The sequence below is a fragment of the Streptomyces sp. NPDC047525 genome (assembly GCF_040643025.1).
GTDB classification, from domain to species: Bacteria; Actinomycetota; Actinomycetes; order Streptomycetales; family Streptomycetaceae; genus Streptomyces; species Streptomyces durmitorensis.
The window spans coordinates 1-46,072 of record NZ_JBEYTL010000033.1; the positions used below are offsets into that span (position 1 = coordinate 1).

The window sequence follows — 46,072 nt, forward strand, 5'->3', positions numbered from 1 at the left end:
TGGGTGTTTTATTTTTCTTGGGTGGGGTTGTTGTTAACACCTCGGGCGGGCGGCCCTCCTGGGGGGGGGGGGTTGTTTTTTTGGGGGGGGGGGGGGGGGGCCCAACCCCCCCCCCCCCCCCACACGCTTCCCAGGTTGAGTCGACTGGTCAGTGGGCCAACGTCAACTCGCGCGGCGCGCCCGAATTCTTTGCTGCCAGTTTTGCGTCCTGCGCGCGTTGCAGGCTTCCGAACGTTTCCTGTCCCTGCTTCTTCAAGAGGTGCTTGATGCGGTTGGCTGGAATCCCCACGAGTGGTGAGTCTCCGAGCACGGAGAGGAGATCCGATTCTGACTGGTCGGAGTATCCGGCGGAAATAAGCGCTTCCAGATCGGGAAACACATCGGCATGCCTGTCAGTTTCGAGGTCGAGGAGGTGGTCCTCTTTCCCTCCCAGGCTGTAACACCAGAGAAAATTGTCAGGCTGCTGGTTCTCGACGAGACGCTTGAAGCGGCTGACTTCCTTGGTATAGCAGTAGTAGCCGACTGCTGGAACGCTGTCCATGATTCGCATCCAGGTGAGCAAGTATTCATCGGAAAAGAATTCACCAGAATCGTGCAAACGAATCCACTTTCCTTCGTATCGCCGGTGACTCAATTCTTCTGTCATTCGCTCCTCGAACTCCTTTGGGGAATCCCGGCAGAGGAGGAGGTTGCGAATGTGTGCAGCGAGCACATTCTTGAAGCGATACGTTCCAACTCTTGCGTAGCAAAGTTTGGCGCACGCCCCGGCCTGGGGGCAGACATTGAAATTACTACCGTCGGGTAGAGTAACGACAAAAGCGGGTAGCGTCCAATTGTAGACGCCGATTCTCCGCAAGTCCGAATTCTGGGTGAGGAGCCACTTGCGGGGGCTTCGCTTCGTCGGGCTGGTGGTCTCGGCCATGTCAGTCACTTCCTTCTTCCGGGGCAGTACAGGGCGTGGCGTCGAACCGGCCGGGGCAGCCCGTATGGGGCCGGACGCATGCGTGGATCCCGAGCGCGGTCACGCCGCCCTCGGCCCACGCAAGGAGGGCGAGGGCCCTGGCGATGGCGGTGCGCGCCCCGGCCCGGTGCTGACCGCCGTACTGGGCGTCGTCGCCGTGACCGGCAATCAGGTCTGCGGCCTCCGTGCGCAATCGGGCGAGTTCGGCGTTGGTGAGGTCCCGCATCTCTGTGGTGAAGAGCGGGACCATGAACAGCAGCCAGTCCGTCCAGATCGGCGGCACCGCGCTGCCGGGTGAAGCGACCACCAGACCGAAGGGGCTCTGGTCCTGGTCGGAGTCGAGACGATTCATGGCGGGGTCTCCCAAGTGGAAAGCGCAGATGGTGAGTCGGGGTAAGCGGGCTCCATGCAGGGCGCCCCCGGCTCGTACTGAGCCGGGGGCGCCGTGTGGGGAGTTCAGGACTGAATCAGTTGCCGCGTGCGGGGCAATCGACGGTGTGCGCAAGGGACCGGCGGAATCGGGGGGATCCGCCGACGGCGTCACGTGCTTGGAGGAAGTAGTCGCCCAGATCCTCCGCGCAGTTGATCTCCTCGGTGGGGACAGGCTCTTGGCAGTGGGGGCACCGGTCGACGAGGTCGATGGTGAGGCGCCGGTGCTCGTCGTACGTGGCCAGGAAGTTGAGCGCGCCGTTTGTGAAAGGGATGGTCAGGGCGACTGCGCGATAGTGCTGACCGCCTGTCAGGAGCGGGTGGACGCGGTCGTAGTCGGCGCGGACGGCGACGGGGCGATCGAGAGCACCGAGGCGGAGGCGATGGCGGAACACCCGCTCCACCCATGTGAGCTCGCCGTCCTTCTCGCTGTGAAGGCTCGGTTCGGGGCTCAGGGGAGTGGACCGGCCGGTCTGTGCGCGCCTCGTCGCCGCTGTGACGGCGGCGAGCTCAAGGGGGCTGAGGGCAGGATTGATCATTGTGCTCGGCATGGCTTCTCCGAGATAGGGATCGGATGGAGCCCGGGATCTCGGGCGCGCTTGCGGCCCTTGGGCCCGAGCGGGAATCAAGAACCGCTGACGGCGGCCATGGAGTAGGAGGGTCCCCCGCCCCACGAGAATCACACTACATATTGAAAACAGATACTGCAACGCCCTGCTGAAGGCAGCGCAGTCTCGAACTGCCGTCGAAGTGGTTGTCGGGCGCGGCTCGGTGCTTCAGCATCTCGTCCGGAACTTCAGCAAGGGGACGTTCACTTGGAGTTGAGCCAGGTCGAGATCGGTTTGCCCTGCCGTCAGAGTGCGGATGCTGAAGGACTGGATGAGACGGAACGAGGCTTCGGCAGTGCGCTACGCAACTTCAGCACGCAGGCCAGGGCCCCTCCCGCCGAAGTGCCGGACGAACCCAGCAGATGGTCGGCGTCCGGTTGTTGGCCTCCTGCGCGGCTAGCCAACAACCCGCCAACCACACGGCGCCTACGCTGCGACGGTCAACTGGCCGACTTCGTCGAGCATGAGCTGGGCGCGGGTGAATGCCGCCTGCTTGTGACCGTATGACGGCACGACCAAATGCATGGTTTCGTGCGCCAGCGCGCGGTCCGCTTCCTCACGCGTCGTGACCAGCGACAGGTTGACGGCCATCAGAGGAACGGTCAGCCGGGCGTTCTCCGGGCCCCGGTAGACCTGGGCCGCGTAGTGCGCGAAGAACGGCACGCCGGTGACCGAGGCGTACGCCTGGAGATCGACGACCAGATGGAAGGTCCGCTGGGAAACGTACGCGAACTGCTTGGCACGCCGGCGCAGCCAGGTCACGTCGACCGGGAGGTCGCGCTCGTGCTCGGGCAGCGGACTGCGCAGCGCTGCGTGCCGGGTGTCGGTTACTGGATGTCCACGGTGCACGGTCATGAGTTCCTCCTCTCTGTCTGGTTGCGGTCGGCCCGGTTCTGCATGGTGCGGGCCAGGTCGAGTAGAGCTTGGGGTGATACCCCGAAGTGGGAGGCAAGCCCGTCCAGCACGGCGCCCTCGAGAACGAGTGCCTGCCGGCCAATGGCTTGGATACCTGCCGAGTGGGCCCGAACGACCTGGCCCTCGTCGACCTTCCACGAGGCTGCCAACTTGGCCGCAACGCTGGGCTTCAGGGTGCGCGTGTGTCCGTTCTCGAGCATGGCGTACCCGCTGCGTGACAGTCCGGCAGCCGCGGCCGCGACCGCCTGGTCCTGGCCGACACCACACCGCAGATCCTCCATCGTGGCGGCACGCCCAGGCCGCAGCCCGCCGACCGTGGTCGAGAGGCTGACCGCGAGCGCAGCCAGTGTCTTCCATTCCGGGACGCGCCGACCGTCTTCATAGGCGCAGATCAGGGCGGTCGACATCCCCGTGGCACGGCCGAGGTCCTCCTCGGACATGCCCCGGGCGGTGCGGACGGCACGGAGCACGGATCCGTCGAAGCCGCGTACGCCGCGACGGCGTGCTGTCACGCTGCTCACCTCCATAGTGTGCTGCGCCGGCCGAGCGGCCGACCTGAGATTCGTGGTCACGGTCCGAGGGACCGCGTGGTCATCATGCCAATACGCCTACTGGCACCTTGGGCGTCGCCCCCCGTGCTGCCCGTTAGGCATACCGGCCCTGCCAGGAATCCGCGTCCAGGCGCCGCAGCGCCGCATCCTCCTCGGGCGTGAGCCGATGGGTGAAGTCATCCCACCTGGCCAGTTCTGTCAGCTCGGGTCCAACTGCGGGCTCGATACGGGCCCGCTGCCCGTGGGCGAGGTCCATCTCGACCGCGTCATCGAGGAGCCGGACGCTCTCCCACTGCAGGCAACGGCGCCGAGCCGCCCCGAGGTTGAACAGGTACCCGTCCGCGGTGTTCTGGCCGCCGACGAGCGGCCTGATCCACACGAACTGTTCGTCGTCCTCGAATTGGTGGTGACGGGCGAGCGCGGCGCGGAAGGCTTCGCTGCCGTCGGGGTCGAAGACGATCAGGCGCGCGCCCGCGTCGACGGGGTCTCCCGTGGTGCTGTGGTTGCCGGCGAGGAGGTCTGAAAACCGCTGCCGCCACTGCTTGTCCGATGCCATTGTACAGCTCCTTGTATCAGGCGTAGTCGTCGGCCAGGCACAGGACGTCCTCTGCCGGCTTACCGCCGAGTTCGGTGATGCCCCGGGCTGCGAATGAGGCCAGGATCGTTTTGCGTTCGTTGGCGGACTGACACACGATGCGGCTGGGTGCCTCCGCGCCCAGCAGGTCGACGCCGTTCCTGAACATCAGTTCGTTGGCACCACCGGTGAACTGGGCGATCTTCATCGGGTCCTGGGTCATGGCGTTCTTGCTGTACTTGTAGTGATCGGGGTTGACGGCTCCGAAATGGTCTCCGTTGTAGGCGTAGTAGTCACTGCGACGCATGAGCACAGTGGGGTCATCCCAGATCAGCACTCCTCCGCCCAGGTAGTCCTTGCTGCTCTGGACCCGCAAGAACACCGAGTTGGCGCCACCGGTCATCTTGTCGTCCTGCTCGCTCATCCCTACCCCGCTGCCGATGCCCATGACGGCCCGCTTCTCTGTGGAGGCCAGGACGCCGGTGCCGAGCAGGCTGGCGAGGTCGCCGCCGCCGAGGCTGTGGGTCAGCGACCGTCCTTCGAAGGCCGCCTTGATCTCTTCCTGCTTGCCGGTGACGTCGAAGCGCGACCACGAAAGCCACTTCCCGGTCGTCGCCGGTGTCGGCTCGTAGCCGGGGCTGGCCGCCAGGTCGGCGCCACTCGAGAACCCGGCCGCCTTGGCGACCGCATCGCGCACGACTTCGACCTTCAGCGGCAGCACTTTGTGGGCCGCCTCCAGATGGATCCGCTTCATCTGCGTCTGCAGGGCCTCGTTGTCCAGCCCCATCAGGGATTCCATGCGCGTGTGCACGATCTCCTGGACCTGAAGGTCTTGGAGACCTTGAGCCGTCTCCATGGCCGCCTTCATACCGGCCGCGTTGCCCAGGCCCTGCGCCTTGATGTTGTTCGACAGGTACGTCCACTCGCCCTCGGCCGCTGTCATCGGCTTGTTCATCAGGTGCAGCTGCTCCAGCCGCTCTACGAGATCTTTGCCGTGGCCGGCGCCGGCCGGTGCGTGGACCTCAAGTTGCCCGCGCAGTGAATACTCCGTGCTGGCAGGGTCGTTCTCCTTGTACGGCCTGTAGACGGCCTTCCAGCCGTCGCCCATATCGATCTCGTACTCGGTCCCATTTGCTTGGCTGCGGCTGGCCCCGTCCCAGGAGCTCTTCCCGGTCTCGGGGTCCAGGGAAGCCTTGATCCGGCTGGCCTGGCGGACGGTGGCCGGGAGCGTTCCCGGCTCCGGCTCGCCGTCGGGCACCGCGACTTGCTTGGTGACCATCTTGGTCTCGGTCACCTCGTACGGGCCCATCCAGGGCAGCGGCGCCCCGCCGTTGTCGATCTTGTCCTTCACTAGGTCCAGCTGGTCCATGTAGTGCTGGGCCATCGTCTTCTCGTCGTCGCTGATCAACGGGTCGTTGAGGACCGCAGACACGGCGTCAACGGCTGCCTGGTGCTTGGCGATCGACTGCTCCGACACCGGGAGGCTGTTCTTCAGCTTGTGCTGCACCGAGCTGACCGCCTTCGAGGTCAACTCGCCCAGCTTCTGGTCCTTGTCGAGGCCGAGGCGCTCCTTGACCTCCTCCTCAACTTCGATCTCCTCCATGTGCGTGCCAGGGATGCTCAGCGAGTCGAGCAGCCTCTCCTCAGCCTCCTCGGACACATGGGTCAGGAGCACCTCCCGCGGACCGTCAGCCGAGTCGTACGCGACGAGCGCGGCCTCGGAACTGATGAAGTCATCCCCGCCGACCAGGATCGGGGTGCCGGTCGGTTGCCCGACTGGAAGTTCCACGGGAACTGGTGTCAGCGGCGGGTCGGTCTCCTCTTCCTCCTCGCCGTGCTGGACCCCCTCTGCGAGCAGCAGGGCCTCGTCACCTGTCGTCGGCTCCTCACCACTCGACTGCGCATCCTCACCGAGAGCAGGGGGTTCGAGGGAATCGGATGCAGCCTGGTCCTCGTCCGCGAACAGCTCGTGGAAAACTGCATCCCCGTTGAAGGGCTCATCCCCGGTCTCCGCGTCGACGCCGTCGGCTGCAAGAGCGACATCCAGTGCTGGTGGCGACTGCTCTGGCATCTCGATCTCCGCGCCGCCCGCTGCTCCCGTAAGTACGGTGCCTTCGTCTGCGGGCGTAGCGCCGTCGAGGTTCACTGCAGCGTCAGGGCTCTGGGCGAGCGCGGTCGGGCTGACCGCGTAGCTCTGGTGACTGGATTTCGACCCGGTGCCCATCAGCTACCTCCGTGCTTGAGGGAGGCGCCGGAGGGCAGCTTGAGCTGCTTGACGAAGAAGTCGGAGAAATCCTCGCGCAAGCTGTTCTTCCTCTCCACGGCGTGATCCAGGAACGTGCTGGCGATCTGCTCGTGCGTCACCTGGGACTGGGGGATCTTCAGGGCTTTGGCAGCCCGGCTGCGCATCTGTGGTACCCATGCCACACCGGTCTTGGCCCCCTCATGCGCGGTGGAGTGCAGGACGGAGCGCAGTTGTGCATCCGGCATGGACTCGAACTGTTTGATCACTGGGTGCGCCGCGGCCGGGTTGAGCTTGACGCCCTTGGCGAGGCCACCGCTGAGAGCCGACTGGTACAGCTTTTGGTGCACGGGAGTGAACCCGCCGCCGCCGCTGGGGGCGTAGTCGATCGACAACTTGTCCTGGCCGAAGTGCTTCCACGCTTGGCCGCGGTCGATCTGCACCAGGCCTCCGGAGGGAGTTTCCAACCAGTTGTCCTGGTGGCCGTCATGTTCACCGATGAACCAGGAGCCGACGTGTGAGCGGACGATCGCATCGACCTGGGACTGCGTCCACTGGCCCGGGCTTGAAGTGAACGGCTTCGCGCCCTGAAGCATCGGCTGGATGCTGCCGGTTGTTCCGTCCTCCTTTTTGTGGTGGTAGGCGGGAACCGCCGGGACGCCGCCCATGGACAAGACGTGAGATGCGGCTGCCTCCGTGTGGCCCAGGGCACCGCCGTGGTTGTGGTCGGCTTTGAAAAGCCACTTCGCTCCGTCGGGGCCGTCGTGCACCGTCTTGGCGTACGTCCCGCCGAGGTTGTTCGCCGCTATGCCGGTTCCGAAGGTCCATCCGGCGACCTCCTTGGCGTCGACACGGGCTGGCACGTCCTGGTTGGTCGCCTTCGCGTGCTGGACCTCGGCCATCAGCGCCTGGATGTTGGCTTTGAACGACCCCGGTTTGGGAGCCTTCACCGCCTTTGGTGTGACGGTCTTCGCTGCGGCGGGCGCCAAGGGCTCCCCGGCGGCGGCCGAAGCGGCACCGCCGTTGGCCGGCATCTTGCTTGCCAGCGCCTGGACCGCCCCGTCGGATGTCAATTCACCGCCGGGCTTGGGTTCAGGTGCTGCGGCGGCCGCGGCTTTGGCTGCCTTCTTCGCCGCGGCGGCCGACACCTTCTCCTTGATTGCCTCTTGGTCGTACTTGGGGTTGAAGCTCGCCGCGATGTAGTTCTGCACCTGCGCGCGCGTGGCATCGGCGTTGTTGTCCATCCCCAGCTCGCCAGCGACAGCGCGCAGTTCGGCGAGCTTCTGTTCCTTGGCCCAAGCCTTGAAGTCGTTGGTGAGCTTCTCCGGGTGCAGGTACTTGGCTGTATCGGCCCCCGGATGCTCGGCGAACGGGTCCGCGGCCAATGACTGCTGGCTCGTGGCGTACCAGCCGTGCGCTGCTTGCTGCATGGCCTTGAGCTCACCGGCATTGGTAGCCCACGCAGCGATCGCCCCAGGCTCTCCTGGAGCCGGAAGGTTGCCATCGGGGGCGAGGGCGGAGTGCGTGGCGTAGGCGGTACCGAGATCGGCGAGCAACTTTTGCCGCTGGACGGCAATGTCCTTCAGCGCGGCTGCTTCGCTCTCCGTCGGTGACCGTAGGAGCATCACGAGTTGGCGCGGGGTGAGGTGCTTCGCCTCGGTCTCTGTCATGTCCCCGGCTGCAACGGCTTGCTGGACCAGAGGCTGCACGTCCTTCGGCAGCACGGAGCTGAGGGCGAGAGCGTGGCCGACCATGAACCCGGCTTGAGCCTTCGCCTTTTCGAGGTCATCGCCGAGTTCAGGGCAGTCCGCCGTTGCCACCTTGTGCTCGGCGGCCAGTAGCTTCTGCAGCGCCTCGCCCTTCTGCCCGTCTGCCGTGTACGCGGCGGCGTGCTTGTAGGCGCTGATGGCTTCAGCGAGAGCTTGACTGGCCGCCTCCGCCTGCTCCGGCGTCGCCGACCAGGAGCCGCCGCTGACGGGCGGCTCGGTGCCCTCGAGTTGGTGCAGGTCGGCCAACGTCATTCCGCCGACCTTGTCGCCGGCGAGCAGCTGCTGATAGCGGTTTAGGGCTGCTGCCTGGATCTTCTGCTTGGACGGGATGTCGCCGGGGTAGGCCGGGTCGAGCCAGTGGACCAGGGGGTGCTGGATCGGGACTTTGCCGGACAGACCCACCAGCGCGGGGTGCTCGAATCCTTTGGCCGCGGCGATCTCCCGCAGATCGTCCTCGTCGAGCGAGTTCAGGAACGCGGCCGTCTCGGCCTTGAGCGCCTTGGTGTGGGCCTCGATCTCCTCCTCGGAGGCGCCCTCCTCCTTCAGCTTTTCGATGGCCTCCTGGGCCAACTCGACCTGGTTGACAAACGCGTCGTACCGCTCTACTGGATCCTCGGGGACGGCATCTTCGATGTCGATCGCGAACGGGGGTTCGGCGATCTCGGCCATGGTGTTCATGGCCATCAGCAGTTCGGCCTTGGCCTGGATCTCCTGGCCGGACATGGGCTGCTCCGGCGCCTCGGCCACCGGTCCTTCCGTCCCCTCGGATGCGGTCGTGGGCCCCACCGCGTAGGACGCGTGGCTGGACTTGCTCCCCGTCCCCATCACACCTCACCTCGTGGAGGGAGGGTGGGGATGACTTCGGCGAGCAACTCGTCCAGAACAAGGTCGGCGGCATGCGCGAGGTCGGTCGCAGCGGCAGGGACAGCCGCAGGCTCGATCGCGCAGGCACTGCCGGACTGCGCGATCCAGCGCTCGATGTCCTCGGCCGAAGTGCTCTCACCCAGGCGCTCCCGCCACGGATCGGCCGGGTCGTAGACCAGAGGGACCCAGCGCACGAGGCGGGCTGTCGACTTGGGGTCCTCGTCGAGCGCCAGCACGGCGACGGGGTCGACAGGCATGCCCAGAGCGGGGTGCCACACGAGGAGGATCCACAGACGCCAGGCGGAAGAGGCCGATGTCGTTGTAGGCCCATCGGCTGCCTGGCGGTCGAGCTGATCGGGATCGGTCATCGGAAGGCTCCTCCCATCGGGGGTGTCACCTGCTACAGGTGTGGGTGAAGCCGCCGGTGTGACAGTGAGGGCGGAGAAGCTTCAACGAGGCGGCAGCAGCGAGGCCATGTACTGGACCGTCACGGCGAAGGCGTCCTCGGACCGCGCGTGGACGTCTTCGCGGCCGTTGGCGGTCATGACGGCGCCGTGCAGGGCGTACTGGTGTGGATTCTGCGAGATCAGGGTCAAGCGGGTGCCGAAGAGTTGGACCATTTCCGCGATCCGGTTGGTGCGGGACAGACCCGTGAGGATGACGGGCATGTCGTCGGGAAGGTTCGCGGCCAGCCAGTGCAGGCCGGGCCGCTCCCAGGTGTCCCAGGTGGCGTTGTCGCGGACGGTCTGCACGTTCACGGCGATGGCCGCAGGCCGGGTGTCATCGATCCAGGTCAGGTAGCGCTCGAGGTCCTCCAGCCGGAACCAGTAGATGTTCGGCACGACCGGCACCCCGGCCTCGGCGAACTCCTGAGCGAGTATCAGGCTGCGCCGCATGTTCAACAAGTGCTCGGTCCTGGGCCAGTCCCCGTAGATCGAGTAGTTGCACGACAGCACCAGATCCCACTGCTGCTCCGCGATCCGCTCGACGAGGTCGTCGCGTTGCCGCCTGGTCCAGAACGCTTCGACGAGCGGGTCCTCGCCGTAGCCGACGAGGACCGCCTTCTGGTGCGGCTTGAGATCGAGAGCCTGGCGCGCGGACTGCTCGGTGAACCGCGGGTACAGCGTGTGGGTGTCGGGCGAGAAGACCCGTCGCAGGCCCACGCCGTAGGCCGGCCAGTTCAGGCTGGTGTCGAGCTTGGTGACGGAGGAGCCGTCGGTCATGGGGATGAAGGGAGGCAGGCCTTCGGGCAAGGGGCTGTCGATGCTGATGTCGTCGAAGGTCAGCGTGCCGCCGACGTCGGCCATCCACTGTGCGATGTCGGTCCGGCTTCCGCAGCGGATCGGGCACTTGCGGGTCGCGCAGGCGTTTGCGGGAGCGTCCGCTTCTGCCGCGGCGCAGCCGCAGAACCGGCAATCGGAATTGGTGCCCGAGCACAGGGACTCGACGGTGGCTGGGCCGCCCCGGCCGTCGGGCCCGGCGTAGAACGCGCAGGCGTTGCAGTCGCAGCCTCGGCCGGGGAGGGGCACGCCGACGGTCGGGGTGGGCAGGGAGATGCTGGTCATGCTGCTTCGGTTCCTTCGTGTGTGGTGTCCGTGGTGTGATCCGGCTGAGCGGAGCCGTGGCTGTCGTCGAGGTGGGTGCCGAGCTCTCGCAGGGCGAGCCGCAGGGAGCCGCGGTCGTAGCGGGCGATCTCCTTGCCGGCACGGACCTCGAGCAGCAGACTGCGGACGCCGTCCAGGGCGGCGCGAACGACGTCCGTTTCCACGGCCGGTTTCGGCTGTGCCTCTTCGAAGGCTGCCTCAGGCTGTTGCTCTGCCATCGGGCCGCGCGACGGCGGCGGCCCCTCGGTGACTGCACCTTCAGCCAAGTTCTCCTGCTCAGGGGCGAGCGGCGTGGTGCTGTCCTCATCGGCCTCGGGCGGGCCGGGCGTCTCGCCGGTGGCAAGGACGCGGCTCAGTTTCGCGCGCCGGCCGGCATTGGCCACGTCCTGCCGTTCCTCCGCCTCCGCGATGATCTCGTCCGGTCCGAGCTCGGGCTCCTCCAGGCCGACGTTCACGGCTGTCGGCAGGAGGTGGAGCCGCTTGGAGGTCTTCAACGCGGCCCAGATCCCCTGGGCAGCTTCCGCCCGCCCGTTGCGGAGCTCGGCGTAGCGAATGCGAGTGTTCAGGCGGACCGCAGCCTCGTCCATCTCCTCGGTGAGCTCACGAGGCAGCGCGCGGAAGGCGCGCACGAGTTCGCCGGCCTTGCGTTCGTTGAGTTGAAGCCCCAGGCGGCTGAGGACCTCGCTCCATGGGGCAGCGCAGCTGTGGTCGGTGCCACGGATCTTCTCCAGGGCCTTGAAGCGCTCCGCCGGGTCGGGGATGGCATAGACCTCCTGGGGGACGGGCTTGCCGGCCTTCAGGAGCTTGCCCACGAGGATGGCGCACCGTTGGTACAGCAGTGCGGCGGCCTGCTCGCCGGGCCGCAGGGGTTCACGGGCGAAGTTCTCGACGAACCTCCACATGTGGCGTTCTTCGTCGCTCAGAGGGCCGGGGCAGACCACCGCGGGCAGGGCCTGGAAGTGCGGGTTGTCCGGCCGGTGGGTGGCGCCCCAACGCATGGCACGCAGGCGCCGCTCGCCGGTGACCAGGCGGATGGTCGGCGCCCGGCCGTCGACGACGATCTCTTCGGCCAGGACCGGCTCCAGGAGTCCGACGACGGACATGGAGGAGATGAGATCCGCGAGTTCCGAGGGTGGAAGCGAATCGGAGGGATTGCGTGCTTGGGCCTCGGTGAAGGGCGCCCCCGCGCCGCGCAGCGGAAGCATGTCGAATCGCCGCTGCCGCAGCTTGACGCTGCGGTGCAGGATCTCAGTGAGCCGGATCATGCTCCCGCCGTCGGGCGGCGCCTCGAGCGAGGTACTGGTCATCGCGCTGCTTCCTTCAGGCCGCTTCAGCGGCAGATCACTTCGTGGCGAGGTAGAAGTCGGTGGGGGCGGGCCGGGCGGAGGGCGTGCCTCTCAAGAGCGGAGTGAAGATGTCGGCGCAGGGACCGTGCTGCTGGAGCTGCTGCAAAGTCGTGACGCCGATCGCGATATCGCCCTTGAGACGGCTGAGGCGGACGTCCGCGGCTGCGCGTGTGTAGAGGTCCTCCGTCCGTGCCGCCAGGCGCTTTGCCCGGCGATCCGGCTCCCCGTGCCGGGGCGGCGCGGCATCCAGGATCACCAGGACCCTTGGAAAGACGGGGTAGTTGTACATCCACGCCGGACGGGTTGCGTTCGGCATCCGGCGCGCACGATCCGGCCCCTGCGGTACGTACTCGTACAGTCGGCCGTATGCCTGGATCTTCGCGGCCAGTCGTGCGGAGGTCATCGTGGCCCGGTCCAGTTCGACGAAGAAGCTGAGCATGGTGCGCCGACCGCCCGCCACGTGGACGTAGTTGAGTACGGCGTCGCTGATGACGTGGTCGTCCTCGAAGCGGCGTTGCCCGTCGCGGATGCGGTTGGCGACCTCAGGGATCCAGTCCAGCGGCCCGCACTCGTGCCCGAGGCGCCGGGCGTGCTCGGCGAAGGCGATTCCGGTGTCGTTGAGCGCGAGTGTGTGCGCCTGTCGGGCGCTGGCCACGGAATCGGGCGTGACCCTGTAGGGACGGATGGGCAGTTCGCCAGCTTCCTCGACAGACTCGGCACCGGACTCAGTCAGAAACCACAGGAACGGCTTTGTCCGGACCCGGCCGGGCCCGGCACCCCCGCCCTGGGCCCGTATCCGGCTTACCAGGCCCGCCTTGTGGAGCTCGGCCAGTTGTTTGAGCAGGTAGTAGGGGCGGTCCGCCCGCTTCTCGGGCGAGGTGAGAAGGACGTGCAGTTGTTGGGTCGAAAGCACCCGGTGCTGGTAGAGCAGTTCCAGGGCCTGGCGGGCGATGGTGTGGAAACTGCGTGTACGGGCCGGTGTCACGGGCGATTCGACAAGGTGCAGGGTCATCCGAGCCTCGACTGGTTCTGGTGGGGATTGAGCGAGCGGACGTTGTCGAGGGCGTCGTCGGATGGGTCTGGCTGCCCGCCGCTGATGACAGGGCCTTCGCTGTCGTGGACGCGGGGGTTCTCCGCGCTCGCGGACGGCGGCCCGCCGGCTGGCCCGGTCGGACCGTCATGGTCGGGCTGGGCGGTCTCGTCGGCGTCGGGCTCCTGTGGGTCGTCATCGTCCGGCGGCACATCGAGGGTGACCATGAACTGGCGCAGGCGAATGTCCAGGCGGCGCAGGTCGGCGAGGATGTCTCGGACCAGTCGGCGCTGCAGATTCTCGTCGATGGCCCTGGTCAGCCGCTCCTCGTTCTGCGGCCGGTAGTAGTCGGCGTAGAGGTCTTCGACCGCGGCACCTCGCACGCGGAAGGGGTCGGTCTGGCCCTCGTCGAGGGTCACCGAAATCACGTACTGGTACCGGTTGAGCGTGGTGATGGTGTCGGGCGCCACCTTCTTGCCCCAACGGCGGGTCACCAGGGTTGCCTCGTCGATGTCGGACGCCGTTGTGGAGAGGATCGACAGGTTCTGCAGCAGGCCCTGCCGTGTGGTGGGGCTCAGCCGCTGTGCCATCTGTGTCATCGCCAGGAGCTTGACGTTGAACTTCCGCAACTGCTCTGTGATTTGGGCCAGTGTGCCCTTCGACGCGCCGTCAACGCTGGTCAGTTCGTCGATGAAGGAGAAGAAGTCCCGGCGTTGACCGACAGGGGTGTCGCGCCGGGACAGACCGGCCCGGAACAGGTCGTAGATCAGCAGGGAACTGATGATGCGGTCGACGTCGCCCGTGCCCGCCGGACAGACGAATACGATCTTCCCGGTGTCCATAGCGTGGCGGATGTCGTACGTTGAGCGGCTCGACCCGAGGAATGCCTTGATCGCGTTGCTCGATGACAGCCGCTCGATGATGTTCGTGACGACCGGCACTGCCTCCTTGGAGTACGAGGGGAAGACGTTCTCCCAGAAGTCCCGTATGTCCTTGGGCAAGTAGGGCAGCACCTGGGTGCGCCAGACGGCGTCGGTGAGGATCGTGCGGATCTGAAAGACAGTGGGCGCCAGGTCCGGTCGACCCGCACGGCAGACGTGCCACGACAGGTACACCAGGGACTCGACCGCGCGCGTCAGGATGGTCTTGGCGCGGCCGGCGGAGTCGGACCAATTGAGCGCTGCGGCAAAGCCGGTGACGATGTACTGGACGAGGTCGGGGATCTCGGCCTCGCGGCGGCGCTCCATGGAGAGGGGGTTCCAGGAGCCGACCATGTTGTCGAGTTCGGGGCTGGTCAGGTCGATCTCCCAGATCCGGTCGGCCAGGTCCTTGTGGGCGAGGTAGGGCCGTGCTCGTGCCCACCCGTCTCCGTGCGGGTCGAGGAAGAGCACACCGAACCCGTTGTGGGCCAAGGCGATCGCCTGGACCAGGGACATCTCGGTCTTGCCGAAGCCTGACTTGCCGAGGGACAGGGCGAACAGCAGGTACTTGAGCGGAACGCCGGCCAGACGCTCCCCGCCGCCGGGTTTGGCCACCCAGCCGAGAGGGAGAAGCTCGGGCTGTCCCGTCCAGGTCGGCAGAGCGGCGGGCGGCGCCGGGACAACCCCGCCTGAGCGCGCGAGGTTGGCGGCGGTGTTGTGCTTGGTGGGCGGCTTGAGGAGACCGGCGATCTCCTCCGCTGTCACCCAGGAGTTGCGGCGCGGGGTGAATAGCCCGGTCTCGAAGCGGCGGTCGAACCGGCTCCGGTAGATCCAGTGGTCGGCTCGGACCCGGGTGATGCCCAGGTGGAGCCCGACAGGCCGCAGGTAGTTGTCGCCGGACCACGGCTCCAGGGCGGCGAGGATCTGATCGAGGAGTATGCGGGCCCGATCAGCATCCTGTGCGCAGGTGCGGACGAGGAGCTGCAGCGAGAAGACCGGCTCGGAACCGGGGGCGAGCTTGCCCAAGGCGGCCTTCATGTCGGCCGTGCGGTGAATGCGCGGTCGTTGGCTGTGGGGACGCTGTCGCGCAGCGGCACCCTGGTGACCTTTCATTTCGGAGCCGATCTCGGACATCACTGCGCCGAGGTCGAAGCCGAAGCGGTTGGTGCGCTGCGGCATGCCGGGGATGGCTGGCTCCTCGGCGGGGTTGCGGCGGGCCTGGGCCAGCAGCCGCTGGCGACGGCTGCTGACGCGGGACGGGGCGACGGGAACGAGATCCAGGACGACGTCGGCGCTCTCGCCGAGATCCTCACGTACATCGGCGACCGCGTTGGCCAGAGCCTCAAGCGGATCCGGGGTAAGCGGTACTTCGCGCAGGGCGAGATGGTCGGGGAGGGCCAAGGCGAGCTCGGCCCGGGCGTAGTGCATCTTCCGAGCGGGCGTGTCTCGGGTATCTATCTGGCCCTTGGTGAGGTCGGGGGGCGATGGGGTGGCCAGGCCGGGAGCGGTGGTCATGGTCTTCCTGTTCTGCGATGCGTCAGGTGGCGGACTGAGTGCCGAGCCGGATCTGGGGCCGGTCGCGAGCAGCGTTTGCACCGGTCTCGACGGGCCGCATCTCGACCTGGGCGTAGCCCTGGTGGCGTAGTACGGACATCGCCTTCGTGGGCCCCTCCACCCGCATGGACAGTGCCCCACCGGAGCAGGTGAATTGGACACGGACCGCCGTGCCTCGAGGAGGGGAGAACAGCCAGCGCGAGACGCTCTTGTGCGCGCGTGCGATCTGATGTCCGAAGCGCACAACCTCCTCAACCTTGGGATCGAAGCCGGTCGTCGGTAGCACTTCCAGTGCTGTCCGCTCAGCCATCGAGCTCCGGCAGAGCAGCCAGCGACCGGTGCCGAGGGCACCGCCGACGCCGAGCGCGAGCACGGCGATCCACCAGGCGTTACTCAGGGACCAGTTCGCGATCTGCTCGGCGCGACCGGGGACTTCGTTCAGGACGCCGATCGTGTCGCCGACGAGATCACTCGTGGTCATCGCTCACTGCCCTCGGACGGGTTGGTCGCAGCCGGGGCGCGGTGGGGGAAGAATGAGAGCACGGTGGCACCTCCAAAGCGGACGGGTCTGTCGTCTGCTACAGGTGTCGGGGTCCGGCTTGGTGTGACACTCCGGCTGGGACTTCTTCAGCTGGCCGTGCAGACCAGCGCACGCCGCCTGATCCGTCGCAACGAAGGCTGAGCATTCTCACTGAAGGTTGAGTGCCGGACTGCGTAGAACCGAGGCGGTGCCGGTCCGGGGCGGGTTGCGAGTCGTTCCAACGGTACTGAGGGACTATCGGCAGGTGCTGGGACTGGCGGAGCTGTCCCCGGCCAGCCAGCCTCTGCCGCATTCGGTACTGCGCCTGGAACAACGGCGTCGGGCGGGGCATCCTGGGCTTGCCGGCCATTCCCGCTCGTACCGTCGGACCGGCTGGGGAGGGGGAGCAACGTGGATGCCGACGACCGTACACCTGAGATCCTCGACCAGCGGGCCCACGGAATACTGAGGGCCGCCCGTGACGCGGCCCATGAGCTGCAGCGGGAGCCTCCGGACTCGGCTCGGCGGACGTGGGCTCTCGGCCTGCTGGCCGGGCAGACTCAGGCGATGCTGGGCTCCGACATGCCGGACTATCCGCCGGTCGGGGAGGCAGCGCAGGAGGGTTTCGTCCGTACCGCTCTTGCTCTCGCCGTGCACATGCGGGCGCACAGCTGGGCGAAGGCCGACCTTGGCCAGGCCGGCGTGCCGGGCCAGCCCGACGTACCGCACCCCGGGGAAAGCCGGACGGCCGACGCCTTCGACGCCCTCGGACGGTTTATGCTCCCCGACGCCTCGGCCGAGGGATGGACCGCCGCTCTCGTCACCGACCTGGCCCGCGGCGACAGGACGCTGGAGGCGGCGGTCAAGGTGGGCAAGTACATCCTGCACCCCACCTTCCTGGCCCTCACTGACGACACGACCCGCATCGTCGGTGAGGCCCTGCACAACCTCAACGTGCGCCACCTGAACGAGCTGACCCGCTTACTGCGCCACTACGCTGGCGTCACTGACCCTCCCCCGCCAACGGTGCCTCTGGTAACGACCCCTCACGCCGCGGAAACGGTGTCCGACCAGCAGGTGATCAGCGGCCCTCACCCGGTACCACGGGCCCACTCAGACGAGGATGAAACGGCGGTCAACAGAACGCTCCTCGGGGACGATCCTGACGGCTCGGGCATCGACATCCGCGAGGCCGACGACCCTGACCGACGTGCCCCATCTCGGTTAGATCTCTGACCGGGACCGCTGGCGCGCACTCGGGACGCGCTTCATCCAGGCGCCCCGTCGGCAAGGGCGCAACGTTCGATGAGAATGCTCAACCTTCCCTGCGAGAGGCCACCGCCAGGTCGGGGCAGCGGGCGCCGGAAGCAACGGTCAGATCTTGACCCCGTGGCTGCGCAGATAGCGCAGGGGGTCGATGTCCGACCCGTACTCGGGCCCGTTGCGTATCTCGAAGTGCAGATGAGGGCCGCTGACGTTGCCTGTGGCTCCCGAGCTGCCGATGCGCTGGCCTCCGCTCACCTTCTGGCCCTCTGCGACGGCCAGCTTGGACTGATGGGCGTACTGGGAATACTGGCCGTCCGCGTGCTTGATCACGACCTGGTAGCCGTACGCGTTGGACCAGTCGGCGATCACGACGGTTCCGGGGCCGACTGCACGGATCGGGGTACCCGTGGGGACGGGGAAGTCGACGCCGGTGTGGTAACCGCTGGACCACATGGACCCCGACGCGCGGTACCGGGTGCCAAGCGACCTGTCGGATACCGGTGTGCCCCACTTCCCGGAGCCCTTGTCCTTGGTCGGCTCGGTGTAGTCCGGGCGCCTCATCATCAGGATCTGCGCCTGCCAGTAGGAGAGGGGCTTGATCCGGACTGTGGTGCCGGTGCGCGGGGCGTCGATGGTCTGTTTGTTCCCGATGTACATGGCCACGTGTTCGGGGGCCGAAACGCTGCCCACAGAGAAGATCAGGTCGCCGGGCCGGAGGTCCGTCAGCGACTTCACCTTGGTACCGACGTTCACCTGGTCGTAGGTGGAGCGGGGCAGGTTCACCCCTACCTTGCTCCAGGCGTACTTGACCAAGCTGGAGCAGTCACAGCGGTCCGCTCCTTCGGCGAAGGGCGGCCGGCAGTTGCCGCCGAACAAGTAGGGCTTGCCGAGGGCCCTCTTCGCCGCGGTGACGACCTGGCTGAGGCCGCCGGAGGTCTTGTCCCCCATGGGTGCTGCCCATTTCTCGGCCCGCGCCCGGATCGTGCGCACGTAGTTGCGGGTCTCCTCGTACGGCGGGACGCCGGCGTACTTCTGCACGGGATAGGCGCCGGCGTTGTACGCGGCGAGCATGTTGTCCACCACGTCGCCAGGGACCTTACGGATGATCTTGGCGAGCTTGCAGTCGTAGGACACCATCGCCGGAACAGCATCCTCCGGATCGAGCGGGTCTTTCCTGCTGTCGTTGTTGCCGTCGATGCCCTCGGCCGCCCACGTGCCTGGGATGAACTGGGCGATCCCGAGTGCCCCGGCACCGCCGTCGGGCGGATTCGTGCGAAAGCCCGACTCCTGGGAGAGCTGGGCGGCGATCAGCGACGGGGTGACCTCCTTGCATCCGTACTTCGCAACTGCGCTGAGAATGATGGGCCGCAGCCAGTCGGGAACGTCCGCGCTCTCCGCGATCCCGCCCCCAAAGCCCGCGCCCTCCAAGGCTTTGCTTGTGTTGTCCTCACCGATGGCGGAGGTGAGCGACAGGACCGCGGCGAAGATCAGGCCGAAGCCGAGCAGACTCGAGACCAGGACACCGATCAGCAGCTTCCTGCCGAGCTTCGACTCCCTCTGCTCAGACATCGGGCAGCCCGACCACGCGCCAGGCGCCGTCCCCGCCCCGTCGGAGTTTGAGCGCGACATGCTGCTGTGCCGCAGTGGGCGGCCCGGCCCCCGGCTTCTGAACCACCTTGTAGAGGACCCGGGCGAAACCGGAGTCCCGGGTGAGGGAGGGGGCCCCGTCCGGCAGCGAGACCCGAACGACCGCGGCCGTAACCCTGACCTGGTTGGCCTTCCAGCTCAGCCACTGCCTCGTGCCGGCACTGCCGCCTGACCGAGAGCGTAGATCCTTCGCGAGCTCCCCTGCGGCGTGATCGGCAGCGCGCCGGGAGGCGTCGTCGTACGACGTGTCCCCGCCGGGCCGCGCGTCGTGGCTCGCCCACGCGATCACAAAGGCACGGGCGGCATCCTGCATCGGCCCCGGCACCGTACGGGGGGCCCTCGGCGCTGCGGGTTCCGAGGCCGCCGCCGCGGGAGTTGAGGATGGGACGCGGGGCGTGGGGGACTTGCGGCTGGCGGAGCCAGACGCGGGGACGGTCGCCGTGGGGGCAGCGGCGTTGGTGTCCGAATGTTCGCTGCTGCCGGTACCGAACAGCAGGAAGACGCCGATGGTCGCCATCGCTGCAGAGGCGACGAACAGCGCGATCGTGCCCTGCCGGGCGGACTTGGCATCGGTTTCGGGCATGGGAGTCCCCCGTCGGATGGCTCTGGTGCGGTGATCCGGGCGGCCGGGGCCTAGGGCGGCCCCGGCCCTGTGTGCTTACGGCCGCCGTTTGGGCGGTCCGGCCGGGCGGGTGGCGCGCCGAACGGTCTTGGGCGGCGCGGATGCGGGCTTCGCCGGGGCCGGCGGTGCCGGGGAGGGCGGGGTGGGCATCGTCGGCACCCCGGTGGCGACCGCCGCAGAGGGCTTGGTGGGGGGTGGCGTCTTGGCGCCGGGAACCGGCGGGGCGATCGCGGCTGCCCGAGGGCCGGGCGGCCCGGAAGAGCCGGGGCCCGGCTGGATCGTGGCCAGACCCAGGTTCACCTGAGCCTTCGTGCCGGCCTTTGCAACGAACTTGCCAGCCGTGACCACGTTGCGCACGTACTCGTCACGGAAGTCCTTGCCCTCCTGGACCTTCTTGTCGATCGTGCGCTGCTTGACGTCCTTGAGCTGGTCGCGCACCTGCTCGGCCCGGGCGCCAGCTGCGGCTGCGCCCCGCTTGGTCGCGGCGACACCGCGCGGGATACCCACCGGCGCGCCGAGGGTGGCCATGAATGCGAACTTGCCTGTCTTGGCACCGTACTTGGCGGTGGTTGCAGCGGCCTTGCCCGTGGCCATCGTGGCTCGGCCGCCTCTGGTCTGAGACATCTTGTGGGCCGCGGCCGTGGTGAGGCGCTTCGTCAGGGTCTGCTTGGCTACCTGCTGAGCGGCGGCCTTCGCTGCCACACTCGCCCCGCCGGTGCCCGCTGCAGCTGCGGCGTTCGTGGCAACCCGCGCGGCCGACCGCAGGCGGCTGGCCTTGCGGTTGGCCTGGGGTGAGCCGACCCAGGCGTTTCGGGCGGCCTTGAGTCCCTGGCCGACCGGCTGGGAAGCACGCCGCGCCTCGCCGCGGGCCTCACCCCACATCTGCTTGAGGCCGGGTGCGGTCTCGGCATAACGGCCGGGGCTCGCGAACACTGAGCGGCGGCTGCCGCCGACGCGGGCGTTGGCGAGCCTGCGGTTCAAGTTGACAGCGATGGTCTGGGCCGTCTGCTTGATGCGCTTGTGGCCCGCCAGTCCGGCCACTGCAGTGACGTCGATGACGATGAACTTCACTGCCAGGACGTCGCCGGTGTCCGCCTCGATCAGCACGAGGACGATCAGGATGAAGATGGCCAGGAAGAGGACGGCCAGAACAATGCCGAGAACCGCTTTGGTGATCGCGGAGACCCAGCGCCACAGCGTGGCGCGGCCGCCGCCAGGCAGAATGCCGGCGGCGAGGGCCCAGTGGCCGCGGATCGCCTCGAATGCCAACCAACCCTGCGCGGTGAGGAATCCGCCGGTGACGAGGATCATGAGGATGGCGACGATGACGGCGGCGATCGCGACGAACACGGCGGAGAAGGCGAGGTCGGCCGAGGCCCGCTTGGCCTTGGGCTTCGTGTCACCGCAGGAATCATCGAACTTGTCCGACGCCTTGTTCAGGGAGTCGATGAACTTCGTGTCGTACATCGAGTCACTGATCAAGGCGTCCCAGTAGTTGCCGCCGACTTCGTTCAGGTTGTACTCGGCGAGCTTGAACTCACGGAACGCGTTGTCACAGGCGCCGTCGAAGGTGGTCCCGTAGACCATGAGCTGGTTGGGCTTGACGACGAACGATTCGACAAGCGCATCGGTGATCGGCTTCGCCACGTTGTCCGGATCGGAGCTGCCCTTCGCGGTTGTCGGGTCGTCGGCCAGCACGATGGAGGCGACCTCCAGGGTGAAGTCCTTGGCCTTGCCCAACAACCCGTCGTCCGACAGGAGCATGGTCGAACCCTGCGGCTGTGGCTGGTCATGCTGGCCGAGCAGGACCTGGGCGGGTGAGACCAGCACGGTAGTGGCCACCGCGGCGACCACCAGAGACACGCCGATCTCAGCGAAGCCGCGTGAGCGCTCCTTGAACAGGATCAGCCAGCCCGAGTAGAAGCCCGCGAACAGGAGGAACAGGCCGGGCAGACCGAGCCGGTCGATGACTTGGTTCTTGATTGTGCCGGAGATTTGGTCGACGGGTCCGACCAGGACGTCGGCCAGCCCGAAGTTCAGCGCCCACTTGACCAGCCAGCAGGTGAAGCCGACAACCCACTTCGACAGGCCGAAGAACAGCTGGGCGATGATGTTCCAGATCTTGAGGTCGATGTCCTTCCAGCCGCCGGTGTCTGTCTTGACGGTGTAGGCGCTGATCGGGACGCCCTCTTTGTCTGTGACGTTGAAGGGCTGGAGAAGGCCGTCGCTGGCGTCTTTCGGCTTCTTCGTCAGATCCTTGGCATTGGGGCCACCGTCGGCTGGCTTTCCCGGAGTCGTTGATGTGCTCGGTGCGGGTGCGGGGGGAGGGTCGGCGAACGCTGCGGGGGCCGGAATCATCGTGAACAGGGCCAGCAGCAGTGCGATCAGGCCGAGGCGCCGCCTACTGGCCATCTTCCGCGGGGAGGGGCTCATGCCAACGCTCCGTCCGCCACGGCGACGACCTCATCGGTCGCGTCCTGCTCCTGACCAGGGGTGGTGTAGATCGCGGCGGCGACGTCCTCGTCGGCCGGGATCAGCACTTTGAGCCCGGCGATCCTCTTGCGCAGGTCCCGGTACAGGCACTCGCCGGAGCGCAGAAGGCGCTCGGCCTCGCTCACGTTGAGCGGACTGAGGTTCTCCGTGATCACCTTGACCATCTCGCCGTCGGCCGGGTCCAGATCCAAGAACTCCAGGCACCTAGCCGCGAGCGTCTTGCTGCGGTGCCGGAAGACGAAGATGTGGGAGAGCAGCGCCCGGATCTTGTCGCCGACCTCGGACTTGGGGCCGATGTCGTACGGGTCGTGCGAGCCCGCGAAGGCGCCGGCATTGTGCTTGCGGCCGTCCGCGATCAACTCCAGCAGGAGGCCAGAGCCCTCAGCGGATGCCGTCAGCCACCAGCACTCGTCGAGGAAGACGCCCGCGAACTCGTTCGGGTCGGCGAAGGCAATCTCCCTGCACAGCGCTGTCATCAGATACATCAGCCGCCAGCCGAAGCGCTTCTCGACCTCAAGTGAAGGCAGTCGGTGTTCGGAGAGTTCCTCCTTGGTGGGTAGTCCCAGACGGTCGACGGCGAAGACGATGCTGTCGGCGGCCGTGATCCGTACGACCGGCAGGGTGGGGTCGAAGATCACGCGGCCGAGGTCCTTCTTGGCCAAAGAGCGCAGCTTGCGGACGAGTTCGGAGGCGGCGGCGCGCACCGCGGCGTCGTTCGGCTCCTCCGGGTCCAGGGTGCGGGCTCGGTCGGCGAGGGTGTCGATCAGCGCGGTCATGCTCGGCTGAGGCCCGAGCCGGGTGGCTTCGATCGCCTCGGCGAGGGTGATGCCCGCGACGCTCATCGATCCGATGTCCAAGAGCGGGGTCAGGAAGGACTCTGTGTAACGGGCGGCGCGCGGACCGCGGAAGACCCGCAGGGGATCGAGGCTTACACCGGCGTCTTCGTCGACGTTGATGATCTGGGTGGTGCCCGGGCAGGCGCTCGCGAACCGGGACCATTCCTGCTGCGGAGTGCGGTCGATGACCAGGGCGCGGCCGCGGGAGTTCCTCTGTCCGGCCCGGTGGCCGGTGGTGAGGATGGAGTACATCGCGCACTTCATCGCGACCGACTTCCCGGATCCGAGCTCGCCGACGAACGCGGCGCTAGCGCTGGCATTGACCCGTGGGCCGTGGGAGAAGTCCACGAGGACCGGGCGTACGCCACCGCCGTTGAGCTGGAGGCCGAAGAGGCTGCCGGAGTCGTCACCTAGGCCGGCCCCGCAGAAGGGCATGCTCATCGCAAAGTCACGTGCGAGGAGGTACTGGGTGTAGTCGAGCATCGGCCGGGGCACCTTGGTGCCGGGCAGCATGCCGTGGAAGAGCGCGACCTGGTCGCCGGTGGGCCGGACCAGCGTGTAGTCGTTGCCGCCGAAGTGGTTGGCCAGGGACGTGGCCTTCTCGTCAACCTCCTCGGCGGTCGTGCCCCAGACGCAGGCGGCGACGGTCGCGCGGATTTCGACCTCGGTCGAGGAAGCGGTGAGCCGGTCGCGGTACTCGTCGAGGGCGAAACTCGCCTTGTCGAGCGAGGCGGGCACGCCGGAGGTCTCGCCGTCGTACTCGCCGCGCTGGTGGGCGAGTTCGCGCTGCTGGCGTCGGCTCTTGGGCTCGGCTTTGGAGCCGGTTTCCACATGGAGGCGCACGGCCCAGTCGACGGGGAAGCTGAAGTCATCGAGCGCCGCCAAGTATTCGGACCCCGGGAAACGGAAGGCCTCCGGCATCTCCGAGAGCACGCAGAACGCCTGGTAGGAGTCGCCGTGTTCGGACGTGGCGCGCAGGTAGCGGCGCTTGAAGGGGTTGGTCGGGCCCCGGGAAGGCCGGTCTCCGCGGCCGCCCTCGTCCAGGATGACCTGGGTGTGGGCGGTCACGGTGTGACCGCGGCCGCGCAAGGCCCGCGGGACTCCGTCCTCGGGGAGCAGCGGCTCGCTCAAACCGCGCCGAGCGCTGTGCCCGTAGACCCACAGGATCTCGGCCTCGGTGGCCGGCCGCATCTTGATGCCGGAAGGCCAGCCAGCGGACAGGCGGGTGGCCTGCTCCAGCCGCGCGCGCTCCTCGGACACGGGTATGGGCCCGACCGGCAGCCCGAGGGTGCCCATGACCTCGGCCTGCAGGGAGGACATGACAGCCCGGGAGCTCTGCTTGAAGTCGAGGTGGGGCAGAGGCACGGCGAGGAAGTCGACGCGGCCGGTCAGCTCGAGATCCTGGAGCTGATCCAGGATCTTGAGCGACAGGTCCACGTACTCGGGGGACTGGTCGAGGTCGACACCGGCGGTCATACGGGTGACCACCGACGCGGCATCAACGCTCGGACACAGACTGAGCAGCAGCGCCTCGCCCCGAAGGCTCTTGAAGAGCGCCTCCAGCGAGTCCAGGCGCTCACGCTTCGTCGACCTGCTGGCGTGGGTGTAGTTCTCGGTGTCGACCCGCCACACCGCCCACACGGTGGCGGCGGTGGTCCAGATCAGGTGGCCGCTGATGTGCCGGACGGGGAGACGCATGGCGTTCTGCTTTCTGTGCCGGTGGTGGCGAGCCGCTGGTCAGCGCTCGTCGAGGGAAGCGAGGAGAGACTGCAGCCCGGTCTTGGGGGCCGACCGTGCCGCGCCCGCCGGGCCGGACGACCGGGCTGGACGGGTCTTGCGCACCAGCGCGGGTGCAGGCTTCGCAGCCCGGACCGGGGCCGACGCCGAGGCCGACCGCTCGGTGGACCGGACGCGCACCGTGCAGGTGGCGGTCGCCAGTCGCGTTCGGGAGACCCGCTGCGGCTTACCGGCCAGCCGGCCCTGGGGCGGAGTGGAGGAGTAGATGAGCAGACTGCGCACCGCGCGGGCCGGGTCCCGGCCGTCCAGGCGCGCGAACCGCAGAGCCCAGGCCATGCCCCACGGCACCAAGACCATGAGTACGAAGTTCATGGCGCCGAAGACCGCCCACAGGTCCCTGGTCATCACCAGAAGCCCGAAGGTGATCACCATCGTCATGACCTGGGTGATCGTGTACGGCCCTCCCGGGAGCCGCCCGGCTCCCGGGAGTTTGCCGATGACAAGCGGATGCCGCCGGGCTCGCGTATACGAGTGCCCGATCAGCTCCTCCTCCGACGCACTCACGACACCCGCCAGCCCTGGCCCGCCAGCACGGGCGCGTCACCGGTGACGTGGACGACGGACACGGAGGGAGCAGCGTCGTCGATCTCGCTGCCGACCTTGGTCTTAAGGACCGCGAGGTTGCTGATGCCCCACAGCACCAGGGCAGCCAGGACGAAGGCCACGAGGGTGCCGACGAACGAGCGGGTCTTCCACCAAGCCATGAGCACGGCGAAGATCGCCATGACGCCAGCCACGGTCAGCACCAGCGTGCGGATCTGGCCGGTCTTCGTGTTGGCCCAGTCGAGGACGTCGCCAGCGAGGACTACGTGGTCGGGGTTGGCCAGCGTGTGCATGAACGGTTCCTCTTTCTTCTTCAGGAAGCCGACGGCGAGGACGTGGCCGTCGCGGCGTCGGAGTCGGGGGTGGTGTGTGGCGCAGTGGTGGGCGCGCTGCTTGCGCTGATGGCCGGGGCGTCATCGACGGACGCGACCTCCCAGCGGCTGGCGCGGGACTTGAGGGTGAGCGCGTAGCTCAGCGAGACCGGCCGGCCTGCCTGGTCCGTGGCATCGACCTGGACCAGCTGGTGCAGCACCGTGCCGTCGGCGGGCACCTTCTGCTGAGTGGTGCTGGTGGAGTCGTCCTGAACACCGGTGACCTTGACCGTGGCGTACGGTGCCGGACTGATGGCCTTCAGACGCGCACCGGGGGAGGCATAGCGGTCCAGCTCGGACGTGCCGGTGAGGTATGCGGCCAAGAAGCCGTTCGCGGTATCGACCGCCGGGTCTGCGTTACTCGATCCGCGGTCGCTTTCGTATGCCAGAGCGCCGGGCTTGATCGCGGTGGGCGCGGCCACCTGCGCCGGCAGGGACGTCGCTGCGTAGCCCGTCGTGGCTGTGGACGACTTCGCCGTGCCGCCTGCTCCCGTGGGCCCTGTGGCCTGAATGCCGACGCGGAAGTACTGCACGCCCAGGCGCTTCGTCTTCCCCTTGTCATCCTGGGCGCTGACATCGGCGGCCACGGTGATCGACCAGTAGCCAGGCTGGGCTTCCCGGGACGCGATTACTGTCGCCTGTGTCGCCGTGCGGGCGCCGGGCTCTACCGACAGCGCGACGGAGCCCGAGTAGTACGGCGCCAGCTCGCGCTCGGTGCCCCGACCGGCCTGCAGGTAAGCCGAGATGAACAACTCGGCGAAGCCGGCCGGACCCACGGGTGAAGCCGCAGACGGGGCGGCGGCCGTCTTGGCGGCCTCCTGGGCAGGGCCGGATGAGGTGACGAAAGCTGTCATCCCAAGGACGGGCCCGGAGGCAACAAGCGCCCACACACCGAGGCGGACGAGGCGAGTGATCCCGGACAGATGAGCTGTGCTCGTCCTCCACCCGGTCTCAACTGGCTCGGCCGCCGGCGCCTCCTGCGGCTCGTCGACCTCCTCGTCCCAGACTTCCGACTCCGCCGGCTTCGTGATGGTCTTCCGCTGCCGCCGTGCCCGCTTCACGAGGTCCTCTGCAGGGCCTGAGCGGTCAGAACGGTCGAGATACGTTCCTTGAGCTCGTCGGGAGTTCGGGCGAGCAAGACATCCCACGACGCAAGAGCAGGCTCGGACTCACGCGTCAGGAAGGAACGCATCTGCTCGTGCAGGTCGCGGTCCATTGGCCGGCTCACCAGGGCAGCGGCGATCTTGGTCAGGTCGCGCGAGGCCCGCGCTACACGGGCCTCGTCAGCGTCGAGGAGCTGTCGGCCGGTGGCGGCCGGGGGCATCGTGGGCACGTCGGTTCTCCCGGAGTTGAGAAGGGGGGTAGTGGCGGGTCTGCGGAACGGCGGCGCCGCTAATGCGGGGCCCTCGGTTGCTACAGGTGCCGAAGTCGTGCGCGGTGTGACAGCTCGGCGGAGCTTCTTTCTCGCGGCTTCGGCGGAATTTCAGGCGGCGGCCAGGTACCGGCCGAGGTCCGTCTTCCTGCGTAGCGTCCGCACGGCACGGCTGGCGTGCTGCCGCAGTAGCGCGCCCTCCTGGCCCATGGACCTGGTGGTCATGTGCTGCTGCTCAGGGCGACTTGAGGCGGACAGGTAGTAGCGGGTGATGCGCTGTGCCTCGGTCTCGCTCAACGCCCCGATCTCCACGGCCCACAGCAGAAGTTCGAGGACTTCCGTCCGCGTCTCGTGACGGGATAGCGCCGGCGCGTCGGCGTCGACGAGCTCCATCTGTGCCGCACGCATCAGCAAGTCGGCGAGCTCGGCCGTGTCGTGCGGGGTGTTCGGTTCCTCGCTGGCAACGACGTGGGCGTAGCGGGTGTGGCACTCGGCCTCTGCGAGCGGCGCGACACTGGCTGCGAACTCCCGGACCTCCTCTACGTCGTCGACGTAGGCGGCGAGAGTGCGCCGGGCCAGCTGCAGGGTGTCGAGGGCGAGGTTGTTGAAGATGCGTCGGGGCCGCCGGTCCAACGGGTAGGTACGCACGACTTCGTAGGCGGCGCCGAAGACGGCTGCGCAGACGTCGTCCCACGGCAATCCGGTCCGCCGCTGGGTCTTGGCCATCAAGACCGCCTTGGGCAGCAGGACTCGCACCGCTAGGCGCCATGCGAGGTGGCTGTCGGAACCGACTCCGCTGGCCCGCTCGACCAAGAGGTGCATTACGCGGTCGTGGCTGTCGGAGTCGCCGCGGCGGTGGTACTCGGAGATCTTGTCGACGACGTCCTGCGGGCTGGCGGCGCCAGCGAGCTCCGGGTGCTCTCCGGCCCAAAGGGCGACCTGGTCGGCGGCGCGCAGGTCGCGGCACAGTACGTCCCAGTCGCGGTTCATCAGGGTGATCGTGGTGTAGCGGGTCACGGACTCGGAGGAGTCCAATGCCGGGGAGTGCTGTGTGGTGGCCACGTCCGTGTCCGTCCTTTCGCGCCATCTGGTCTCGATGGCGCTGACACTCCCGAGGCCCCCCTTGACCGCGGTCTGACGGCGATGCCGAGCCTGCGCGGTCAAGGGGAAACCGGCCCCGGGTATCCGGCGGACCAACTGGGCAAGGGGAGGGCGGTCAAGGGGTGGGACGGGACGGGCGGTCAAGGTGCACAGCCGCTCCGATGCCGTCGCGTCGGATGAGTGCCGCATTCGCACTGCACCGATGGGTGCCTGTGGCACTGGCACGGCTCAATGTGGATGCGCTGCATCAGCACCGCCCCGCTCGCATTGGATGCACGGTGTGCGGCATCGCATCGCGATGCGATGCCGGACGCCACCAGGCACCGGAGCACGCGATGCGATGCCGGACGCGCTCTGATCGAGCAGGTACGCCGCTGGGCCGGTGCCGGAGTTGAGTTCCTAGTGGGCTGGCGGCACGGGTTGCTGCGTTGCACGGTGCACCCAGAGGTAGTGCTTTGCTTCGACGCCAGAGTGCTGCGAGCGTCTGAGCGCAACTGCACTGCAGGGGAGATGGCATCGGGCGGGCGGGTGCACCCCGACCTACTGCTTCGAGGCCCGTCTCACCGCCGGCGCGCGCTCGTTTCTCTAGTGCCTGTTTCCCCTTGACCAGCCCCTTGGTCAAGGGGAAACAGGCACTGCCGCAGACATGGTCCAGGCGGAGTCCGCCATCGTGGTCAAGGGAAGCGGCAAGGCCGCAGTGCGCTCCGTCAGGTCTGCGGGGCAAGTGCGACCGCCGCGAATGACGCCCTCCCTCCACGGACTCGGACGACCCAAGTCGTCTGCGACGGCAAGCCCCGGCAGGGGGACGTGCACCGCAGAGGGGCGCGTATCTGTATCAGCCTCGGGTGTGCTGCACTCGAAGCTGGATGCAGTGCATCGGGTAGACGATGCGATGCACTGCATCACGTGGTGCGGGCCAGGCAGCCGGTGTGCTGCATCGGATGCCGTGCAGCACACCGGCGGCCTGGCCCAGTGCACCGTGCATCGAGTGCCGCGCATCGGATGCAGCAGCTTGGCGTGGTCACTGCATTGCATCCGAAGGGACAGCGCGATGCCCGGGACGCTGGTGCCCGTGCACACGCTGAGGCGCAGATCTGACTGCCAGCGTCAGGTCATGCACTGGGGCATGACGCCGCTGACCTCCGGCCGGGCACCCGCACCAGCACTCTCCCTGCGGTAGGCGGCCCTCCCCGCCCGTTCGTCGTCCTGTGAGACACAAGCACTACTTGACTGCTGCCGCCTCGTCTTGAGCTGGAGCGAGACTCCCGCGAGTCGCAGAGTCTCGGGCAACGCGTTTCCCCTTGACCACGCGTCTGGTCAAGGGGAAACGCTTGGGCCACGGAATCCTGGTCAAGGGGACACGGCTGCGGGCTCGGCGGCTGCCCCACAGGCTGGCCGAGCACGAGTCGCATCCAGCAACGGCGGTGTGGGCAGGGCCGGATGACCAGCTCCCTGAGCCGATGCTGCACTGTCCGAGTGATGCGGGGCATCGTCATCTGGCAGCGCAGCATCGGCTCACGATGCATGGCATTCGATATGCCGGGATCGGCACCGAACACAGAACTCGGAGGCGCCGAGCGCCGGGCGAGTGCATCCTGTGCCGTCCCATCCGGTGCACACTGCGGGTCCTTGCGGAGGCACTGAGGCAGCCGTGGGTGCATCGGTCTGCTCTTCCCGGCAGAGTCGGCACAGCCCGTCCTCACATGCGCGGTGCACCTGAAGGACAGAGCATCCGCATCCTCGGCACGTGCCGCGGGGAAGGGCAGGAGGCTCAGCCGGACCGACACCGGCGGGGAAAGGCCGTGGCTGGGGGACAGGCGGCGCGGCGGCGCGGCGCCCTCGGACGATCTCCTCGCACACCGAGCATCGACGTCCACTGCTCCACAGCACGCCAGCTTCGCAGTCGTGGATTCCGCAGCCCCAACGGGGCAGGCCAACGCCAAGGATCCACCGGCCAGGATCCTTGATCTCGTCACTCATGGTGCGGGCAAACCGGCTCGTCAGCCGGTGCCGAAGGCGTGCGTCGTCGATGCCTGAGCGCAGCTGACGGCCGACCTCTCGAGCGATGCGCCGCTGCACGTACACGGTGGTTTGCCGGTAGAGCCAGTGCACGGGCTCGAGGACGGTGTGGATGCGCGCGCTGATGGTGAGCTCAGGTCCGGAGTAGGCCGCCCGCGACCGGCTGGTCAAGGGGGTGGCCGAGGAACTGGTCAAGGGGGGCTTGTGGGCATCCGCGCGCAGCGCGAACTCGCTCTCGGATCTGGGGTGCCGCGGCTTGTCGCGGCGGTTTTTCACAACTTCACTTACCTGTACTTCGCCTACGGCGGATGAGGGGAGCGCGCGTTCGTCATCAGGTCGGTCAGTTCTAGGTTCTTCCTTGAACGCGAGCGATCCCGCATCAACCGGCGAACCCGATCCCTCACCAGACCAGGAGGTGGCGGCGGGCAAAGACGCAGGCAAGGCCGGTTGTCCACAGGCCATCGCTGCAGAGGGGTCGGACGGGATGTCGTGGGCGATGAACCGGTGGCGCCCGCGTGCACCGGCCCGACGTTCCACCGTGACCCAGCGTGTGGCTTCCAGCTCGTCAACGATCTCGCCCGCAGCTGCGGCGGTCAGCGACTGGCCGGACCGGCGTCCACTGTGGTGGTGCAGTGCCCCTGCGATCTCCGACTCCGCCAGGGGGATTCCCTGGACCTGGGCGTACGCGATGAGTGCATAGGCCCGCAGTTGTCGCGGGGTGAGGTCCTCGGCCGCGGCGACCGGAATCCAGATGAACCGTTCGGTCGCCGATAGAGGCCGGACACGGCGCAGGGCCGAGGTGCCTGAGCCGCCGGGCAGGGAACGACGGGTCGAGGACAGCTCGACGACACCGTCGGGACCGGGCCGCCGCAGCAGCGTCATGCCGCGTTCCACCGAGGCCTTGGACAGGCCGAGGTAGTCCGCGATGGTCACCGTCGCTGCCGTGCATCCTTCAGGACGGGAAGCCAAGGCAGCGATCTTCACGTACACGCTCACCGCGACGTCGGCGTACTGCGCGGTGATGATCAGGCGCAGGGGCACCTTGACCCGCTGACGGCGCGGCGGGCGCACGGCCGTGCCCGCCGGCGGCGGATGGGTGGGTAGTGCTGTGCTGGGCACGCTTCTCCTGGCGCACCGGTGCCGCGGAGCGGCGACGTGGGCGCGCTGGGTCTCGACGGCATCCCTGAGGGACGCGCGATCTGGGATCTGGCCAGAGGCACTTGGACGGAAGCTGAAGGGAACAGGGCCTTCAGCTGCTACGGGTGTCGAAGAATCCGTCGGTGTGACAGCTCGACCGTGGAAATCCCCGAAGGATCTGCGGCCTGCCGGTCAAGGGCGGGCCCGAGACCGCGGCCAACCCTCTTGACCAGAGCCGGGTGCGGCCGATGCAGGGGCTCCGTGGACGAGGGGGCGACACCGCGGGTCAAGGGGTGGGGCGCAGATCTGGTCAAGGGGGAGCGGGGCTGCACTCCGAACGCGGCACAGGCCGTGAGAGCGGACACGCGACGTGGCGATGTCGTCACGTACGGGCGAAAGATGGTGGCGAACGCTGCGTGCGGGTGGCGTCCGAGCTGACAAAGGGCATGGCTGTACTGCAAGATGGACCCCGTTCTCCCGGGTCGCCCCGGGAAACGACAAATCCCCTTCGGGGGATTGCTGCTGGAGGGCAGTGAATTGCCGGACCGATTCGGTCTGGCCTTCGCTCGGAACGGGCCGCTAACCCGGGACTGAGCGGTGACGGCCGGCAGAGGAGCCGCAAACTCCGAAGCCGGCGGAGAGGGCGAGGAGCGGCCTTGCTAGAGGCGCCCGCCCGGCAGTTTCTACGACATCATCAACTCCCCATTCCGAGGGGGACTGCCGTGCGCGCCGAGCCGGGCACGGGAGGCATCCGCAGCAGCGACACGCACGCCGCGCGAAGCCCGCTCGGCGTCCGGAACTGCACGGTGCTGGTCATCAGGAAACCGCCTTCTCGGTTCACCGGGCCCTGACTGACGCTGTGCGCCTGGGTTCCGGGGGTGAGGCGTAGTGGATCAAGCGGAAGCCAGCCTATCCCCTGGGAGGCGGCGAGCACACGCATTAGGACCGTTGCCGTTTGACTGTCTCCGGAGCGTTGAAAGATGCCGCGCAGAGGCATAGTTGAGAGCGATACGGCCTAACTGCCGTTTCATGTGACGATAGTTACCCTATCCGCCCGAACTACCGTCAGAAGGAATGAAGAGGGTCGTTCTTCTGTGAAGCCGATCCTTCGGATCTCCATCACGGATGCGCCAGCCTGCGCCCGGAGGAGGCCGCGCTCCTCCGGTGTGGCCGAACGCGCCGACCAGCGGCTGGTGTAGTCCGCCTCCTGCCTCAGGGGGCCGTCGGTGTACGGCCCGATGGTGGCAGCCTGACCAATGGCGCCTACCTTCAGCGCTTTCGGGGTGAAGAGAATCTGGATGGCCCACGGGGCGTCGTCGTGCAGCAGTACGGACTGCCGGACGAAGAGCGGCGCGCTCGGCCTGAGGTCGAGCGACTCCGTCGCGCGGGGGTCTACGCCGCGGCTGCCGGTCTGGAGGTCGTTGTAGCCGCGCTCACCGGAGTCCATCGGCCAGAGGAGGCCGTCCGTGTGCAGCTGCGCCTCCATCGGGAGGGCCGGCTGCAGCACTCTCGCCCTGCGGCGTGGCGCCATATCCACGAAGCCTTCGAGGCGCAGGCTCTCCAGGGCCTTGCCCATCGTGACGCGTGAGACCCCGTACCGCTCTGCGAGTTCGCGCCCGCCCGGCAGTTGCTCGCCGGCGGTGAACGTGCCGCGCTGGATGTCGCCGCGTAGATCCGCGGCGGCGCGCTCGTGCGGCTGAGGGGACGTCATGGGCACATATTGCCTCACCCGCCAGCGCGGTTCGCTCATCGGAGTTCCTCACTCTTGACGTGATCCACAGTTGCAGTGCACTATCTGGCATAACTGGACTATGTCAGATAGGCCAGAAGGTGCGTGCGGCCTCCGGGATTGGTACTCCCGGAGACCGCGACACGCGCCTCACGACACCCGTCACAGGAGATGAGATCGCGTGAACACCATGATGGCAGCCCACCCGCCGCCGGCCCCGAGCCAGACCTGCGAAACGGCCGAAGCCACCATTGCCCAGTACATCGCGGGCACCGATCCGGTCGACACCCTCGTCGTCGACGGATACCTCGCCGGCCCCGACGGCGACCTCATCGCCCAGCAGCTGCGTGCCCCTCAACTGCAGCGCGCGCTCACGTACTCGGTGTGCCACGCGGTCCGGCCGGACGTCAACGACTTCTACCAGGAGGACGGCGAACCGGACGAGGACTGGCACCGACGTCGAGCTCGTACCGTCCGCGACCACTGCACCGTGTGCCCGGTGCGCGCCGCGTGCACCGAGCTCGCGCTGCGTGACGACGAGACCATCGGGATCCGCGGCGGCCTGGTGCCCGAAGAGCTCGACCGCCGACAGCAGGCGGAGCTCGACAGGCTCACCACAGCCCGCACCCAAGACGAACGTGCCGTCGATGAGCAGCGGGCCCGCATTGCCGCGTCGGCGGAGGTGCAGCGGCTCGCCGGTCAGTACCTCGGCGGATCCGTCCCCGCCTGCAAGAGGCAGAAGAACCGCCTGGCGATCGCTGATGCGCTCCGCCGACGCGACGCACTCTTCGCGGCCCACCGCCTCACCACCGGCTGGACGGAGCAGGCATGAGTTCCGCCGGCGACGAGCGCGCTCTCGCCCACGCCCTCGTCAGCTCCCTCGCCCGCCGTGACGGCACCCTCCTCCTGCCCGTCCTGGTCCCGGCTGGTGCGCAGGCACCCAGCATCCACCCCCTCACCGTGCTGCTCCTGGCCCAGCTCCGCCAGGTCACCCTCGAGCGCGACGCCTACCGGGACTGGATACCCAAGGCTCCAGCACCGCTGAGTGACGAGCAGTTGCGCTCCCGTGCCGCCGAGACGGCCAGCTTCCTCGCCCGGAGGGATTCCCCGTGATGCCCTACCTCGTCCCCCACGGCGGTGCCGTGGCCGAACTGCTCTGCAGCTGGCAGTTCGTCCTGGGGACGCTCGTCCTCGCCCTCGGACCGGCGATCGCCTTCCGACGGCACACGCGCGCCCTCGCAAAGCTCACCCACCACGAGCGCGCCGCAGCTGCGGACCGGCGCGGCCGACGCGTCGAGGACATCCTCACCGTCGTCATCGCCGCGGCCGCGGCAGCCCTGTCAGCCACCGGACTGTGCAGGGTCGGCCGCCACCAGATGGGCTTGACCACCCCGTTCGACCTGCTGCCTTTCGTCGCCCTGGACGTCGCCGCCATGGTCTGCGGACGCCGAGCACGCCGCCGCGCCCGCGCAGGAGAAGGACCGGGCCTGTCCGGAGCGCTGTTCTGGATCCTCGCCGGCATCAGCGCCGTCTTCTCCGCCTCCGAAGCCGCATCCCTCCTCGGATGCGCCGTACGCGCCGTGTGGCCTGTCCTGGCTGCCGTGCTCTGGGAACTCGGCTCGTTCGAGGAACGCCGCGCGGCCCGCACCGAACACGGGCGCCCCGACCGCCGTATCGCTCTGGTACGGCTGCTCCACCCCGTCGAGGCCCTCCGTGTCGCGCTGCTCCTTGCTGCCCGGCAGAACCTGTCCCAGGAGGACGCCACCGCACGAGTCCGCATCTCTCGCGCCGCGATCCACTGGTACCGACTACGCCGTGCGCAGGAAGGGGTCAAGCGGGCGAGCAGGATGAGTCGATGGGCATACCGGCTGGCCGAGGTCCATGCCGACACCCGTTCCCAGAGTGCCGGCGAGCGGGTGGGATGGTCCGACCCCCACGTTCTGGAACAGGTCGTTGCCCGCCTGCAAATGCGGGTGCTCCAGGGCGACATGGCGGGGATGAATTTGCGCACTCCCAGGGCATACGAGCAGATGCGCGGCACCCTGATCGGCAGTATCCCGTCCATCCCCTCGCGAGATGCAGCACCCCATACCTCGGCCCCATCCCACCCGGACACGGCGGGAAATCCGCAGCTCGGAGGGGGGATGGATGTGGATGAGCACACCCACGGTGTCAGCGACGACACCAGTGAGCCGCGGCCGCACCCGAATGGGGACGACACCGGCGATGAGTCAGCACAGCCTGACCATAAGACCGACGACGAGGTCATGGCTGCCTTCGTCGAGACCGTGCCCCGCGGGGATGACGGCGCCTTTGCCTGGGGCATCAACAAGTGCGCCAGCGCGCTCAACATCGGCAACAAGCGGGCGAAGCGGTTCCTGCAGACCCAGCACGAATGGCTGCCCCGGGTGCTCAAGGCCCAGGCAGTCACCCGTGACACCGCCGCGACCGGTCTGGACCACTTCGACGAGGCCGTAGCCGTCGGCAACGGTCTCCCCCGGCCCAGCCCGCCATCCTGCTGCCCACCCCGGCATTCACCACCACACCACTGCCCCTGGACGAACCACTCGGCCTGGACCGGAGCGACGGCTATGCGCAACTGGGCAACGGCCTCCTCGTCCCCGCCGCAGCCGACGCCAGGCAGCCCTGACCCACCCGACGCGTCGCTCCGCAGGGCTCCACTGACGCTGCCCGCGAGCACGACCATGAGGACCGCATCCATGCCCAACACCTTCGACGAACACGTCAACGAAGCGCTCGCCCTCATCGCCCAGGACCGCCGCCCAGCCCCCCGGCGCCAGCCCGCACAGTCCGCCCGAGCGCCGCGGGGGAGCCGCCCCCGCCTGGCTCTCGTGCCCAGCCTCAATTCCGAGGGGAGCTCCGGGCGATGAGCCACCCCCCTGGGCCAAGGCCGTGCACCACACCCAAGGCGAGCTCCGGCAACACGAGTGAGCCGCCTGCCGCGCCGGCCCTCGGCTGGCCGCCCGCAGGCGAGCGGCCGCCAGCGTGGACACAAGCAGCGCCGTCGATCGCGCCTCACCGAGGTGCCCCTCGCCTGCCGGACTGGCGCCTGCCTGATAAACCAGAACGCACCGTCCAGGAGGAACCAGAGGCCCAGCAGGAGGCGGCCCGGCCGGACGAGGACCTTGTCCCGGACCGCTCAGGTCTCCGCGACCGTGTCCGCAAGCAGGCGGGAATCCCCGCACAGCGGGCAGGGAGCCGCGGCCCGGACACCCCCGGAGGCGGACAGCGGTGATGAGGGCGGGGTGGAGACGCAAGGCGTTCAGGATGTCCGGGAGGGCCTGGCCCGCGCTCACGTGGCGGGCAGTGGAAGACCGACGGCGCACGGCCCGACCTGCACACTCTCCGGCCCGCTCTCCACGTGTCTCCGGGGGCGGAGGGCGGCATCCGTATCGTCCGGGACCTTGAAAGACGCCCTTCAGCATGGCGAGTTGAGCGGCCCGGCAAGTGATCGTCCCTGCGGCCAGCCGTGCGCAACGCAGCCCAGCAGCCGGTCAGTTCTGCTGGGACAGCCAGTGACCGGCTCGTCCTGGCAGCGGTCAGAGCTCTCCGGCACTGGATAGATGTGAGTGAGCCGGGCTGGTCAAGAGGCCATCCATCGCCCGAGGAGTATCGCGCCGAAGATGACCGGCATGAAGATCCCGAGCAGGTTGATGGTCTTCATCAAGGGGCCATCACCCCTGCGGATACGGACGTGGGTCACGTGGTCTGCTCCCCCTTGAGGATTGGCCTATGCGGTTGCATCCGTCGGCAGCATCCCACCTTCAGGGGCGCTCTGGAACTGGCCAGCACTCTGGGTACTGGCCAGTCCATCGATCAGGTCGCGCGGAAGTCGACTTCAACAGGGAACGGACAGCCGGGAGGCAAGAGGAACATCGACGGTGTTGCGTAGTGGAAGTACAGAATGTAATGTGATGCTCACGAGAAGGGCTCGGCCCCCGTGTCACACGCGGCTCGCGCATCGCACCTGTAGCAGACGAGCGCATCCCCCATGCCTAGGAGATTCGTCATGCCCAACGTCCGAACTCTCGCCATCACTTCTACCGTCGCCGCAGCACTCGCCCTCACCTCCTGTTCCAGCGGTGAAGATCCCGTCGAGCACGGCAGGGTCATCAAGAAGCACGCCCAGGCGGGCCGATGGGTCAAGGAGTACAAGAAGGTCTACCGAGACCGCTGCACGAGCACCCACACCAGCGCCTTCACCATGTCCGTGCCCGCCTACACAGGAGGAAGCGCCGGAGGAAGGAGCACCACGTCCGGCGGGTCCGGAAAGGGCAACACCGGTAGGTCGAGTGGCGGAAGCCGTCACAACGACAAGCCGCGTACGTCTGGGGGAAGCAACGGCAGCACAACGTCGGGTTCCTCCGGCTCTTCTACGGGCAGCAAGCCGACCGAGCACTGCAAGAAGGAGTATGTCGGACGGAAGGAGACCGGGAAGCGGTATGAGAAGGGCCGCTGGCAGCTCCAGCTTCGCGATGGGGACCGCACGGGCTGGATTGATGTCGCAAAGGACACCTACGACGACACTGATCTCCGCGACCAGATCTGACCTCCGGCGGCGCGACGAACAGGACCGTCACGAACAGTCGCCACATCCGCGCCCACGTCGCTGAGCAGACAACCCGCGCACGATCGAGACCGTCCGCTCGCCCTCCGCGCAACCTGAGCCACCCCACCGCTGGACGGGCGGGCAGCCCTCCCGCCCGTCCAGTCTGCTGCCTGGCGAGAGCAGACCGGGCCCAACCACGACCGGAGAACACCCGATGCCCAGGATGAAACCGGACCCCGTCCGTGCCACCGATGCCGTTGCCCACTTCGCCAGCGTGTGGAGCAGCGCGGCCACCGGTGAGGAAGTCGTACCCGCCCTGACTTGCAAAGAGGTTGACGCCTTGGCTGGTGTCTTCCGTGCCGCTGGAGCCCAGGAAGCGGCCGATGCCTGGACCGCGGAGCACACCGACACAGACACTGGGTGCCAGGGGCACGACTCGGAGCAGGACGCGGAGCTACGCAAGGCCGATGGGAACGGTGGCGACGACTTCGCCCCGGGGGACAAGTACAGCTACTGCATCGCGGACTACGCCGACGCCGCCGCGCTCTCTCTGGGCAAGGGGTGGGCCGCCAAGCCTGGATTCCTCGGCGCCTGGGGCGTGGTCTTCACCACCGATGGCCGGGTGTCCTTGCGCCTCTACGCCGACGGCGACGGCGACGGCCCCACCGGGGATTTGATGGTCGAGGACTGCACAGGCGAGGGCGCCGACCGGCTCGTGCCCTCGTTCGTCCTGCCCGACTTCGGAACACCCCACACCGACGGTGAGATGAGCGAGTGGGGAGACGCCTTGGCCCAGTTCATCGGCTCTGTCTGGGGTGGCACGACCTCCGACCTCGCCGTCCGCCCGCGATAGCGCCCGAAGGAGGCCGAGCCCGTGCCACCGCTGCCGACCGACGAGGTCGACCCGTACCCGCACTTCACGCAACCCCAACTCCACCCCGTCTCCGACTCCCCCTGGCTCGGCCGCACCGTCCAGGGTCCCCACCGCGCCCGATCCACCGTGCAGCGCGTCTACACCACACCCTTCGGCGCCGACGTCGCCCTCTGCCTCCACCGGGCAGACGTCTTCGACACCCTCCGCCTGGAGGTCACCGACATGCTCTCCACGCCCGAGCACCCCGCCGCCCAACGCGCGGCATACCTCCACAACTACCGCCGACTCCTCAGCCTCCACGGCACGGTCGCCGACGGGAGAGCAACCCGACAGACGCACCTGGCCATCAAGCGTCGGAGCGCCTTCGACACACAGTTCCACCACGCCAAGGTCTATGTGGAAGCCGCCCTACTCGAACGCGTCCAAGTCGGCGACAACGTCGTCAGCAACCTCGGCGTCCAGATGACCGTGACCGACCCGGACATCAAGAGAGACAGGCTCTGGGGCTGGCGTACTCACATGAAGGTCAAACTCACCCCCCAGTTTCACCACTTCACCTACACCTGGGGCTGGACCGACGGAGAGAGCACCCGGTATCTGCCCCACGAAGGGTGGGGGCTGCTGCCCACCCTCGACCTCATCTGACCCCACGACAGGACGACCAGCGATGGCCAGACACTGCGCCCTTCACCCCGGCCACCCTCTGCCACGTGACCAGTTTGCCGTGTAGAGCCGTCCGGCCCCACTCCACTCGATCACGGATGCGGAGGGGAGACCGCGCCCGCACTGCTGGACCTCAGGGACCAGCACGACGGGATGCATCCCCGCTGGCCTCTCGACCGCACGGTTTCGTAGAAGGCCTATGAGGGCGCCGTGCGCGGCCTGTCCAGCTTGTACGACGTCGTCGACGTGAATGACGGCCCGTCCTTCTCTCGCTGGATGCGACCGTACGCGCCGCGCCCTGGCACCCCTTCCTGCCTTGCCACACCTGAAGGAGAACTCCGCCATGTCCAAGAGCATCTGCATCGCCACCGGCACCATCCGTCTACAGGGCATCGGCCGTGTGCCCGTAGTAGAGGCGCAGGAACTCACCGTCGGCGACACGCTGATGTGGAACGAAGGCACGACGACCATCGTGAGGGCCATCGTCGATGCCTCCCCGAAGTTCCTGCTTGTCACTGAGAAGTCGAAGCTCACCGGCGAGGAGCACGACCGCCGCCCGATGAAGACGCGTCTCGTCGCCCGGGCCGGCACCGCCGCATCCCCGGCGGAGACTGCCACCGTCCCGGAGCAGTCGGAGTCCACGCAGGGGAAGACGACCGCCCCCGCCGTGGAGCTCCCGGCAGGGCGGCCCTCCTTCGACACTCCGAACTCAGCGGAGGACGCCCTCCGTAACCTGGCCGCCCTCCTCGACGGCAAGCCGGAGGTCTGGCCACACGGCGACGTCGAAGACGTCTGTGTCGCCTGCTACGGCCCTCTCTACCGTTGGGATTCGGTCGCGGAGCTGTACCGTTTCCGTGGACGGCGTGGAGCTGAGTCCCGTGAGGCGTACCCGGCCGCGCTCACCGCCGCCCGCGCCCTCACGGATGGTGTTCTCGCGCTCCTAGGCACGGAGAAGCCGACCCGTGCCGACGTCCACGCGGCCCTGAACCGGATCATCGCAGCCGTGCAGTTCCCGGCGGGTTCCGCGGTCGCCTACGTGCCCGCGGGCGAGACGAAGCGGGTCGTCGTCCTTGTGAACTCCGGCCCCGCAGACGACGGCACCGTTGAGGTCCTCAGCATCGCGCAGGGCGGCCAGCCCCTTTGTGTCCCCCTGGCCAACCTTGAGCAGCTCCCCGAACTGCCCCCGGCCCCCGAGGGCGAGATCACTGACTGGTGGACGGTCGTGGACGCCAAGGGTGTGGAACTCGTCCGCGTGCAGGCCGACGACGACCCAGGAGCACGCAAGGCGGCCATGGGTGATGCGGCAGTCGCTGCGGCGTGCCGTCGCCGTAACGGGTTCGCCGTGCGGCGTCTTCGTACCTCTGAACTGTCCGTGCCCGTTGGGGAGCTGTGCGCCCCGCCCCGCGTCTCACCGGCGGAGCCCGCCGGTGAGGACGCCTACACCCTCACCCGCCAGACCGACGAAGAGGCCAATGAGTCCTGGCTTCTGCTGCACGACGGCGATTTGCTGATCGGGTTTGCGGACATCATCGACCGCGGGTTCGAGCTGTGGCTGGCTGAGATCGCGGTGCACCCCGATTACCGCGGCCGCGGCCTGGCCTCCCGCCTGTTGGACGCCGTGGTCGTCGAGAACTCCGGGCATGCCATCGCGCTCGCCTGCGATGCGTCGCCGGTGGATGACCTGGCCGAGTGGCCGAGCGAGGTTGCGGGTCTGCCTACCAGGCTGTTGGCCGCCTGGTACGACCGGCACGGGTTCCGTCCCGCCCCGAACGAGGAGGCCGAAGCCCGAATGGTCCGGGTGCCGTAGGGCTCCTCACCGCCGGTGCGCGGCACACGCTGCGCCCCGGCCTCTTCGCCCTCCGCCCGTACGCAGCCAGAGAGGCACCCAGCATGCAGATCACCACTGAGCGCGCCCGTGAGCTGAACAGCGCCGCTTACCTCGAGCAAGACCCGATCACCCCCGCAACCGTCGTGGCCGGAGTGGCGGTTCACGCGTACGTAGACCCCGAGGACGGCCAGGTCGTCGTGTCGGTCCACCTGGACACCGGTGACGTTCCGGACGACGTCGTCAGCGCGGAGGAGACCGTCCCCCCTGCGGATCATCGTCAACGGTGCCGTCGTCTTCAGCGAGTTCTGACCCACGGACTCCCTGGGGCGCGCGGCTAGCCGCTGCACCCTGCCCTGTATCGCCCCTTCCCGCCTCCTCCACGCCCTTGAGGACTTCCGCCATGCAAACCGTCGCCCTTGTTCGACCTTCCCTCCGCGGCGACGCCGGCGAGGCCCCGCGTGCCGCTTGCTCTGGGGGAGCAGCCCGTCTCAAGCGTTGCGGCCGCGTACGACCGGGAGTGCCTCTACAGCCCACCCGACCCCAGGTCGGGTCGCCACCCGTCCTACCCGCAGGAGATGCCAGATGACGCCGTACGAGCGCCTCATGGCCGAAGCCGTCCCGACCGGGCGGTTCGGCGATCCGGCCCCGAACAGCCCGGCACAGCGGGAGCTGGCGACTTCCGTGGCGCAGGAACAGGTCGCGCGCCGTGCCGCTCTCGCGGATACGCAACGTGACTGGCTCCTGCCGGACGAGCGGTCGGTACGCGACCGCGAGCGCAACCACACCCGGCCACGGCACCTCCGCCTCATCACCAACCAGGACGACACCCAAGCTGCCTGATCACCACGCCCAGGAAGCGGACGCGTTGGAACGTCACGCCCCACAGCCGGAGCCGAACGGTTGTGCCCGCCCGTCCATCGTCACGCCTGATCGCCCGCCCTGAGAACGGAGCCCTCTATGCCCAATCAGCTCGCCGTCGTCCAATCCCTGCGACAGGACGTCATCGGCCCCCACCACCACTACTACTTCGGTGAGATCGCCACCATGCCCACGGAGCCGTACGACGCGGTCACCGACGCGATGGCCGCGATCCTCGAGCGCGTCGCCGTCACCGTCGATTGGCGGCGCCTCCTCGTCGAAGCCACCTGGCGACACCTGAGCCTGCACCCGGACCACAAAGAGGAGCTAAACCAGTACAAGTCCGAGGCGGAGGACGTGGTGTGCGGGGAGTGCCTGGTAGAGGCCCTCCTTCAGGAGAACACGGGGGCGCCGGACTGGAGGAGGGAGCCATCCGCCGCAATGCGGCGCCAGGCGGTCGACTGGGCCACGATCGTCGCCGACGTGCTCCCGTACCGCCGGGGCGCCATTGAGCACCAGTATCGGACGCCGCACCGTGGCCAGTGAGCCCGCCGACGGCCGCACCCGCCTCGCTCTCGGAGCCCTCCTCGACAACGCAGCGACCCAGACCGGCATAGTCCATCCGATCCGCCTTCGGCCCGAAGGCCGCTATCAGTGCACCGACTGCCGAGCAGCCTGGCCGACTGAAGTGGACGCCCTCCGCTCGAACTTCGCCTGCCCCAGAGAGCCTCTGGCCCACGGCCTGACCCGGGAGCACCGCGTCTTCCCCCGATCGGGAGACCGATCTTGCGCGAGCTGGGGCTGCGAGGAGCCCAACTTCAGTCACGAGCATGGCCCCGACCCGTTCTGTGACATCCCCAGCTGCCGCTACTGCTGCCACGCGTGTGACTGCGCGGTATGCGCCGGAGCCCTGCACGCCCCCGCCCTGACCGTGCTCGAGGACATCCCCGAACATGAGCTCAACCTCACCCCGAGACGAAAGACCGCACGCATGAGAGAGCAGATCAAGCAGATCAACGCCGAGTTCAAGCCCGGCGCCCACGTCACCGTCACGGGCAAGGACACCCGAGGCCAACAGGTCACGCGCACCGGATACCTCCTCACCGAGGCCGCAGAGACCAAGGCCAAACACACGGACAACCACGGACGGAGCAAGAGAGTGCCTTCCGTGCGCCTGTGCGTCGGTGCGCTCGGCACCGATCCCAGCGAGCGCACCACTTGGGTCCAGCTGTTCCACGACCTGGGCAGCATCCAGAACACCCCCGAGCCGGAGGTCGGGAAGTGGCTCATGACCGAGCTGCGCGAGGTCCCCGGCATCCGAGCCAATAGCCACACCACGCGCTTCATGTACGGCGGCAAGGGCGGAGCACGCTCGGAGCCTACCCAGGGCACCGCCATTGAGGTCCTCAAGAACGGCCAGGGCGACTACAGACTGTGGGACGCGGGCACAGACACCGTCCTCGCCACATACTTGCTCTCCTCCAAGATCTGGTGGAGCCATCTCCCCAACGCAGTCCAGACCAAGACCGCGGACGCGACACGGAGTGGTTCATGAGCAACCCCGGACAGCACGAGGACGTCGCCGCAGGGGTGACCGTGACGGCAGACGGCTTGTACGCCCGCCCCTGCGTCAACCCTGCACACAGCGACTGCACAGCCTTCACCTTCGCCTTCGAATCCCAGCCAGCGAACGCCGAGGCTGATGAGTGGACCGTCGTCGGTGCTGGAACCGATGCCGCCAGTGCCCTCGTCCAGGCGCAGGCCTATCTGACGCAGCACCTCGACGCTGACCCCACGAGCCTTCATCTACTAGAGCCGGAGCAGGGCGAGCCCGGCGCCACCTCGCTCTACGGTTGGGCGGACGCACGCGACTGCCAGTTCGCCGCATCCACACCTTGACCAGCCCCTGCGCCCCGCGGCTGAGTTCAACCTAGCTGGCACGCACCGCACGGCACGATGTCCGAGGTCACCCGCACCCTGCAGGCCGACTGACCCACCGCCGGCACGCCGGCCAGGCCCTCGGATCCAACGCCCCTGCACCAACACCAGCTGCCCGGGGACCTCTGTCCGGTGCAACGTTTGGACAGTGATCTCTCTCCCCCAGTCTGGGGAGACTTCTCTCCCCGGCGGTCACAGAGATTTCTCTCCCTCAGCCTCACCTCCCTTCCGCATCGGTATAGCTGGTGCGGGGGGGTGGGGGGAGAGAGACCTCTCTCCCCCCACCGCCGAGGAAGGAAAGGAGAATTCCCCCCATCACGCGGCCTCCTGCTCCAGCCCACGGGGGGGGGGGTGACTTCTCCCCCTCTCCACCGCGCGCAAAGGGGAGAACTCACCCCCCCCGTTGGGCCCATCCGAAGACCACCACCCAGCACCCCAAAGTGGATGGGCGCTCTACGAGGCGCTCTACAAGGCGCCTTGCGAGGCGCACTACGAGGCGCCTTGCGAGGCGCTCCACGAGGCGCCTCATACCAGGGCCTCGAACACTCAAACCAGCACTTCAGAGGGCCGGTCAAGGGGGACTCCCCGCGCCGACTACTTCTCTACGAGACCCCCAAGGGCACTGCGGACACTGGCGAAGAGCTACTACCAGGGAAGGAAGAACGGAGGCACCAGGGACAGGAAGAGGACGGACAACAACCCACAGGGAATGCAACAGGACGGCAGAAGCAGAAGAGCAAGGAGGTACAAGCGAAGGAGACGGAGAGCAGACGCAAGGGGCCCCAGGAGGACAGATCCGAACGGACGAGAGGACAGGCCGACCAACGATTCACGAGGAGCACAACCAGAGTTCGGAGGCATCGACGGATGGAGAGGCAGGAGCGGGCAGCGAACGCCGAGGACGAGGAAGCAAGCAAGCCCCGCTCAGCAGACGCTGAGCGGGGCGGGGAGAGGGCGGGGCGCACGGGGAGAGTGCGCACGGGAAAGGATCGGGGCGCGGGCGCCGCTTAGCTACCTAGCGGCCCGGATCATCCGCCATGCGGCCGCACGGCCACGAGCATCGAAGCTCGCGGCTGCTCGGCCACGGAGCGCCCGTGCGCGCACGAATGCAGCGGCGGCGACCGGGTCCCCGCTCGCCGCACGGGTGAGTAGAGCAGTGAGGTTGTCGGAACGCATGGCTTGACCTTTCGTGGACAGGGGCAGTCAGACTTGGGGGTTGTCGGCGTAGGCCAGAACGACGTGTGAACCTTTCGCGTCATCTTCGGAGAGGTGAAAACCGGCGACCTCAAGGGCGGCAACCACGCGCGCCCGAACGTTGCCGTCGCCTCCGGTCCAAGGCTTGGGGGCCATAGCTTTCTCGGCCTCCGTGGAGTACCACCACCACACTGAGACTCGGCTCCCCCCGGTGTGGACATAGACGCCACTCCCCATGCGCTGCATGTAGCGGGCCATCTGGAGATCGGCGCCCCGGAGTACCTCAGCAACGGCTCTTCCCAACCGCTCGTTTCCGTCGAGCACAGAGCGGTTCGCCTCCATGATCTCGTCCATCTCCTCCTGTGTGGCGGGGCAGTAGCGAGTGGTCTTACGGGTCCGCTCGAAGGTGACCGTGACGGACCCGTCAGGGGCAGGAACGGCCCCGTGACGCTCGGCCCGAGAGTGGACCATGCTTGCTTCGGTAAGCCCGCGTCCGCCGCTTTCCCCCTCGTACCAGTTCCAGCCGGTCGCGGGAGTGGAGAGCTGTGTCATCGGTACGTCCTCCGTGTCAGGTTGGGATCAATGGCGGGCACGACGGGCGCCCTTGACTGCGGCATGGGGCGCTACTGCCAGAGCGGGGCGGGGCTCGCGAAGGGCTCGATGCCGGGCTGACAGCCGTACGAGCCGGGGGCAAGGTTTCGGAGTGCGGACAGTTCACCGTGCGAATCGCACTCAACACAAATGCCGCCCCGCCGGTCGCCGGTGGCCTCGAAGTCACAGACGCGGATGAGGTGCGGGCGCGTCAGAGGTGTTGCAATGGTGGACACGATCAGATTGGGCACGGGGTGTGCGGCGGCGCGCTTCATGGCGTCCTCCGTGCGCTCCCTGACATCCTCCCGGTCATCCATGGCGAATATCCAGGCCAGCCGTTCCGTCGAACCCGGTTCGCCGTACGGAAGCCCAGTTTCGGGGCAAGGCTTCGACTCCTCGCCGATGGGTGTAACGGCTGCGGCCTTCTTGGCGCGGCGAAGCAGATTGAACACGTGAGCCCCCAGAGGTGAAATGCTTTACGGAATCGAAAGATGCAACATAGTGGCGCCGACGGGATTCGAACCCGCGACCTCGACCCTTATAAGAGGTGCGCTCTACCGCTGAGCTACGGCGCTTTGTGGTGTTGGGCCCCTGGTCTGGGGGTTGTTGGGTCGCCCCAGACCAGGGGTGTTTGGGGGTGTTGTGGGGGGTGGGGCCGGGCGGCCCCGGTGGAGGGGGGGTGGGGCCGCCCGGCCCTGGTTGGGGGTTAGCTGATGGTGTAGCCGTTGAGCTTTTC

The 46,072-nt window shown here is 67.8% G+C and carries 40 protein-coding genes and 1 tRNA gene; 13 read left to right on the plus strand and 28 right to left on the minus strand.

Annotation, left to right across the window (positions count from 1 at the left end):
* Positions 1-148 precede the first annotated feature (148 nt).
* From ABZ833_RS44285 to ABZ833_RS44350, 14 genes are all read right to left on the minus strand, one after another.
* Entirely contained in the window at positions 149-922 is a 774-nt protein-coding gene (locus ABZ833_RS44285) for a hypothetical protein (RefSeq protein ID WP_361059377.1), read from the minus strand.
* Between the two features lies 1 nt (position 923).
* Positions 924-1,313, minus strand: a complete 390-nt coding sequence (locus ABZ833_RS44290) for a hypothetical protein (protein WP_361059379.1) — start codon at positions 1,311-1,313, stop codon at positions 924-926.
* 115 nt (positions 1,314-1,428) lie between these two features.
* Positions 1,429-1,941 carry a hypothetical protein gene (locus ABZ833_RS44295; protein ID WP_361059381.1) on the minus strand — a complete coding sequence of 171 codons (513 nt, stop codon included), beginning with the start codon at positions 1,939-1,941 and terminating at the stop codon, positions 1,429-1,431.
* A gap of 483 nt (positions 1,942-2,424) precedes the next feature.
* Positions 2,425-2,853 carry a hypothetical protein gene (locus ABZ833_RS44300; RefSeq protein WP_361059383.1) on the minus strand — a complete coding sequence of 143 codons (429 nt, stop codon included), beginning with the start codon at positions 2,851-2,853 and terminating at the stop codon, positions 2,425-2,427.
* A complete protein-coding gene (locus tag ABZ833_RS44305) occupies positions 2,850-3,425 on the minus strand; it encodes a helix-turn-helix transcriptional regulator (protein ID WP_361059385.1) in 576 nt (191 codons plus the stop codon). The genes ABZ833_RS44300 and ABZ833_RS44305 overlap by 4 nt, the downstream gene beginning before the upstream one ends.
* Before the next feature lie 133 nt (positions 3,426-3,558).
* Positions 3,559-4,020 (minus strand): hypothetical protein, encoded by a 462-nt coding sequence (locus ABZ833_RS44310; protein ID WP_361059387.1) that lies wholly within the window; start codon positions 4,018-4,020, stop codon positions 3,559-3,561.
* A gap of 16 nt (positions 4,021-4,036) precedes the next feature.
* Positions 4,037-6,262, minus strand: coding sequence for a hypothetical protein (locus ABZ833_RS44315; protein WP_361059388.1), 2,226 nt, complete (start codon positions 6,260-6,262; stop codon positions 4,037-4,039).
* Positions 6,262-8,796: a hypothetical protein gene (locus tag ABZ833_RS44320; protein WP_361059390.1), complete on the minus strand. Its 2,535-nt coding sequence runs from the start codon at positions 8,794-8,796 to the stop codon at positions 6,262-6,264. Before ABZ833_RS44320 ends, ABZ833_RS44315 begins: the two co-directional genes overlap by 1 nt.
* A 77-nt stretch (positions 8,797-8,873) precedes the next feature.
* Positions 8,874-9,281, minus strand: a complete 408-nt coding sequence (locus ABZ833_RS44325; RefSeq protein WP_361059392.1) for a hypothetical protein — start codon at positions 9,279-9,281, stop codon at positions 8,874-8,876.
* An 81-nt stretch (positions 9,282-9,362) separates the two neighbouring features.
* The gene (locus ABZ833_RS44330; RefSeq protein WP_361059394.1) at positions 9,363-10,478 is read right to left on the minus strand and encodes a DUF4417 domain-containing protein; all 1,116 of its coding nucleotides are present in this window, start codon (positions 10,476-10,478) and stop codon (positions 9,363-9,365) included.
* Positions 10,475-11,824 carry a ParB N-terminal domain-containing protein gene (locus ABZ833_RS44335; protein ID WP_361059396.1) on the minus strand — a complete coding sequence of 450 codons (1,350 nt, stop codon included), beginning with the start codon at positions 11,822-11,824 and terminating at the stop codon, positions 10,475-10,477. Before ABZ833_RS44335 ends, ABZ833_RS44330 begins: the two co-directional genes overlap by 4 nt.
* Before the next feature lie 34 nt (positions 11,825-11,858).
* Positions 11,859-12,875 carry a replication-relaxation family protein gene (locus tag ABZ833_RS44340; RefSeq protein WP_361059398.1) on the minus strand — a complete coding sequence of 339 codons (1,017 nt, stop codon included), beginning with the start codon at positions 12,873-12,875 and terminating at the stop codon, positions 11,859-11,861.
* Complete coding sequence (locus ABZ833_RS44345; protein WP_361059400.1) at positions 12,872-15,328, minus strand: ATP/GTP-binding protein; 2,457 nt, start codon at positions 15,326-15,328, stop codon at positions 12,872-12,874. Before ABZ833_RS44345 ends, ABZ833_RS44340 begins: the two co-directional genes overlap by 4 nt.
* A 22-nt stretch (positions 15,329-15,350) precedes the next feature.
* Complete coding sequence (locus tag ABZ833_RS44350) at positions 15,351-15,848, minus strand: hypothetical protein (protein WP_361059402.1); 498 nt, start codon at positions 15,846-15,848, stop codon at positions 15,351-15,353.
* Between the two features lie 606 nt (positions 15,849-16,454).
* Between ABZ833_RS44350 and ABZ833_RS44355 the strand changes: the two genes are divergently transcribed.
* Positions 16,455-17,123, plus strand: a complete 669-nt coding sequence (locus ABZ833_RS44355; protein ID WP_361059404.1) for a hypothetical protein — start codon at positions 16,455-16,457, stop codon at positions 17,121-17,123.
* Between the two features lie 138 nt (positions 17,124-17,261).
* Here the strand turns inward: ABZ833_RS44355 and ABZ833_RS44360 are convergent, their stop codons facing one another.
* The 11 genes from ABZ833_RS44360 to ABZ833_RS44410 form a co-directional block, all read right to left on the minus strand.
* The gene (locus tag ABZ833_RS44360) at positions 17,262-18,722 is read right to left on the minus strand and encodes a peptidoglycan DD-metalloendopeptidase family protein (protein ID WP_361059406.1); all 1,461 of its coding nucleotides are present in this window, start codon (positions 18,720-18,722) and stop codon (positions 17,262-17,264) included.
* Positions 18,715-19,383: a hypothetical protein gene (locus ABZ833_RS44365; protein ID WP_361059408.1), complete on the minus strand. Its 669-nt coding sequence runs from the start codon at positions 19,381-19,383 to the stop codon at positions 18,715-18,717. Before ABZ833_RS44365 ends, ABZ833_RS44360 begins: the two co-directional genes overlap by 8 nt.
* A 75-nt stretch (positions 19,384-19,458) precedes the next feature.
* The gene (locus tag ABZ833_RS44370) at positions 19,459-21,855 is read right to left on the minus strand and encodes a hypothetical protein (protein ID WP_361059410.1); all 2,397 of its coding nucleotides are present in this window, start codon (positions 21,853-21,855) and stop codon (positions 19,459-19,461) included.
* On the minus strand, positions 21,852-24,449 hold the full coding sequence (locus ABZ833_RS44375) for an ATP-binding protein (RefSeq protein ID WP_361059412.1): 2,598 nt from the start codon (positions 24,447-24,449) through the stop codon (positions 21,852-21,854). Before ABZ833_RS44375 ends, ABZ833_RS44370 begins: the two co-directional genes overlap by 4 nt.
* 39 nt (positions 24,450-24,488) lie before the next feature.
* Complete coding sequence (locus tag ABZ833_RS44380; protein ID WP_361059414.1) at positions 24,489-25,052, minus strand: hypothetical protein; 564 nt, start codon at positions 25,050-25,052, stop codon at positions 24,489-24,491.
* Positions 25,049-25,384, minus strand: a complete 336-nt coding sequence (locus ABZ833_RS44385) for a hypothetical protein (protein WP_361059416.1) — start codon at positions 25,382-25,384, stop codon at positions 25,049-25,051. The genes ABZ833_RS44380 and ABZ833_RS44385 overlap by 4 nt, the downstream gene beginning before the upstream one ends.
* Positions 25,385-25,404: 20 nt before the next feature.
* Positions 25,405-26,316 (minus strand): conjugal transfer protein, encoded by a 912-nt coding sequence (locus ABZ833_RS44390; protein ID WP_361059418.1) that lies wholly within the window; start codon positions 26,314-26,316, stop codon positions 25,405-25,407.
* A 203-nt stretch (positions 26,317-26,519) separates the two neighbouring features.
* Positions 26,520-26,786, minus strand: coding sequence for a hypothetical protein (locus ABZ833_RS44395; RefSeq protein ID WP_361059464.1), 267 nt, complete (start codon positions 26,784-26,786; stop codon positions 26,520-26,522).
* Between the two features lie 159 nt (positions 26,787-26,945).
* Positions 26,946-27,896, minus strand: coding sequence for a hypothetical protein (locus ABZ833_RS44400; protein WP_361059421.1), 951 nt, complete (start codon positions 27,894-27,896; stop codon positions 26,946-26,948).
* A gap of 1,554 nt (positions 27,897-29,450) precedes the next feature.
* On the minus strand, positions 29,451-31,073 hold the full coding sequence (locus ABZ833_RS44405) for a hypothetical protein (protein ID WP_361059424.1): 1,623 nt from the start codon (positions 31,071-31,073) through the stop codon (positions 29,451-29,453).
* Positions 31,074-32,118: 1,045 nt separating this feature from the next.
* Positions 32,119-32,841 (minus strand): GntR family transcriptional regulator, encoded by a 723-nt coding sequence (locus ABZ833_RS44410; protein ID WP_361059427.1) that lies wholly within the window; start codon positions 32,839-32,841, stop codon positions 32,119-32,121.
* A gap of 169 nt (positions 32,842-33,010) precedes the next feature.
* On the opposite strand from ABZ833_RS44410, the gene ABZ833_RS44415 reads away from it, so the two are divergent.
* The 12 genes from ABZ833_RS44415 to ABZ833_RS44470 all read left to right on the plus strand — a co-directional run bounded on the left by ABZ833_RS44415 (position 33,011) and on the right by ABZ833_RS44470 (position 43,512).
* The gene (locus ABZ833_RS44415) at positions 33,011-33,652 is read left to right on the plus strand and encodes a WhiB family transcriptional regulator (protein ID WP_361059467.1); all 642 of its coding nucleotides are present in this window, start codon (positions 33,011-33,013) and stop codon (positions 33,650-33,652) included.
* Complete coding sequence (locus ABZ833_RS44420; RefSeq protein ID WP_361059430.1) at positions 33,649-33,933, plus strand: hypothetical protein; 285 nt, start codon at positions 33,649-33,651, stop codon at positions 33,931-33,933. Before ABZ833_RS44415 ends, ABZ833_RS44420 begins: the two co-directional genes overlap by 4 nt.
* Positions 33,933-35,711 (plus strand): hypothetical protein, encoded by a 1,779-nt coding sequence (locus tag ABZ833_RS44425; protein ID WP_361059433.1) that lies wholly within the window; start codon positions 33,933-33,935, stop codon positions 35,709-35,711. Before ABZ833_RS44420 ends, ABZ833_RS44425 begins: the two co-directional genes overlap by 1 nt.
* Before the next feature lie 1,139 nt (positions 35,712-36,850).
* Positions 36,851-37,390: a hypothetical protein gene (locus tag ABZ833_RS44430; RefSeq protein ID WP_361059436.1), complete on the plus strand. Its 540-nt coding sequence runs from the start codon at positions 36,851-36,853 to the stop codon at positions 37,388-37,390.
* Between the two features lie 214 nt (positions 37,391-37,604).
* Positions 37,605-38,243 carry a hypothetical protein gene (locus ABZ833_RS44435; protein WP_361059439.1) on the plus strand — a complete coding sequence of 213 codons (639 nt, stop codon included), beginning with the start codon at positions 37,605-37,607 and terminating at the stop codon, positions 38,241-38,243.
* A gap of 21 nt (positions 38,244-38,264) precedes the next feature.
* The gene (locus ABZ833_RS44440) at positions 38,265-38,909 is read left to right on the plus strand and encodes a hypothetical protein (RefSeq protein WP_361059442.1); all 645 of its coding nucleotides are present in this window, start codon (positions 38,265-38,267) and stop codon (positions 38,907-38,909) included.
* A gap of 361 nt (positions 38,910-39,270) precedes the next feature.
* The gene (locus tag ABZ833_RS44445; protein WP_361059445.1) at positions 39,271-40,734 is read left to right on the plus strand and encodes a GNAT family N-acetyltransferase; all 1,464 of its coding nucleotides are present in this window, start codon (positions 39,271-39,273) and stop codon (positions 40,732-40,734) included.
* Between the two features lie 83 nt (positions 40,735-40,817).
* Positions 40,818-41,093, plus strand: a complete 276-nt coding sequence (locus ABZ833_RS44450; protein ID WP_361059447.1) for a hypothetical protein — start codon at positions 40,818-40,820, stop codon at positions 41,091-41,093.
* 244 nt (positions 41,094-41,337) lie between these two features.
* Entirely contained in the window at positions 41,338-41,595 is a 258-nt protein-coding gene (locus ABZ833_RS44455; protein ID WP_361059450.1) for a hypothetical protein, read from the plus strand.
* A 117-nt stretch (positions 41,596-41,712) separates the two neighbouring features.
* Complete coding sequence (locus ABZ833_RS44460; RefSeq protein WP_361059453.1) at positions 41,713-42,159, plus strand: hypothetical protein; 447 nt, start codon at positions 41,713-41,715, stop codon at positions 42,157-42,159.
* A 445-nt stretch (positions 42,160-42,604) separates the two neighbouring features.
* Positions 42,605-43,168 (plus strand): hypothetical protein, encoded by a 564-nt coding sequence (locus tag ABZ833_RS44465; RefSeq protein ID WP_361059455.1) that lies wholly within the window; start codon positions 42,605-42,607, stop codon positions 43,166-43,168.
* The gene (locus ABZ833_RS44470; protein WP_361059458.1) at positions 43,165-43,512 is read left to right on the plus strand and encodes a hypothetical protein; all 348 of its coding nucleotides are present in this window, start codon (positions 43,165-43,167) and stop codon (positions 43,510-43,512) included. Before ABZ833_RS44465 ends, ABZ833_RS44470 begins: the two co-directional genes overlap by 4 nt.
* A gap of 1,242 nt (positions 43,513-44,754) precedes the next feature.
* Here the strand turns inward: ABZ833_RS44470 and ABZ833_RS44475 are convergent.
* The 3 genes from ABZ833_RS44475 to ABZ833_RS44485 all read right to left on the minus strand — a co-directional run bounded on the left by ABZ833_RS44475 (position 44,755) and on the right by ABZ833_RS44485 (position 45,910).
* The gene (locus ABZ833_RS44475; protein ID WP_361059460.1) at positions 44,755-45,297 is read right to left on the minus strand and encodes a hypothetical protein; all 543 of its coding nucleotides are present in this window, start codon (positions 45,295-45,297) and stop codon (positions 44,755-44,757) included.
* 71 nt (positions 45,298-45,368) lie between these two features.
* Positions 45,369-45,788, minus strand: a complete 420-nt coding sequence (locus ABZ833_RS44480) for a hypothetical protein (protein WP_361059462.1) — start codon at positions 45,786-45,788, stop codon at positions 45,369-45,371.
* Between the two features lie 50 nt (positions 45,789-45,838).
* Positions 45,839-45,910 (minus strand) — tRNA-Ile (locus ABZ833_RS44485).
* Positions 45,911-46,072: the final 162 nt, after the last annotated feature.

What these genes read in the sequence shown, in the direction of transcription:
- ABZ833_RS44285 (WP_361059377.1), bottom strand. Translation starts at nt 922, where the DNA reads ATGGCCGAGACCACCAGCCCGACGAAGCGAAGCCCCCGCAAGTGGCTC.
- ABZ833_RS44290 (WP_361059379.1), bottom strand. Translation starts at nt 1,313, where the DNA reads ATGAATCGTCTCGACTCCGACCAGGACCAGAGCCCCTTCGGTCTGGTG.
- ABZ833_RS44295 (WP_361059381.1), bottom strand. Translation starts at nt 1,941, where the DNA reads ATGCCGAGCACAATGATCAATCCTGCCCTCAGCCCCCTTGAGCTCGCC.
- ABZ833_RS44300 (WP_361059383.1), bottom strand. Translation starts at nt 2,853, where the DNA reads ATGACCGTGCACCGTGGACATCCAGTAACCGACACCCGGCACGCAGCG.
- ABZ833_RS44310 (WP_361059387.1), bottom strand. Translation starts at nt 4,020, where the DNA reads ATGGCATCGGACAAGCAGTGGCGGCAGCGGTTTTCAGACCTCCTCGCC.
- ABZ833_RS44315 (WP_361059388.1), bottom strand. Translation starts at nt 6,262, where the DNA reads ATGGGCACCGGGTCGAAATCCAGTCACCAGAGCTACGCGGTCAGCCCG.
- ABZ833_RS44325 (WP_361059392.1), bottom strand. Translation starts at nt 9,281, where the DNA reads ATGACCGATCCCGATCAGCTCGACCGCCAGGCAGCCGATGGGCCTACA.
- ABZ833_RS44330 (WP_361059394.1), bottom strand. Translation starts at nt 10,478, where the DNA reads ATGACCAGCATCTCCCTGCCCACCCCGACCGTCGGCGTGCCCCTCCCC.
- ABZ833_RS44335 (WP_361059396.1), bottom strand. Translation starts at nt 11,824, where the DNA reads ATGACCAGTACCTCGCTCGAGGCGCCGCCCGACGGCGGGAGCATGATC.
- ABZ833_RS44340 (WP_361059398.1), bottom strand. Translation starts at nt 12,875, where the DNA reads ATGACCCTGCACCTTGTCGAATCGCCCGTGACACCGGCCCGTACACGC.
- ABZ833_RS44345 (WP_361059400.1), bottom strand. Translation starts at nt 15,328, where the DNA reads ATGACCACCGCTCCCGGCCTGGCCACCCCATCGCCCCCCGACCTCACC.
- ABZ833_RS44350 (WP_361059402.1), bottom strand. Translation starts at nt 15,848, where the DNA reads ATGACCACGAGTGATCTCGTCGGCGACACGATCGGCGTCCTGAACGAA.
- ABZ833_RS44355 (WP_361059404.1), top strand. Translation starts at nt 16,455, where the DNA reads ATGCTGGGCTCCGACATGCCGGACTATCCGCCGGTCGGGGAGGCAGCG.
- ABZ833_RS44360 (WP_361059406.1), bottom strand. Translation starts at nt 18,722, where the DNA reads ATGTCTGAGCAGAGGGAGTCGAAGCTCGGCAGGAAGCTGCTGATCGGT.
- ABZ833_RS44365 (WP_361059408.1), bottom strand. Translation starts at nt 19,383, where the DNA reads ATGCCCGAAACCGATGCCAAGTCCGCCCGGCAGGGCACGATCGCGCTG.
- ABZ833_RS44370 (WP_361059410.1), bottom strand. Translation starts at nt 21,855, where the DNA reads ATGAGCCCCTCCCCGCGGAAGATGGCCAGTAGGCGGCGCCTCGGCCTG.
- ABZ833_RS44375 (WP_361059412.1), bottom strand. Translation starts at nt 24,449, where the DNA reads ATGCGTCTCCCCGTCCGGCACATCAGCGGCCACCTGATCTGGACCACC.
- ABZ833_RS44385 (WP_361059416.1), bottom strand. Translation starts at nt 25,384, where the DNA reads ATGCACACGCTGGCCAACCCCGACCACGTAGTCCTCGCTGGCGACGTC.
- ABZ833_RS44390 (WP_361059418.1), bottom strand. Translation starts at nt 26,316, where the DNA reads ATGACAGCTTTCGTCACCTCATCCGGCCCTGCCCAGGAGGCCGCCAAG.
- ABZ833_RS44395 (WP_361059464.1), bottom strand. Translation starts at nt 26,786, where the DNA reads ATGCCCCCGGCCGCCACCGGCCGACAGCTCCTCGACGCTGACGAGGCC.
- ABZ833_RS44410 (WP_361059427.1), bottom strand. Translation starts at nt 32,841, where the DNA reads ATGAGCGAACCGCGCTGGCGGGTGAGGCAATATGTGCCCATGACGTCC.
- ABZ833_RS44415 (WP_361059467.1), top strand. Translation starts at nt 33,011, where the DNA reads ATGATGGCAGCCCACCCGCCGCCGGCCCCGAGCCAGACCTGCGAAACG.
- ABZ833_RS44420 (WP_361059430.1), top strand. Translation starts at nt 33,649, where the DNA reads ATGAGTTCCGCCGGCGACGAGCGCGCTCTCGCCCACGCCCTCGTCAGC.
- ABZ833_RS44425 (WP_361059433.1), top strand. Translation starts at nt 33,933, where the DNA reads ATGCCCTACCTCGTCCCCCACGGCGGTGCCGTGGCCGAACTGCTCTGC.
- ABZ833_RS44430 (WP_361059436.1), top strand. Translation starts at nt 36,851, where the DNA reads ATGCCCAACGTCCGAACTCTCGCCATCACTTCTACCGTCGCCGCAGCA.
- ABZ833_RS44435 (WP_361059439.1), top strand. Translation starts at nt 37,605, where the DNA reads ATGCCCAGGATGAAACCGGACCCCGTCCGTGCCACCGATGCCGTTGCC.
- ABZ833_RS44445 (WP_361059445.1), top strand. Translation starts at nt 39,271, where the DNA reads ATGTCCAAGAGCATCTGCATCGCCACCGGCACCATCCGTCTACAGGGC.
- ABZ833_RS44450 (WP_361059447.1), top strand. Translation starts at nt 40,818, where the DNA reads ATGCAGATCACCACTGAGCGCGCCCGTGAGCTGAACAGCGCCGCTTAC.
- ABZ833_RS44455 (WP_361059450.1), top strand. Translation starts at nt 41,338, where the DNA reads ATGACGCCGTACGAGCGCCTCATGGCCGAAGCCGTCCCGACCGGGCGG.
- ABZ833_RS44460 (WP_361059453.1), top strand. Translation starts at nt 41,713, where the DNA reads ATGCCCAATCAGCTCGCCGTCGTCCAATCCCTGCGACAGGACGTCATC.
- ABZ833_RS44465 (WP_361059455.1), top strand. Translation starts at nt 42,605, where the DNA reads ATGAGAGAGCAGATCAAGCAGATCAACGCCGAGTTCAAGCCCGGCGCC.
- ABZ833_RS44470 (WP_361059458.1), top strand. Translation starts at nt 43,165, where the DNA reads ATGAGCAACCCCGGACAGCACGAGGACGTCGCCGCAGGGGTGACCGTG.
- ABZ833_RS44475 (WP_361059460.1), bottom strand. Translation starts at nt 45,297, where the DNA reads ATGACACAGCTCTCCACTCCCGCGACCGGCTGGAACTGGTACGAGGGG.